The organism is Peribacillus sp. NPDC056705 (assembly GCF_043656335.1).
The window spans coordinates 115,344-173,014 of sequence record NZ_JBHTYI010000001.1 but is presented as its reverse complement, the minus strand read 5'-3'; the positions used below and the strand labels follow the sequence as shown (position 1 = coordinate 173,014).

At 42.7% G+C, this 57,671-nt stretch carries 56 protein-coding genes (2 of these 56 cut by a window edge); 5 read left to right on the top strand and 51 right to left on the bottom strand.

What is annotated here, in order from left to right; genetic code table 11:
- The 34 genes from ACFRAK_RS00840 to ACFRAK_RS00675 all read right to left on the bottom strand — a co-directional run.
- Positions 1 to 960: the 5' portion of an NADH-quinone oxidoreductase subunit D gene (locus tag ACFRAK_RS00840; protein ID WP_192207247.1), read on the bottom strand. 138 nt of this gene lie to the left of the window's left edge; only the first 960 of its 1,098 coding nucleotides appear in the window; its start codon is at positions 958 to 960; the stop codon falls past the left edge of the window.
- 5 nt (positions 961 to 965) lie between these two features.
- Positions 966 to 2,015: an NADH-quinone oxidoreductase subunit C gene (locus tag ACFRAK_RS00835; protein ID WP_394571165.1), complete on the bottom strand. Its 1,050-nt coding sequence runs from the start codon at positions 2,013 to 2,015 to the stop codon at positions 966 to 968.
- Complete coding sequence (locus ACFRAK_RS00830) at positions 2,016 to 2,492, bottom strand: NuoB/complex I 20 kDa subunit family protein (protein ID WP_179086075.1); 477 nt, start codon at positions 2,490 to 2,492, stop codon at positions 2,016 to 2,018. It abuts the gene before it with no gap.
- A 26-nt stretch (positions 2,493 to 2,518) separates the two neighbouring features.
- A complete protein-coding gene (locus tag ACFRAK_RS00825; RefSeq protein ID WP_076368347.1) occupies positions 2,519 to 2,893 on the bottom strand; it encodes an NADH-quinone oxidoreductase subunit A in 375 nt (124 codons plus the stop codon).
- Positions 2,894 to 3,234: 341 nt separating this feature from the next.
- On the bottom strand, positions 3,235 to 3,636 hold the full coding sequence (locus tag ACFRAK_RS00820; RefSeq protein ID WP_034315803.1) for a F0F1 ATP synthase subunit epsilon: 402 nt from the start codon (positions 3,634 to 3,636) through the stop codon (positions 3,235 to 3,237).
- Between the two features lie 25 nt (positions 3,637 to 3,661).
- A complete protein-coding gene (atpD, locus tag ACFRAK_RS00815; RefSeq protein ID WP_192207249.1) occupies positions 3,662 to 5,059 on the bottom strand; it encodes a F0F1 ATP synthase subunit beta in 1,398 nt (465 codons plus the stop codon).
- An 88-nt stretch (positions 5,060 to 5,147) separates the two neighbouring features.
- Positions 5,148 to 6,008, bottom strand: a complete 861-nt coding sequence (locus tag ACFRAK_RS00810; protein WP_192207250.1) for a F0F1 ATP synthase subunit gamma — start codon at positions 6,006 to 6,008, stop codon at positions 5,148 to 5,150.
- A gap of 37 nt (positions 6,009 to 6,045) precedes the next feature.
- A complete protein-coding gene (gene atpA / locus ACFRAK_RS00805; protein ID WP_034315812.1) occupies positions 6,046 to 7,554 on the bottom strand; it encodes a F0F1 ATP synthase subunit alpha in 1,509 nt (502 codons plus the stop codon).
- Positions 7,555 to 7,578: 24 nt separating this feature from the next.
- Positions 7,579 to 8,115, bottom strand: a complete 537-nt coding sequence (locus ACFRAK_RS00800; RefSeq protein WP_192207251.1) for a F0F1 ATP synthase subunit delta — start codon at positions 8,113 to 8,115, stop codon at positions 7,579 to 7,581.
- Positions 8,112 to 8,630, bottom strand: coding sequence for a F0F1 ATP synthase subunit B (gene atpF, locus ACFRAK_RS00795; protein ID WP_260286886.1), 519 nt, complete (start codon positions 8,628 to 8,630; stop codon positions 8,112 to 8,114). Before atpF ends, ACFRAK_RS00800 begins: the two co-directional genes overlap by 4 nt.
- Before the next feature lie 149 nt (positions 8,631 to 8,779).
- Positions 8,780 to 9,004 carry a F0F1 ATP synthase subunit C gene (gene atpE, locus ACFRAK_RS00790; protein ID WP_034315818.1) on the bottom strand — a complete coding sequence of 75 codons (225 nt, stop codon included), beginning with the start codon at positions 9,002 to 9,004 and terminating at the stop codon, positions 8,780 to 8,782.
- 72 nt (positions 9,005 to 9,076) lie between these two features.
- A complete protein-coding gene (atpB, locus tag ACFRAK_RS00785; RefSeq protein WP_387601342.1) occupies positions 9,077 to 9,793 on the bottom strand; it encodes a F0F1 ATP synthase subunit A in 717 nt (238 codons plus the stop codon).
- A gap of 22 nt (positions 9,794 to 9,815) precedes the next feature.
- On the bottom strand, positions 9,816 to 10,184 hold the full coding sequence (locus ACFRAK_RS00780; RefSeq protein WP_192207254.1) for an ATP synthase subunit I: 369 nt from the start codon (positions 10,182 to 10,184) through the stop codon (positions 9,816 to 9,818).
- 285 nt (positions 10,185 to 10,469) lie between these two features.
- The gene (locus ACFRAK_RS00775; RefSeq protein ID WP_394571164.1) at positions 10,470 to 12,698 is read right to left on the bottom strand and encodes a S8 family serine peptidase; all 2,229 of its coding nucleotides are present in this window, start codon (positions 12,696 to 12,698) and stop codon (positions 10,470 to 10,472) included.
- Positions 12,699 to 12,781: 83 nt separating this feature from the next.
- Positions 12,782 to 13,924, bottom strand: a complete 1,143-nt coding sequence (gene wecB, locus ACFRAK_RS00770) for a non-hydrolyzing UDP-N-acetylglucosamine 2-epimerase (RefSeq protein WP_394571163.1) — start codon at positions 13,922 to 13,924, stop codon at positions 12,782 to 12,784.
- Positions 13,925 to 13,947: 23 nt separating this feature from the next.
- Complete coding sequence (gene upp, locus ACFRAK_RS00765) at positions 13,948 to 14,577, bottom strand: uracil phosphoribosyltransferase (protein ID WP_034315825.1); 630 nt, start codon at positions 14,575 to 14,577, stop codon at positions 13,948 to 13,950.
- A 234-nt stretch (positions 14,578 to 14,811) separates the two neighbouring features.
- On the bottom strand, positions 14,812 to 16,053 hold the full coding sequence (locus ACFRAK_RS00760; RefSeq protein WP_394571162.1) for a serine hydroxymethyltransferase: 1,242 nt from the start codon (positions 16,051 to 16,053) through the stop codon (positions 14,812 to 14,814).
- Between the two features lie 370 nt (positions 16,054 to 16,423).
- Positions 16,424 to 17,017 carry a TIGR01440 family protein gene (locus ACFRAK_RS00755; protein WP_394571161.1) on the bottom strand — a complete coding sequence of 198 codons (594 nt, stop codon included), beginning with the start codon at positions 17,015 to 17,017 and terminating at the stop codon, positions 16,424 to 16,426.
- A gap of 70 nt (positions 17,018 to 17,087) precedes the next feature.
- Positions 17,088 to 17,534, bottom strand: coding sequence for a ribose 5-phosphate isomerase B (gene rpiB / locus ACFRAK_RS00750; protein ID WP_394571160.1), 447 nt, complete (start codon positions 17,532 to 17,534; stop codon positions 17,088 to 17,090).
- Between the two features lie 378 nt (positions 17,535 to 17,912).
- Entirely contained in the window at positions 17,913 to 18,356 is a 444-nt protein-coding gene (locus ACFRAK_RS00745) for a low molecular weight protein arginine phosphatase (protein ID WP_387601361.1), read from the bottom strand.
- A 144-nt stretch (positions 18,357 to 18,500) separates the two neighbouring features.
- On the bottom strand, positions 18,501 to 19,067 hold the full coding sequence (locus tag ACFRAK_RS00740; RefSeq protein ID WP_387601364.1) for a manganese efflux pump MntP: 567 nt from the start codon (positions 19,065 to 19,067) through the stop codon (positions 18,501 to 18,503).
- Positions 19,068 to 19,141: 74 nt separating this feature from the next.
- Entirely contained in the window at positions 19,142 to 20,191 is a 1,050-nt protein-coding gene (locus tag ACFRAK_RS00735) for an L-threonylcarbamoyladenylate synthase (protein ID WP_387601367.1), read from the bottom strand.
- Between the two features lie 289 nt (positions 20,192 to 20,480).
- Positions 20,481 to 21,413: a stage II sporulation protein R gene (gene spoIIR, locus ACFRAK_RS00730; protein ID WP_387704435.1), complete on the bottom strand. Its 933-nt coding sequence runs from the start codon at positions 21,411 to 21,413 to the stop codon at positions 20,481 to 20,483.
- Between the two features lie 150 nt (positions 21,414 to 21,563).
- Positions 21,564 to 22,433 (bottom strand): peptide chain release factor N(5)-glutamine methyltransferase, encoded by an 870-nt coding sequence (gene prmC, locus ACFRAK_RS00725; RefSeq protein WP_387704433.1) that lies wholly within the window; start codon positions 22,431 to 22,433, stop codon positions 21,564 to 21,566.
- A complete protein-coding gene (gene prfA, locus ACFRAK_RS00720; protein WP_387704431.1) occupies positions 22,426 to 23,496 on the bottom strand; it encodes a peptide chain release factor 1 in 1,071 nt (356 codons plus the stop codon). The genes prmC and prfA overlap by 8 nt, the downstream gene beginning before the upstream one ends.
- 159 nt (positions 23,497 to 23,655) lie before the next feature.
- Complete coding sequence (locus ACFRAK_RS00715) at positions 23,656 to 24,111, bottom strand: hypothetical protein (protein ID WP_387601378.1); 456 nt, start codon at positions 24,109 to 24,111, stop codon at positions 23,656 to 23,658.
- 202 nt (positions 24,112 to 24,313) lie between these two features.
- On the bottom strand, positions 24,314 to 24,919 hold the full coding sequence (locus tag ACFRAK_RS00710; RefSeq protein ID WP_034315845.1) for a thymidine kinase: 606 nt from the start codon (positions 24,917 to 24,919) through the stop codon (positions 24,314 to 24,316).
- Positions 24,920 to 25,057: 138 nt separating this feature from the next.
- A complete protein-coding gene (gene rpmE, locus ACFRAK_RS00705) occupies positions 25,058 to 25,258 on the bottom strand; it encodes a 50S ribosomal protein L31 (RefSeq protein WP_034315847.1) in 201 nt (66 codons plus the stop codon).
- Between the two features lie 149 nt (positions 25,259 to 25,407).
- The gene (rho, locus tag ACFRAK_RS00700; RefSeq protein ID WP_228467574.1) at positions 25,408 to 26,697 is read right to left on the bottom strand and encodes a transcription termination factor Rho; all 1,290 of its coding nucleotides are present in this window, start codon (positions 26,695 to 26,697) and stop codon (positions 25,408 to 25,410) included.
- 319 nt (positions 26,698 to 27,016) lie between these two features.
- Entirely contained in the window at positions 27,017 to 27,979 is a 963-nt protein-coding gene (gene glpX / locus ACFRAK_RS00695; protein ID WP_192207266.1) for a class II fructose-bisphosphatase, read from the bottom strand.
- 99 nt (positions 27,980 to 28,078) lie between these two features.
- A complete protein-coding gene (locus ACFRAK_RS00690; protein ID WP_387601383.1) occupies positions 28,079 to 29,362 on the bottom strand; it encodes a UDP-N-acetylglucosamine 1-carboxyvinyltransferase in 1,284 nt (427 codons plus the stop codon).
- A gap of 208 nt (positions 29,363 to 29,570) precedes the next feature.
- Entirely contained in the window at positions 29,571 to 30,221 is a 651-nt protein-coding gene (fsa, locus tag ACFRAK_RS00685) for a fructose-6-phosphate aldolase (RefSeq protein ID WP_034315855.1), read from the bottom strand.
- Positions 30,222 to 30,413: 192 nt separating this feature from the next.
- Entirely contained in the window at positions 30,414 to 31,271 is an 858-nt protein-coding gene (locus ACFRAK_RS00680; protein WP_260286901.1) for a class II fructose-bisphosphate aldolase, read from the bottom strand.
- Between the two features lie 248 nt (positions 31,272 to 31,519).
- Positions 31,520 to 31,891, bottom strand: coding sequence for a response regulator (locus ACFRAK_RS00675; RefSeq protein ID WP_034315860.1), 372 nt, complete (start codon positions 31,889 to 31,891; stop codon positions 31,520 to 31,522).
- A gap of 315 nt (positions 31,892 to 32,206) precedes the next feature.
- Here ACFRAK_RS00675 and ACFRAK_RS00670 point away from each other — a divergent pair, with 315 nt between their 5' ends.
- The gene (locus ACFRAK_RS00670; RefSeq protein WP_387704427.1) at positions 32,207 to 32,737 is read left to right on the top strand and encodes a DUF2529 domain-containing protein; all 531 of its coding nucleotides are present in this window, start codon (positions 32,207 to 32,209) and stop codon (positions 32,735 to 32,737) included.
- A 52-nt stretch (positions 32,738 to 32,789) separates the two neighbouring features.
- Here ACFRAK_RS00670 and ACFRAK_RS00665 read toward each other — a convergent pair whose 3' ends face one another.
- From ACFRAK_RS00665 to ACFRAK_RS00620, 10 genes are all read right to left on the bottom strand, one after another.
- Complete coding sequence (locus ACFRAK_RS00665; protein ID WP_394571159.1) at positions 32,790 to 34,397, bottom strand: CTP synthase; 1,608 nt, start codon at positions 34,395 to 34,397, stop codon at positions 32,790 to 32,792.
- A gap of 412 nt (positions 34,398 to 34,809) precedes the next feature.
- Positions 34,810 to 35,397 (bottom strand): DNA-directed RNA polymerase subunit delta, encoded by a 588-nt coding sequence (rpoE, locus tag ACFRAK_RS00660; RefSeq protein WP_192207271.1) that lies wholly within the window; start codon positions 35,395 to 35,397, stop codon positions 34,810 to 34,812.
- 213 nt (positions 35,398 to 35,610) lie between these two features.
- Positions 35,611 to 35,772 carry a hypothetical protein gene (locus tag ACFRAK_RS00655; protein WP_387601393.1) on the bottom strand — a complete coding sequence of 54 codons (162 nt, stop codon included), beginning with the start codon at positions 35,770 to 35,772 and terminating at the stop codon, positions 35,611 to 35,613.
- Between the two features lie 137 nt (positions 35,773 to 35,909).
- Positions 35,910 to 39,176, bottom strand: coding sequence for a fused isobutyryl-CoA mutase/GTPase IcmF (gene icmF, locus ACFRAK_RS00650; RefSeq protein ID WP_394571158.1), 3,267 nt, complete (start codon positions 39,174 to 39,176; stop codon positions 35,910 to 35,912).
- 30 nt (positions 39,177 to 39,206) lie between these two features.
- A complete protein-coding gene (locus tag ACFRAK_RS00645) occupies positions 39,207 to 39,839 on the bottom strand; it encodes a TetR/AcrR family transcriptional regulator (protein ID WP_387601399.1) in 633 nt (210 codons plus the stop codon).
- 111 nt (positions 39,840 to 39,950) lie between these two features.
- Positions 39,951 to 41,090, bottom strand: coding sequence for an acyl-CoA dehydrogenase (locus ACFRAK_RS00640; RefSeq protein WP_387601401.1), 1,140 nt, complete (start codon positions 41,088 to 41,090; stop codon positions 39,951 to 39,953).
- Between the two features lie 26 nt (positions 41,091 to 41,116).
- Positions 41,117 to 42,253 carry an acyl-CoA dehydrogenase gene (locus ACFRAK_RS00635; protein WP_260285882.1) on the bottom strand — a complete coding sequence of 379 codons (1,137 nt, stop codon included), beginning with the start codon at positions 42,251 to 42,253 and terminating at the stop codon, positions 41,117 to 41,119.
- 35 nt (positions 42,254 to 42,288) lie between these two features.
- Entirely contained in the window at positions 42,289 to 43,140 is an 852-nt protein-coding gene (locus ACFRAK_RS00630; RefSeq protein ID WP_260285881.1) for a 3-hydroxybutyryl-CoA dehydrogenase, read from the bottom strand.
- Positions 43,141 to 43,171: 31 nt separating this feature from the next.
- Entirely contained in the window at positions 43,172 to 44,362 is a 1,191-nt protein-coding gene (locus ACFRAK_RS00625) for an acetyl-CoA C-acetyltransferase (RefSeq protein WP_387601404.1), read from the bottom strand.
- 202 nt (positions 44,363 to 44,564) lie between these two features.
- Positions 44,565 to 46,694: a (Fe-S)-binding protein gene (locus ACFRAK_RS00620; protein WP_387601588.1), complete on the bottom strand. Its 2,130-nt coding sequence runs from the start codon at positions 46,692 to 46,694 to the stop codon at positions 44,565 to 44,567.
- A 293-nt stretch (positions 46,695 to 46,987) separates the two neighbouring features.
- Between ACFRAK_RS00620 and cls the strand changes: the two genes are divergently transcribed.
- Both cls and uvsE read left to right on the top strand, forming a co-directional pair.
- The gene (gene cls / locus ACFRAK_RS00615) at positions 46,988 to 48,190 is read left to right on the top strand and encodes a cardiolipin synthase (protein ID WP_394571157.1); all 1,203 of its coding nucleotides are present in this window, start codon (positions 46,988 to 46,990) and stop codon (positions 48,188 to 48,190) included.
- Positions 48,191 to 48,218: 28 nt separating this feature from the next.
- Positions 48,219 to 49,172, top strand: a complete 954-nt coding sequence (gene uvsE / locus ACFRAK_RS00610; protein WP_387601408.1) for a UV DNA damage repair endonuclease UvsE — start codon at positions 48,219 to 48,221, stop codon at positions 49,170 to 49,172.
- Between the two features lie 51 nt (positions 49,173 to 49,223).
- Here uvsE and argS read toward each other — a convergent pair whose 3' ends face one another.
- The 4 genes from argS to speE form a co-directional block, all read right to left on the bottom strand.
- Positions 49,224 to 50,894, bottom strand: a complete 1,671-nt coding sequence (gene argS / locus ACFRAK_RS00605; RefSeq protein WP_387704417.1) for an arginine--tRNA ligase — start codon at positions 50,892 to 50,894, stop codon at positions 49,224 to 49,226.
- A 3-nt stretch (positions 50,895 to 50,897) separates the two neighbouring features.
- A complete protein-coding gene (locus tag ACFRAK_RS00600) occupies positions 50,898 to 51,338 on the bottom strand; it encodes a YwiB family protein (protein WP_192207281.1) in 441 nt (146 codons plus the stop codon).
- 273 nt (positions 51,339 to 51,611) lie between these two features.
- Positions 51,612 to 52,490 (bottom strand): agmatinase, encoded by an 879-nt coding sequence (speB, locus tag ACFRAK_RS00595; RefSeq protein WP_192207282.1) that lies wholly within the window; start codon positions 52,488 to 52,490, stop codon positions 51,612 to 51,614.
- Between the two features lie 14 nt (positions 52,491 to 52,504).
- The gene (gene speE, locus ACFRAK_RS00590) at positions 52,505 to 53,332 is read right to left on the bottom strand and encodes a spermidine synthase (RefSeq protein ID WP_053348438.1); all 828 of its coding nucleotides are present in this window, start codon (positions 53,330 to 53,332) and stop codon (positions 52,505 to 52,507) included.
- Positions 53,333 to 53,539: 207 nt separating this feature from the next.
- Between speE and ACFRAK_RS00585 the strand changes: the two genes are divergently transcribed.
- Complete coding sequence (locus ACFRAK_RS00585) at positions 53,540 to 55,600, top strand: transglycosylase domain-containing protein (RefSeq protein ID WP_394571155.1); 2,061 nt, start codon at positions 53,540 to 53,542, stop codon at positions 55,598 to 55,600.
- A gap of 150 nt (positions 55,601 to 55,750) precedes the next feature.
- Here the strand turns inward: ACFRAK_RS00585 and ACFRAK_RS00580 are convergent, their stop codons facing one another.
- Positions 55,751 to 56,260 (bottom strand): YwhD family protein, encoded by a 510-nt coding sequence (locus ACFRAK_RS00580; protein WP_394571154.1) that lies wholly within the window; start codon positions 56,258 to 56,260, stop codon positions 55,751 to 55,753.
- A 42-nt stretch (positions 56,261 to 56,302) separates the two neighbouring features.
- Positions 56,303 to 56,977: a site-2 protease family protein gene (locus tag ACFRAK_RS00575; RefSeq protein WP_394571153.1), complete on the bottom strand. Its 675-nt coding sequence runs from the start codon at positions 56,975 to 56,977 to the stop codon at positions 56,303 to 56,305.
- A 139-nt stretch (positions 56,978 to 57,116) separates the two neighbouring features.
- Between ACFRAK_RS00575 and ACFRAK_RS00570 the strand changes: the two genes are divergently transcribed.
- Positions 57,117 to 57,302, top strand: a complete 186-nt coding sequence (locus ACFRAK_RS00570) for a 2-hydroxymuconate tautomerase (protein WP_034315897.1) — start codon at positions 57,117 to 57,119, stop codon at positions 57,300 to 57,302.
- Positions 57,303 to 57,331: 29 nt separating this feature from the next.
- Here the strand turns inward: ACFRAK_RS00570 and ACFRAK_RS00565 are convergent, their stop codons facing one another.
- A protein-coding gene (locus ACFRAK_RS00565; protein ID WP_076368383.1) for a YwgA family protein crosses the window boundary here: on the bottom strand, positions 57,332 to 57,671 show its 3' portion. 170 nt of this gene lie beyond the right edge of the window; 340 of the gene's 510 nt are visible here — the last part of the coding sequence; its start codon lies beyond the right edge, outside the window; its stop codon occupies positions 57,332 to 57,334.

Here is a 57,671-nt window from a genome sequence, read left to right as displayed (position 1 = left end):
CTCCTTTTTCCCTTCACTCGCGATATAACAGCCTATTTCCCCTCTTGGCGATTCAATTCGGACAAATGCTTCCCCCTTCGGAACCTTTATTATTTTAGGGACCTTAGCAAGGATTGGCCCTTCTGGAAATTGCTCAACAGCCTGCTCGATGATTTTCAGTGATTGTTCGATTTCCTCCATTCTACAGTGATAGCGTGAAAACGCATCACCCTCTTCCCTTGTAGGAACATCGAATGTGAACCTGTCGTAAATGGAATATGGCTCATTTTTTCGTAAATCCCATTTCACACCTGTGCACCTTAAGTTGGCACCGCTAAGCGAATACTGCAGGGCTTCCTCCTTCGTATAGATGCCCACCCCTTTAACCCGATTAACAAAGATTTCATTCCCTGTCACAAGCTCATGGTAACCGGCAAGCTGCTCCCTCATATAAGGGACAAACTCGGCAACCTTCGCAATCCAGTCTTCAGGAGCATCCCATTTCACACCTCCGACACGCATATAATTGAATGTAAGGCGTGCCCCTGACAATTCAGTCAATAAATTAACGATCATTTCACGTTCTCTAAATGCGTAAAGGAAAGGGCTCGTCGCACCTATATCCAGCAAGTATGTACCCCACCAGACAAGGTGGCTTGCCACTCTGCCCAACTCCATTGCGATAACCCGCAAATATTCTGCCCTTTCGGGGATTTCCACCCCCATCATTGTCTCAACAGCATGGCAAAGCACATAATTATTTGTCATTGCCGCTAGATAATCGAGCCGATCGGTATATGGGATTATTTGTGTATATTGCAGATTTTCCGCTAGTTTTTCCGTACCGCGATGCAAATACCCAATGACAGGTGTTGCCTCTTTTATAATTTCACCGTCAATCTTGATGACAAGCCGAAAAACACCATGTGTACTCGGATGCTGCGGCCCGACATTGAGAAGCATTTCTTCCGTCCTTAACATTGGGCTTACACCTCCACATCATAAGGCTGGTAATCTTTTCTAAGGGGATACCCCTTCCATTCTTCACCAAGCAAAATCCGCTTTAAATCAGGGTGTTCATTAAAGTTAATACCTAATAAATCATACGCCTCACATTCTGGCCAATTTGCCCCTGTCCATAATGGGACCAATGATGGAATAACAGGGGAATCCCTATCAAGTTTCACCTTCAAGGCAACTGATTGGTTCATTTTGAATGAATGTAAATGTACATAGATTTCCATATGGGTTTCAAAGTCCGTACCATGAAGTTCAGATAAATACGAAAAGTTAAGCTGTTCATCGTAGCGCAGAAATTTTGCTATTGAGAAATATGTATCCGGACTGGCCACTAAAGTGGGTACATCTTTTGATAACCTATTAATATAGTGCTCTAACAATGCGTCTTGTCCTACATGGCTCTCAATAGCAGAAACAATTTGATCGAGTTTCGACTGATTTAGGGAAAGTTCGCTAGGGGTGTTAATTTCCTCGCTTTCCTTTACAGCAGTCCTGTTCTTCGCAGCCGCCGCCGCTTTTGCTTTGGCCGCGGCCGCTGCCTTCGCCTTTGCCGCGGCTGCCGCCTTTTGCTTCGCTATATCCATTTCGCCTTCCGGCTTTTCCTCCGCTTCTTCTTTAGCCTTTTTCCGGGCCATTGCCGCTGCCTTCGCCTTTGCCGCGGCTGCCGCCTTTTGCTTCGCTATATCCATTTCACCTTCCGGCTTTTCCTCCGCTTCTTCTTTAGCCTTTTTCCGGGCCATTGCCGCTGCCTTCGCCTTTGCCGCGGCCGCCGCCTTTTGCTTCGCTATATCCGTTTCGCCTTCCGGCTTTTCCGCCGCTTCTTCTTTCGCCTTTTTTCGGGCCATTGCCGCTGCCTTCGCCTTGGCCGCAGCCGCCGCTTTTTGCTTCGCTATATCCGTTTCGCCTTCCGGCTTTTCCGCCGCTTCTTCTTTCGCCTTTTTTCGGGCCATTGCTTCAGCCTTCGCCTTGGCCGCTGCCGCCGCCTTTTGCTTCGCCAAGTCCTCCTTTTCACTCATCTATATCACCCGCTTTCCGGTTTTCGCCTCGTAACGGATTTTTTCTTTTAATTTATTGATCCCATAAATAAGTGCAGCTGGATTTGGGGGACAACCCGGTATATATACATCGACAGGTACAATTTGATCTACCCCCTTGACCACTGAGTAAGAGTGAACATAAGGCCCACCAGCAGTTGCACAGGAGCCCATTGCAATAACCCATTTCGGCTCTGGCATTTGTTCGTATAATCTACTTATTATTGGAGCCATTTTTTTCGTTACCGTTCCTGAAACAATCATGACATCCGATTGTCTGGGTGATGTCCGAAAAAATGAACCAAATCGGTCCAAATCATAATGGGAGGAACCGACACCCATCATTTCAATTGCACAACATGCCAAACCGAAAGTCATTGGCCAGAGTGAGTTACTTCTAGCCCAGCCTTTTATTTGCTCAAGTGTGGATAAAAAAATGCTATGGCGTATTTCTTCCATTTCTTTGGGGGTAAGTTCATCCAGCTTCAATTCCACTTTAACACCTTCTTTTTCCAAGCGTAAATTAGCCCAAGCATTAGGATCAGGACAAAAAAAAGCATTTCAATCAATGCAAACAGTCCGAGTTCATCATAGGCAACCGCCCATGGGTAAAGAAAAACCGTTTCTACATCAAATATGACGAACATCAATCCGAATAGATAATACCTGACATTGAATTGAACCCTTGAATCCTGAAAAGGCTCGATCCCACTTTCATACGTCGTATATTTCATATCTGTCGGCTTATAAGGCCTTAGCAGTCTACCAAGAAATAAAGCGATCACAGGTAATAAAATGCCTAGACAAAGGAAAACAAATACAATTAAATAATTATTTTGGTAAATATGCAGCTGTCCCATGCTCATCTCCCTTTATGGATAAAAAATGTTAAATGGGTACAATACAAATTTGCTTGTCTTCTTTTTGGATAGCGTTTTAAATATTATGCAGGGTAACACTCTTTTAGAAGCAACGTGAAAGGAGGGGGTATGAAGTAATAAATGTAAGCGTATACATTATAACATTAGGATAAAATCATGTCGACGAGTTAAGGTTTAAAATGGAAAATACTTTACTCTATAATTCGACCTTTTTTTCCTAATTCCTATATTCAATGCCAATAATCCTCAAAAACCTTCTAAATAAAAAAACACCTGATCTTACCACGAATGGTTTGATCAGGTGTTTTCATAAATTAAAGTTATCGCATTTCTGCAATTTGGATTCGGTTGATGGCACGTTTAAGCGCTAAATCAGCTCTTTTGGCATCATTTGATCCATCATTGTTCTGCAATCTTTGTTCTGCACGGGCTTTTGCTGCTTGAGCACGTGCAAGATCGATAGTTTCAGCTCTTTCAGCAGATTGAGCCAAAATGGTTACCACATCAGGGCGAACTTCCAAGAAGCCACCATTTACAGCTACATAGTCTGTGTTGCTTCCATTCTTAAGACGGACAGCACCAATGGTAAGCGGGGCTACAGTTGGAACGTGCCCAGCCATGATTCCCAGCTCACCGCTTTTAGCTTTAGTGCTTACCATTTCAACTTCTGCATCATATACTGGGCCATCGGGAGTAACAACATTGACTTTAATGGTCTTCATTTCATTCCCTCCTAGGTCCCTTTAATTAAGCCATTTCTTTTGCTTTAGCAACAACTTCTTCGATGCGGCCAACTAGACGGAAAGCATCTTCAGGAAGTTCGTCATATTTTCCAGCTAGGATATCTTTGAATCCTTGGACTGTTTCTTTAACTGGTACATAAGATCCTTTTTGACCAGTAAATTGTTCAGCCACGTGGAAATTTTGTGACAAGAAGTTTTGAATTCTACGAGCACGTGCAACGATTACTTTTTCGTCTTCGCTTAACTCGTCCATACCCAAGATCGCAATAATATCTTGAAGTTCTTTATATTTCTGTAAAGTTGATTGAACTTGACGGGCCACTTCATAGTGCTCAGCTCCAACGACTTCTGGGCTAAGAGCACGAGAAGAAGATGCCAATGGATCAACTGCTGGATAGATACCCATTTCAGAAAGCTTACGCTCAAGGTTAGTTGTTGCATCCAAGTGAGCGAAAGTTGTAGCTGGAGCCGGATCCGTATAGTCATCGGCAGGTACATAGATCGCTTGAATAGATGTAACAGAACCTTTATTAGTTGAAGTGATACGTTCTTGTAATTGACCCATTTCTGTAGCAAGCGTTGGTTGGTAACCTACCGCTGAAGGCATACGGCCTAGAAGGGCAGAAACCTCTGAACCTGCTTGAGTGAAACGGAAGATGTTATCGATGAAGAAAAGAACGTCTTGTCCTTGTTCGTCACGGAAATATTCAGCCATTGTCAAACCACTTAGAGCTACACGCATACGTGCACCTGGTGGCTCGTTCATTTGTCCGAATACCATCGCTGTTTTCTTAATAACACCAGAATCAGTCATCTCGTAGAAAAGGTCATTTCCTTCACGAGTACGCTCACCTACACCAGCGAATACAGAGATACCGCCGTGCTCTTGTGCGATGTTATTAATAAGTTCTTGGATAAGTACAGTTTTACCTACACCAGCACCACCAAAGAGACCGATTTTACCACCTTTGATGTAAGGAGCAAGTAAATCTACTACTTTAATACCAGTTTCAAGAATTTCAACTGTTGTTGATAAGTCCTCAAAAGTTGGTGCTTGTCTGTGAATTGGATCACGACGCACCTCTGCTGTAAGTGGTTCAAATAGGTCAATGTTTTCCCCTAATACGTTGAAAACGCGGCCTAGAGTCACTTCACCTACAGGAACGGAAATTGGAGCTCCTGTATCAACTGTCTCTGCACCACGAGTTAAACCATCAGTGGAAGACATTGCTACAGTACGAACTGTATTATCACCTAGTTGAAGGGCTACTTCAAGAGTTAGTCCTGTACCAGACGCTGTATTTTCGATTCTTAACGCGTTATAGATCTTAGGAAGTTGTCCGTCTTCGAATTTCACGTCAACAACCGGACCCATAACTTGAGTAACGCGTCCTATATTCATCGTTTTCCCTCCTAACGTTGCTTATAACGACTATCGAGATTATGGAACGGCCAAGCTTCGTCCGGGCCGACCGTCCCCTTTTATGATTTTATTCTAAAGCAGCTGCACCGCCGACAATTTCCGTGATTTCTTGAGTAATTGCGGCCTGACGTGCACGGTTATATTGCAATGAAAGCGAGTCGATCAATTCTTTCGCATTATCGGTTGCATTTTTCATTGCAGTCATACGTGCAGAGTGCTCACTTGCTTTACCATCTAATAAAGCACCATAAATTAAACTTTCTGCGTACTGAGGTAGTAATACCTCAAGAATTTCTTCTGCATTCGGTTCAAATTCATAAGAAGTCAATGCTGCATTGGAAGTATTAAAGTCAGCTAAAGGAAGGACTTGCGTTTCCGTTACATCCTGTTGGATTGGGCTGACATAATGGTTATAGTACATATAAAGCTCATCACACAGTTCATTTAGATACAAATTCACTGTTGATTTAGCAAGGGAGCTAATGTCAGCGAAAGACGGCTGATCAGGAACCCCAGTTACTTCAAGCTCTACGTGCATATTACGGCTGACAAAGAAATCACGGCCAACCCTTCCGATTGCGATAATGACGAACTCATCATTGGATTTATGGCGTTCAAGAATAGTTTTATGAACGTGGCGAAGGATGCTACTGTTGTATGCTCCTGCCAATCCGCGGTCCGATGTGATTACCAGGTAACCGGTTTTCTTCACTGGACGTGAGACAAGCATTGGATGAGATGCACCCGTACTTCCGTTCGCAATACTTGATACTACTTCTTGAATTTTTTCCATATATGGAACATATGCCTTAGCATTAGCTTCAGCACGGTTCATTTTAGAAGCAGATACCATCTGCATCGCTTTTGTAATTTGACTCGTCTTTTTCGTTGAAGTAATCCGAGACTTAATATCGCGTAAAGAGGCCATTCATTCTCACCACCCTTTATAAATTAGTTAGACCTTATTATTCAGAAATAACGAAGTTCTTTTTGAACTCGTTAATTGCAGCAACGATAGCAGCGTCTTCAGGAAGACCTTTAGTTGTGCGAATGTGATCTAATAATTCCGGATGAGAACGATCTAGGAACACATAGTATTCTTCTTCAAAACGAAGGATATCCGATACTGGAATATCATCTAGATGACCTTTAGTCAATGCATAGAAAATCATGACTTGTTTTTCAACTTTAATTGGTTTATTTAGATCTTGCTTAAGAACTTCAACTGTACGAGCACCACGGTTAAGTTTTGCTTGAGTAGCAGCATCAAGATCAGAACCGAATTGAGAGAATGCTTCCAATTCACGATAAGAAGCTAAGTCCAGACGTAATGTACCCGCAACTTTTTTCATCGCTTTTATTTGTGCAGATCCACCAACACGGGATACGGAAAGACCAGCGTTAATCGCAGGACGTACACCTGAGAAGAACAAATCGGATTGTAAGAAGATTTGTCCGTCTGTGATGGAAATAACGTTTGTTGGAATGTAAGCAGAGATATCGCCTGCTTGTGTTTCAACAAATGGAAGCGCAGTAATTGAACCGGCACCTAAAGTGTCATTCAATTTAGCTGCACGCTCAAGTAAGCGGGAGTGCAAGTAGAATACATCCCCAGGGAATGCTTCACGACCTGGAGGACGGCGAAGAAGCAAGGAAAGTTCACGGTATGCTGATGCTTGTTTAGAAAGATCATCATATACCACTAAAACGTGCTTGCCAGCGAACATGAACTCTTCACCCATAGTCACACCAGCATATGGAGCTAGATATAAAAGTGGTGCTGGTTGAGAAGCTGATGCAGATACAACAATTGTGTAATCTAGTGCACCATTTTTACGTAGTGTCTCAACTGTTCCACGAACTGTTGATTCTTTTTGACCAATAGCAACATAAATACAGATCATGTCTTGGTCAGCTTGGTTAAGGATTGTATCGATCGCAACTGATGTTTTACCAGTTTGGCGGTCACCAATGATTAACTCACGTTGTCCGCGTCCGATTGGCACTAGAGCATCGATCGCTTTAATCCCTGTTTGTAATGGTTCATGAACAGATTTACGGTCCATAACACCTGTTGCAGGGCTTTCGATTGGACGAGTTTTTGTTGTAGCGATTGGACCAAGACCATCTAATGGCTGTCCTAGCGGATTCACGACACGTCCGATTAATTCTTCTCCAACTGGCACTTCCATGATACGGCCAGTACGGCGTACTTCACTGCCTTCTTGAATGTCTCTGAATGGTCCAAGAATAACAACACCTACGTTATTTTGCTCAAGGTTTTGTGCCAATCCCATTGAACCATTAGAAAATTCTAAGAGCTCCCCAGCCATTGCATTATCTAAACCATGAACGCGAGCGATACCATCACCAACAGTGATTACTGTACCTACATCGCTTACTTTAATTTCCGACTGATAGTTTTCAATCTGCTTTTTAATCAGCGCACTGATTTCTTCAGCTTTGATGCTCATGAATTTCACCCCTATCTGTGAATATTAACCTAATAGTTGTTTGCTAAGGCGATCAAGCTTCCCGCTTATCGTCCCGTCATAAATACGGTTACCGATTTGAAGTTTGATGCCGCCAAGAATATTGCTATCCGTAACATTAGTGATACGCAAATTACGTTTGCCGATTTTTGCAGCAAAAGCTGAAGACACAGCTTCCGCTTCAGCTTCAGTTAAAGGATTAACTGTATAAACAGTCGCATCCGCTACTGAATTTTCTTCATTCGCAAGTTCAATGAACTCTTGTGCCATAGCAGTCACTTCACCTGTACGATGACGCTCCACCATTAACATTACAGTATTTTGAACGGAAGACGAAAGACTTGCAAATGCATTTGCAAGCAATGTATTTTTTGCATCGCTAGTCATTTTAGGATGAGCCAAGAAGTTCAATAGCTCTTTATCATTTGTGAAAACTTCATTCACTATGCGAAGCTCTTCTTCAAGTTGGTTAATGAGATTTTGCTCTTTCGCAATTTGGAAAAGAGCTACAGCATAACGTCCTGCTACAGTTATATCGCTCATTTACCTTCTCCTGCCTCTTGAATATATTCATTGATTAGTTTTTCTTGATCAGCTGATGAAAGTTCTTTCTCAATCACCTTAGAGGCGATCATAACAGATAATGAAGCTACTTGCTCGCGTAATGCGGCAACTGCTTTTTCTCTCTCTTGAACGATTTCACGTTTTGCTGATTCTTTAACACGCTCAGCCTCTGCACGCGCTTGTTTAATGATATCTTCGCGTTGTGCTTCGCCTTGCTGCTTGGCATTCTCTATAAGTTGTCCCGCTTCAGTGCGAGATTGTTTTACGATTTCACGCTGTTCTTCTAAATATTTCAGTGCTTCTTTTCTACTAACTTCAGCTGCTTCAATTTCATTCGCAACATGCTCTTCACGTTCTTTCATGATGCCCATTAGCGGACCCCATGCAAACTTCTTAAGCAACGCTAACAAAATAATAAAGATTACAAGCTGGTATATGATATCCCCACCATTAAAGTGGACTGCTTGACCAAGAACATAATTGCTTGTTAACACGCTCGGTTCACTCCCTTCATGAGATTCACTATTGAAGTTCTGTATTTTCGATTGACAGTATCACTGTCATAAATGTCACTTTAACACAGAGCAATGGCGAAGGTTCTCCTTGGATCATCTTCGCCATTATTGAACTTTTTCAAGTTATCTTATTTGCCCATTACAATAAACGCGATAACTACAGCGATGATTGGAAGTGCCTCAACTAACGCAATACCAACGAACATTGTAGTTTGAAGCATACCACGAGCTTCTGGCTGACGAGCCATCCCTTCGATTGTACGCCCTACGATAAGACCATTACCAATACCCGCACCTAGTGCACCTAATCCAACTGCGATAGCAGCAGCTATAAGACCTAAAGAACCTGTCATGATAAATTTCCTCCTTGAAATGTTGTTTTATTTTTTCATCAATATAATGTTCAGAATGAACAATATTTATAATTAATGGTCGTCACTTACTTTATGGGAAAGATAAACCATCGTTAACATAGTAAAGATAAAAGCTTGAATGGTGCCGACAAAGATACTAAATCCTTCCCAAGCTAACATTGGTATTGCAGCACTGGCTGCACCCACAACACCACTTGTTCCTAGTCCAGCAAGTAAAGTTAATAGTAACTCACCCGCATAAATATTCCCGTAAAGCCGCAATCCTAGAGTTAACGTATTAGCGAACTCCTCAATAATCTTTATCGGAAACAAGAAACCCATTGGTTGGACATAAGTCTTGGCATAATTTTTCATGCCTCTCATCTTGATACCATAATAATGAGTTAAACCCATTACCATAACTGCCAAGGTTAAAGTTATTGCTGGATCAGATGTAGGTGATTTCCACCAAAGTTCATGTCCTATTACAATTGAGAACGGCAATCCTAACATATTTGAAACAAAAATGTACAAAATTAATGTCATTCCCAACATAAGGAACTGACCACCCGTACGCCAATCCATATTGCTGTTGATGATGTTTTTCACAAAATCCATAACCCATTCGATAAAGTTTTGGATTCCTGTTGGCTTCATCGCAAGTTTTCTAGTTGCTGCTACAGCAATAATGAAGACAATGAGACTTGCGATAGTCATCATAAGAACATTAGCCAAGTTGAAATGTATTCCAGTATCCATAAATTCCCACATAGGAGCTTCATGATTCAACAGTATTCACCTCTCTTCTTTACTACCTACGTATGTTTTGCATAAAATAATCTATCATAATGACAAAGTAAACTGTCATTAATCCCAATACCACGCAGACCACTTGAAACTCGTCAGGATATCTCAATGCAATAATTGCAGCTAAACCCGCTACAGACATTCTAGTTAAACTACCAAGGGAGCGCGTTTTCTTACCTTCGGCAACCTCTTGGGCGAACTTTTTGTTCTTTTTGACCATTGACCAGAATATAAATAGGCTGAAGGCAGTTCCAAGCAATAATCCTTGGAAGACAGAATCATGTGAAGTGAAGCCCACCCCGAGTATATAAATACCCATTAAATACAACATGTATTTTAGCTGCCTATTGAACATTTTTTCCAATTCTAGCATTTTGTCATGTAATCTCCCTAGAAATATTGTAGTATCTGTGTTTAGCTAGGGAATTTGCCCGTAACAAGTCCAAATAGAAGGTCAAAAACCATCTTCTATCTGACACGTTATTAACGTATGAAACCCCTCTCATTTTACATCCTTAGTTAGCATACAATAGGCTAGAATCATTGTCAATGAGTGGTTAGTGAAATTTGTCACAGGTTTGTAATTATTAACGAATTGTTCACAAATTATCTTTTTTATACTATTGACATCCATTTCATTTTACTTATTAACCTCGATTCACTCAATAAGTAACGTCTTTTCTATCCGATCTTCCCTTCCACCCTTTCTCGCAAAAATTATCGCTTTATACACACCTTTAGGCGGCAAGTTCTTTTTCAATACATCTTTTTTGATCAAACCGGAAGGTGCCGATTTGGACCAATCTAAATATCCAGCGAATTTCAAGCTATCTTCCTCATAAAGGGCAATACCGAATTCTTCAGCCCCGCGCGGAAGGTACATTTCGTATCGATATGTGCCTTTCTGGTCCCCTTGGCCAAAATCGAATCCCATTATCCTTGGGTAATCAGGCTCTTCTTTTACATATAAATAAGGAAGGGATATTCTTTTGGTTCCTTCCATTATTATGAGGTATCCATCAAATACTCCTTTTTTAAGCCTGGCTGGGTTGACCTGAAGCCCCACTTTTATCCGTTTTTTCTCCTTCGGATTCAAAGTAAGGGATTTTGGCAATTCCCAAGTAAGTCCCGTCTCTTTCAATGGAACCATGAAGGAGTACTTCCTCATTTCCGTTCCGGTATTTTCTATGACTATCGTTTCATGATGTTCTTCAATTCCTTCTTTTTTCGTATACATCCCAAAGGATAATGAGCTTGGACTCAAGAGCGTGTCCGCTTTTAATGCTTCGTCGACCTGGATGCGCCCAGCCCCCTGTTCGTATGTGTGATACAATTGATTCGTAGATTTCCTCAATGGTTTGGAAGTGCTCATCAATGCAGATTTCACTTGCTCAGGATTCCATTCGGGGTGTTTTTGCAGGATTAAGGCGCATGCTCCTGCAACATGCGGTGCGGACATACTTGTACCATCCAAGGACATATATCCTTTAGGGATGGTACTTTCAATTTCCACTCCCGGTGCCAATACGTCAGGCTTTATTCCCCATGATACGGTTACCGGGCCCCTGGAGCTAAAATCTGCGAGCTTATCCTGCTCGTTCTTATAAACAAATTGAACGGTTTTGCTCTGCCCTTGCTCCATGATTTGCTTTAGCTGCAATCCATCTCTTCTATTAATGGAAGCAGCCGGGATGCTCATTTCTTTTTCCAAGCTTCCAGTAAAGGTCCCGCTCGTATTATTATAAACAATTACCCCCTTTGCACCTGCCTTTTCTGCATTGGATACTTTCTGCTGGAAGGTAAGTGTGCCACGTTCCATCAACACAATCTTATCCCGAACATGTTTCAAGTCCTCTTCATTGCCCAGACCCCCAAATATGACATCCTCGGAAAACGTCAGGTTCCATTTTTTAGAGCCTTGAAACACGGTTAAATGCGATTGATGCTTTTTCGACCCAAGCCCGTAAATCATATACGGAACCCTTAAGGGAGGAGTCGATGCCCCAACGGAAATCGCTTTTTCCGCTGTTCCGGGTGAGCCTACGGTCCATACAGCCGGACCGGAATTCCCGTTGGATGTCACGGCAACGATGCCGCTTTCCACAGCCTTATTCAACGCAAGGGAAATAGGTAAATCAGGACCATTGACGTTATTGCCAAGAGAGAGGTTCAATACATCCACCTTATCCTTCATGGCTGACTCAATAGCCATCAAGACTTGGTCTGTATCTCCTGCACCACCTGGTCCCAAAGCTCGATATGCATATATCTCCGCTTCTGGTGCGACGCCTTTCATTTTTCCATTGGCTGCAATGATGCCTGCCACATGAGTCCCATGTAATGTATCCAGGTCGCCTTGATTTTTGGTTTCCATCGGATTCTCATCACCATCTACCAGATCCTTCCCGCCTTTATAAGCACGTTGCAAATCTGGATGTGTATAATCGATGCCAGTATCTATGATTCCTACTTTTACCCCTTTCCCGGTAATCCGGTGATTCTCCTTATCAAAGATCCCCCTTGCCCTTCCCCCTCCTATGTATGGGACACTTTTATCCAACACCGCTTGATAAACGGATACTTCCGTTACAGCCTGAATTTCATCCTCCTTTTTAAGTTGTTCTATCTCATTCATTTTCCCCTGAACGGAAAATCCATTCAGGGCAACTGAATAAACATTCCTTAATTGAAGGGAAGGATATTTTTCAAGTAGTTTTTCGATTTTTTTTCGTTGAAACACCTTATCCATCGTGACAACAACCGTTACTTCCTTAGATTCGCATAGTTTTGGTAAAGGCGGCAGAATGACGGATGCCAATCCCTTTTCATTTTGATAAATAAATATAAAAAGGAAAACAAACACTATAAACGTTTTCTTTCCCAACATAATCATCCCCTTAGCAGTTATCTTTTCTCAACAACCTTGGAGTATGCAAATAAAAAAAGGAAAAGCGCATGGCTTTTCCTTTTTTATGAGTCAAATCTAGCTGGCGGCATGTCTGCTTGCTTAAAATAGTAACGGATGGCTTCAGCGATGCGGACCGAAGCATTTCCATCCCCATAAGGATTGGAGGCTTTGGACATTTTTTCGTGCATCTCTTGATCTGTGAGCAATTCATGTGCCAAGTTATATATGTTTTTTTCATCAGTACCCGCCAATCTTAAGGTTCCGGCAGCAATCCCCTCAGGACGTTCGGTCGTATCCCTTAAAACTAGGACAGGTACACCCAGTGACGGTGCCTCTTCCTGGATTCCTCCAGAATCAGTCAAAATCAGATAGGCTCTTGAAGCGAAGTTATGGAAATCCAATACATCCAGCGGTTCAATCAAATGTACCCGCGGATCGTCCCCGAGAATTTCGTTTGCCAATTCCTGAACAAGCGGATTTAAATGGACAGGATATACCACTTGAACGTCATCATGCTCAGCAATGATTCTCTTTACGGCCCTAAAGATATTGCTCATGGGTTCACCAAGGTTTTCCCTGCGATGGGCGGTAAGCAAAATGAGCCTGTCTTCTCCAAGTCCATTTAAAACCGGGTGCGAATACGTGGAACGTACAGTAGTTTTTAAAGCATCTGTTGCCGTATTCCCCGTCACGAAGATATTATCCTTCTTGTTTTCGTTAAGCAGATTCTCCTCCGCTTTCGATGTCGGCGCAAAATGCAAATCTGCCATAGTGCCAGTAAGCTGCCGATTCATCTCTTCCGGATAAGGGGAATACTTATTCCATGTGCGCAGCCCCGCTTCAACATGCCCAATGACAATTTGATTATAAAAAGCTGCCAGACTTGCGACAAACGTCGTGGTTGTATCACCGTGTACAAGAACAATATCAGGTTTAGCTTCCTTCATTACTGAATCAAGACCATTTAATGCTCTTGTTGTAATGTCAGCAAGCGTTTGCCTTTCCTTCATTATGTCCAAGTCATAGTCCGGCTGTATGGAAAATAGTTCGAGAACTTGATCTAACATTTGCCGATGCTGTGCCGTAACAGCAACGACCGGCTTGAAATATTCTGGGTGTTTTTGAAATTCGAGTACTAAGGGAGCCATTTTGACAGCTTCTGGTCTCGTTCCGAAAATGGTCATGACTTTTATCGGTTTATTCATTCGTGACACCTCAGTTTCTTTCCTTATTTTGTGCCGAATAAACGATCTCCCGCGTCTCCAAGACCTGGAACGATATACCCGTGTTCATTCAGTTTTTCGTCAAGACCCGCAATATAAATATCAACATCAGGATGGGCTTCTTTCAATGCCTCTACACCCTCTGGAGCTGCAATCAAACACATGAATTTAATATTGACTGCACCGCGCTTTTTAATGGAATGGATCGCTTCGATGGCTGATCCGCCAGTGGCTAACATCGGGTCAACGACAATGCATTCCCTTTCTGCCAAATCGCTTGGCATTTTCGCATAATACTCCACCGGTTTCAATGTTTCAGGATCACGGTAAAGTCCAACATGTCCAACCTTTGCAGCAGGAATCAGCTTAATGATCCCGTCCACCATCCCTATGCCTGCACGTAAAATCGGGACGATACCCACTTTTTTACCAGAAAGCATTTTCACTTTCGCTGTGCTTACAGGCGTTTGGATTTCCACCTCTTCAAGTGGCATATCCCTCGTGATTTCAAATGCCATCAATGATGCAACTTCATCCACTAGTTCACGGAATTCTTTTGTTCCTGTATTTATATCACGTATATAGGCTAATTTGTGTTGAATTAACGGGTGATCGAAAACATAAACTTTTCCCATTTAGCATCTCTCCAATTCCATTGCTTAGTTTTGCGCTTTTTTATGATTTCCCTAATCGAATAGAAAAATTTTCGTGTCTTTTAAAATTCACTTCAACCTATTTTACAGAAAAATGTTTCAATCTTCAATAAAGGTTTAGATGTCAGACCTATTTTCACTATTCGGATTCTTCTAACACCAGCCTTACATAAGATACAAAAAAACCGCTCCCTTTAAAAGGGAGCAGCTACGATATTACAATGAAGGGTATAATTCAAATTTGTTCGCTAATGATTCAACACGCTGTTTTGCTTCTTCAAGTTTAGCTGTGTCTTCATTATTTTTCAAAACAAGTCCGATGATTGCAGCTATTTCATCCATGTCTTCCAATCCGAAGCCACGTGATGTCACCGCCGCAGTCCCAATGCGTATACCGCTGGTAACGAATGGTTTTTCCGGGTCATAAGGAATCGCATTTTTGTTCACGGTAATACCGATTTCATCCAAAACGTGTTCTGCGATTTTTCCCGTTAATCCAGTAGAGCGCACATCAAGAAGAATCAAGTGATTGTCCGTTCCATCAGAAACAAGGGTGAACCCTTCTTTCTTCAAACCTTCGCCCAAACGTTTAGCATTATCGATGATTTTTTGCGCATATACTTTAAATTCATCTTGAAGCGCTTCGCCGAATGCAACAGCCTTAGCGGATATTACATGCATCAACGGGCCGCCTTGAATTCCAGGGAAGATGGATTTATCGATTTTCTTACCGAATTCTTCTTTACAGATGATCATCCCTCCGCGTGGTCCGCGAAGTGTTTTATGAGTGGTTGTCGTTACAAAGTCAGCATAAGGAATCGGGCTTTGATGTAATCCAGCCGCAACCAAACCTGCAATATGCGCCATATCGACCATTAAATAAGCCCCGACTTCATCTGCAATTTCACGGAATCGCTTGAAATCAATTTCACGCGGATATGCACTTGCACCCGCTACGATCAATTTCGGTTTGTGCTGACGCGCTTTTTCCAATACATCATTGTAATCGATACGGTGATCTTTTTCGTCTACACCATATTCAACAAAATTATAGTTAACGCCACTGAAGTTAACTGGACTTCCATGTGTTAAGTGACCTCCATGCGAAAGGTTCATCCCAAGCACTGTGTCTCCAGTTTGAAGAACAGTAAAGTAAACGGCCATATTGGCTTGAGCTCCAGAGTGGGGCTGTACGTTCACATACTCCCCTCCGAAAATTTCTTTCGCACGCTCACGTGCTAGATCTTCAACGATGTCTACATACTCACATCCGCCATAGTAACGTTTTCCAGGGTATCCTTCTGCATACTTATTAGTCAAGACCGATCCTTGTGCTTCCATGACAGCTTCACTCACGAAGTTTTCAGAAGCAATAAGCTCAATTTTACTTCTTTGACGCCCTAATTCCAGTTGAATTGCGTTAAACACTTGCTCATCTTGCTTTGCTAAACGATTCATTCCGTAATTCCTCCTCAAATTGTGCGTGATTCGCTTTTTAGTATTTATGTGCAACATGCCTTCAAAAAAGCATGAAAAAGCCTTACCAATAGTTTTTAGAAAATTCTACTCCATTTTAACATGTCTAATTTAGAAGCGATAGTCTAATTTTATCGAACGTTAAATGTTTTTTCTTTTAATAACGTTCGTATTTAACATCAAAATTATGCTAATTAGCTCTTTCACCCTATATTTCATAAGCAAAATCACTATTCTATTAGCATTATAAAGTAATGATTTTTTGTAAACCTTATCTTGGGCTTTACAATTTCGCTCTCATTCAATTAAAAAACAGCATCCCCCATCCGAGAAATGCTGTCCCCCTTACCCATTAAGTACAACTCTTGTTATCAGAAAAGTCCTGATAAACGGCCCGCTCCCCGCCAATCAGTTTCGGACGTGTTTTTGCCATGGTCACATGTGCATGCCCTATTTCCTTAATGGCAGAGCGAATCGGAACCGCCACATGCTTCAGATGCATGCCAATGAAGGTGTCCCCAATGTCAATCCCCGCATCCGCTTTAATATGCTCGACAACGACAGCATCTTTCCATTGCTGATAGGCATACGTCGCCATCGATCCCCCAGCTGTTCTTACAGGTACAACCGAAACTTCTTCATAATCATATCGAACCGCGGTTTCCCTTTGTAAAACCAAGGCCCTGTTTAGATGTTCACAACATTGATAGGCAACCTGAACACCCGTTTTTCCTTGAAAATCCCTAACTACGGAAAAAATCATCCCTGCAACATCGAGCGTACCTTCAGTACCGATCCTTTTCCCGATCACTTCACTTGTACTGCAGCCGATCACCAGTAGCTGTTTCTCTTTTAAAGCTGTCTGTTCTTGAAACTCATGTAAAAGTTCCCGAAACTGGTTTTCCCATATCTCAAGCTCATTTGAAGATGTAGCATCAATTGTCATGAAAACGCATCCTTTCAATAAGAAAACTTGCTATCGGTAGAAAAGGGTTCTCTCCAAAAAATCATGGAAATTAGCTATGTTTACCTTCATACTCCGCAATCTTACCAATCCTGTTTTGATGACGCCCGCCTTCAAATTCCGAAGTCAGCCATGTTTGGGCAATTTCCCTGGCAAGACCCGGGCCAATGACACGTTCCCCCATCGCTAACATATTGGTATCATTATGCTGACGGGTCAATTTCGCACTATAGACATCATGAACCAATGCACATCGTATTCCTTTGACTTTATTGGCAGCAATGCTCATTCCAATTCCTGTTCCACAGATTAAAATGCCCCTATCGAACTCACCCCGTGCCACTTTTTCAGCAACCGGCAAGGCATAATCAGGATAATCCACCGACGTACTGCATTCACAGCCAAAATCCTCAAATGGAATCTGTAACTCATTCAATAAAGTCTTTATTTCTTCACGGATATGTATACCACCATGATCCGAAGCAATCGCAACTTTCATCATAATCCTCCTCTAGCTTTTTCATTTAATTTTATTGTGTCACAAAATTATGAAAAGATAAAGGATGTCCATCCTTTTTCCCCGCAAAGAAGCAGGAAACCAACTCGGGCCTCCTGCAGTAAAATGTCAAGTGTGAAAGCGGGTAATGGTCCTGTTAACCCTTTTCCGCTTTCACTTTAAAATTTCCATTGCCGATTTTTCGACATTTTCCTTGACTAGAACATATTCGCTTGTCCTGACCGTCACTTCTTCCGCTCCAGCAGATGCTTATTCTGCAATGGCAGCCACTTCTTGGGACTGCCTTAATCTTACACTTTGCATAGACGGTCAACAAGCTTAGTAATATCTTTTACTGCAGCGACCACATTATGTACCCTTTCATTCTTTAAGCCTTTTGACCAATTCTTCTATTAATTCCTGCAGCTCCCTGAACGTTTCCCGGTAAATGCCTTCAGAACCGCCAAACGGATCTATTATATCTCTATCATATTTATCCTCAATAACGAATTCTTTTAAAGTAAAAGTCTTATCGATCATTTGGGGGTATGCATGGGTAATGACAGATTTATGCCCTTCCGTCATGGTGAAAATATGAGTCGCCCATTCCATTTCCTTCTCGGATAAGGGCGTTGAATGATGATTATGCACTATGTCATTTTCAACCAATACATTTTTAGCATGCAGCGAAGCATCCTGGCCTGATGAAGCATACACGCCTGCGGACTTCACTTCAACACCCGCAATATTCTTATGTTTCAATATCGCTTCTGCCATCGGGCTTCTGCACGTGTTACCTGTACATACAAATAATACTCGGATCATTTTAACGCCTCCTTTTTTATTTATTATAAGCTATCGCCCGTTTATTATAGTCAAAAAAATCACTCTCATTATGTCCGAAGTAAAATAAAAAACCGCTCCAGTAATTGGAACAGTTGAGGAAGGAACGATATGAATTCAAGCGGATCAAAAAGCGAACAATAATTTCAATCCAAACGCACACAGGATGCTTCCGCCAAGAATCTCACTATACACGCCAAGCAAGCCCTGCATTTTTCTACCCAGTAAAAGGCCTGCCCACGTTAATAGGGTGGCGGCAAACCCAAAACAAAGAACGGTTAAAATCGTTTTTGCACCGTAAATTCCCAGTGTCAATCCTACCGAGAAGCTATCCAGGCTTACCCCTAAAGCAAAAATGAATAGACCTTTCCCGACAGGAGCCAGCATCTTATTTTCCCTGGCACCGGCTCCATCCTTTTTACCAGGGATAAACATCTGTATACCAAGAATGATCAGCAACAGACCGCCGGCGTATGTAGCAAAGGTCCCGAATTTTTCTGAAATGAAACGGCCTGCCCCCATTCCAAGCAAGGGCATCCAAATATGAAAAATGCCAACTATCAGCCCTATAAACAATATTTGCCTCAACCTTAGCTTAAACATTCCCATTCCAAGGCCAACTGAAAAGGCATCCATTCCCAGCGCGAATGCCATTAGCAATAAGGTGATGATTTCTCCAGCAAATGTATTCATTCAAATCCCCCTCGGACGTGCCTACTACATGTTATGCATGTCCGAAAAGAAATAGAAGGATAAATCAGTTCTTATTACACATATTCCTTGATGATTTGATGACCTGCAGCCTTCTCAAGCCGGTTCATGACCGCCGCTCCTATTCCATGGTCAGGAAACATTTCACTAAAAATGACATCGACCTCCAGCTCGTCAAACTGTCTTAAAGCATCATATAAGCCTGTTGCAACAGTATGTAAATCCGCTAATGAACCTGGGACAACCACATAATCCGCCTTATAATCCTGTTGATGTTCGTAAGCCGTTATGATGCCCACCTTTAACCCGTCAGTTCTTTTTGCATCCACAAGCTTCTGAAGGAAAGCTTGATTACCCTTGACTAAATATAGAGGGGCCTTCGGAGCATAGTGGGTATACTTCATGCCCGGGGCTTTTGGCGCCGTTTCCTGATTCTTCAATGCGACATCTTGCCTGACTTCCCCTATTACCGCTTCCAGCTGTTCCAGGGTCACCCCGCCTGGCCTTAAAATAACAGGTACTTCCACAGTGCAGTCAAGTACTGTGGATTCTAAGCCCACACCCGTAGTCCCGCCATCGACTATGCCTGCAATCCGGCCCATCAAGTCATCTTCAACATGTTTCGCTGAAGTGGGGCTTGGTTTCCCGGAAGTATTTGCACTTGGTGCCGCAATGGGCAAATCACTTGCACGAATAAGGCCTAGGGCAACCTGATGATCTGGCATCCTGACAGCCACCGTGTCCAATCCAGCTGTCACAAGGTTTGATAACTGGCCCGGTTTTCTTTTCATGATCAAAGTCAAAGGACCAGGCCAAAATTCCGCCATCAGCTTCTTGGCCTGTTCCGGAATCTCTTCTACAATACCTGACAACTGGTCATCGGAGGCTATGTGAACGATCAAAGGATTATCACTCGGACGCCCCTTCGCTTCAAACACTTTTTTGACCGCCTCGTCATTTTTGGCATTCGCCCCCAGTCCATAAACGGTCTCTGTAGGAAAAGCCACCACTTGATTTGCCCTTAATAATTCAGCTGATTTTGTAATCTGGGGATAACTTTGTAAATTATCCACATTTTTATCCACTGACCAAATTTTCGTTTTCATCTTGAACACCATCGCCTTTTAACGTTTCTTATTTTATATAATTGCTTTTATATGAACGATATTCTCAAATTATTGTAATAAATTCACTTTAAGATACTTTGAAAGTATAAAAGAAGTATTCACATAATTCAAGTGTTATCCACAAATTGGGGATAACCACATCGAATCCGTGGATAAGTTTGTGGATATTAATGATTAATGACAGACTTTTTTGATTTTTTGTTAATAACCCTGTGGATATGTTTACGAAATTATCTGATTTTAAAAAAAGAGGGCAGCTGCCCCCTTTTTAAAATAGATCATTGAAGATTTCTGCAAACAGGGACTTCACTTCCACCTCAGGCTCCCTTTCCCCTTCATATAATTGTTGACCTTGTTTATCGGATGCCGCAAGTTCAACCTGGTTTTCTTCAACATTCCCATCAATGGCTTTTTTCGTCACTTGTTCCTTGTCTTTTACTTCTGTCACTTCTTCCTTTACTCCCGGCTCTGTATCGTTTTCTTTTAGCGTTCCTTCCGATACTTCTTTTACGCTCCCCTCGACTACCTTTTCTTCAACCACTTCCTCGGGCCCTTTTTCCTTTTCAACCAGCACTTCTTCTTCAACTTCTTCCGCTGCAACGGGCTCACCCTCTTCATTTGTTGCAGCATGCGCCTTCCCTTCCGAATTCAACGATCCTTCACCCTCATCCTCGACAATCGGACTTTGGCTTACAGCCGTCCCATTTGAAAAATCCAGGAAACATAATGGGGGAAATAGAACACACCACCAATTTGCGCCTTCCCCTTCCCCAAGCGTGATAATCACCGCTTCATAATCCCCTGCCGGATATAAATACTGCCCGTAGAGTTTTGTCGGAAATTCCGCTTGTCCAAAATCCACTTTAACTGACTGCTCCATACCCTGTTCCTTTATAACTGCCTCAGCCGTCGCTTGGATATCCGGCAGATGCGAGGTGATCACATCCCTCGCTTCATCCAAAGAAGTAAGTTCCTCGACCCACTTTGTGATATCTTCATTTACCTCATCCCTAATCAGCCGTTTAACCGCTTGATCCTTTTCTGCATCACTATTAGCAAGTATCCTCAGACGAATCGCCTCATCCGGGATCACCTTCGTATCTTCTGCACCGACCATCTCCGCTTTAGGCATATATATACTTACGATTGTTCCTATAGTTAAGATTAATAGATAAATAATGGCTAAATGTTTAGTTTTCATCGCCTTCGCCCCCTCACATGAATTAGTCTCACCATTTTCCAGCTATCTTAAACTAGTAAAAAATAAAAAAATTGATAGCTGGAAATATAGATTCCAAAGGATAATAAGGGTGGTTTCCATAAAAAAATCCGTCTCACATAGGAAGACGGATCACTTTAATACAGCGAAGACCATTCGATCTTTTTCATTAATGTCATTTGTAATGGATACTTCTGCAGCAGGAAAGGCTCGCTTCAATAAATCGGCAACCGCCTCACCCTGTCCAGTGCCCACTTCAAAACCGATCAGCCCAGGCACCTTCATGATCAGAGGTAACTGCTCCATAAAGCGGCGGTAAAAATCCAGCCCATCGATACCGGCAAATAATGCACGATGCGGTTCATGACCTGTCACGACTACTGACATGGATTCATGATCATCATCTGGTATATATGGCGGATTCGATAAAAGGACGTCCACCTTCTGTTTTTTGTTTATGAAAGGCAAAAGCAAATCACCTTGCATGAACTCCACTTCGGCACCAAGCAATTCGGCATTTTTCCGCGCCACCTCAAGCGATGGTTCCGCTATGTCCGTGGCCGTCACCAATAAGTTTGATTTTTCAAGTTTCATCGTTATGGCGATTGCGCCGCTGCCGGTCCCAATATCAGCTAAACAAAGCTTCTGTCCCTCCATAAAAATGGCTGGGATTTTACGTAAAGCATAATAAATCAATTCTTCTGTTTCAGGTCTCGGAATGAGCACTTCTTCATTCACAAAGAAGGTCCGTCCATAAAATTCTTCATGGCCGATAATATATTGGATGGGCGTTCCCTCAGCATGCAGCTCAATAGCGGCCTTAAATTGCCCAAAAACCGCTTCACTAAGCTCATCATGAAGGTTGGCCAGCATTTGGGAGCGAGTTTGTTTTAAAAAGTGCTGTAACAGGATTTCCCCAGCATTGGCATCACGATCATTTTCCTTTAAAAAAGAAGAAGCCCATTTAAGGGCTCCGAACACTTTCACGGCAGAGTTACTCATCTGCATTTTCCAGCCTTGAAGATTGGTCTTCCATGATTAATGCATCAACGACTTCATCCAGTTTACCTTCCATGATTTGATCCAGTTTTTGAATCGTTAAACCAATACGGTGGTCGGTAACTCGGTTTTGCGGGAAGTTATAAGTGCGAATCCTTTCGGATCGATCGCCCGTTCCAACGGCAAGCTTCCTATTTTGATCATATTCCGCCTGTACTTCGCGATGGATTTTATCGTACACCCTGGCACGCAAAACCTTCATTGCTTTTTCTTTGTTCTTGATTTGTGATTTTTCATCTTGACAGGATACAACCGTATTAGTCGGAATATGAGTCAAGCGCACCGCCGACATTGTCGTATTGACACTTTGCCCTCCAGGACCACTTGATGCAAAGGTATCGACACGAATATCCTTATCATGGATTTCAACTTCCACTTCCTCAGCTTCAGGTAAAACGGCAACCGTGGCTGTAGATGTATGAATCCGTCCGCCTGATTCAGTTTCAGGTACCCGCTGAACGCGATGCGCTCCATTTTCGAACTTCAATTTTGAATAAGCACCATTGCCATTAATCATGAATATGATTTCCTTGTAGCCGCCAAGCCCTGTAGGACTGGCTTCAATGACTTCGGTCCGCCAACCTTGCACCTCGGCAAAACGGCTATACATTCGGTATAGACTACCCGCAAATAAGGCTGCCTCATCTCCGCCTGCCGCTCCGCGAATCTCCATGATCACGTTTTTATCATCGTTAGGGTCCTTCGGAATAAGCAATATTTTCAGTTTACCCTCAAGGCCTTGTATGGTCTCATCAAGTTCATTGATCTCTTCTTTTACCATTTCACGCATTTCCGCATCAAGTTTCTCCTCCATCATAGCTTTCGCTTCCTGGAGTTGCTCACGAACCGCTTTATATTCCTTATAAGTCGATGCGGTCTCTTGAATGCTGGATTGCTCCTTAGAATATTCCCTTAGCTTCTTAGAGTCATTAATGATCTCCGGGTCACTCAATAGTTCATTCAATCTTTCATATCTATCTTCTACTGCTTGTAAACGATCAAACAAATTATTCACCTCATAAATTTTCCAAAACATCTGAAACGAATTGGAAGTAATCCATCTTTTCTAACTATAAATACGTACTTAGTGCCCCAGCTCAGTTCACTTCTAGGTTAATTATAGTATAGGTGAATAATCAACGTCAAAGAGGATTCAAAAATGTCGTTATTTCTCTAATTTGACATCTAAATTATATTGTGGCACAACCCTGTTTATCATGCCTTGTATTCGCTGCAATTCCTCATTTCTTTCTTTTTCCGTCTTGATTTTGCCTTTATCATGGACTGTAACATGTATGGTATTTCCATTAAACCAAACGGAGCCCGCCTCATAATTAGTTTCCGATTCGATGACTTCGCGGATTTTATCAATTTGCTGCCCCATGGATGGAGAATTATTGGATGTATGATGAGGGGTGTTGAGGACCTGATCTGATGGCCGTTCCGTTTCATTGTCCCAATCCTTATTGGATACCTGATTTAAACCCTTGCCAACAAAATCCCTGCCATCACGGGATTGATCCCCATATTCCGAATCATTATTTATTGCATTGTCATTCTGGCCGCATGCCGTTAGTACAGCAAGCAGAAAGGCCGTCATAATAAGCAGTTTCGATTTCATATTTTTTCCCTCCATTTTGACTGGTTAAGAAGAACATTTCCCCGTTAGCCTGCCCAAAATGGGGCAATATTTATCTTTTATTTCCCTTCCATGTATTGGTCATGCAACCTCCAGCAGTTTTTCCGCCCCTTATAATTCTTCCCAACCATTTCTTCATAAAAAAGATACCCTACGATCTCAGTGGATCATAGGGCACCATCATTCAAATATGTTCTTTAATCCCAACAGCCTGCTTACCCGGAACTTCGTGATGATGGCGGCAGCGGGGCTCGTATGATTCCGATGCACCCACAAGGATGATCGGCTCATCATAGGAGGCCGGCTCCCCATCTATCAATCGCTGTGTCCTGCTCGCAGGCGATCCGCACACTTCACACACAGCCTGCAGCTTAGTCACCGATTCTGCAAGCGATAATAGAACAGGCATAGGACCGAATGGCTCACCTCTGAAATCTTGATCGAGTCCAGCCATGATCACTCGATAACCGCTGTCCGCAAGATGCTGGGCAACCCCGATGATTTCATGATCAAAAAATTGCACTTCATCTATTGCAATGATATCCAGGGGCTTGTCCAAATACTTAAAAATATCCGTTGAATGGGCAATCGGTTTTGCCATCACAGACGAGCCATTATGTGATACGACAGCCTCTTCCGCATAGCGATTATCAATAGCTGGTTTAAATACAGCTATTTGCTCTTTAGCAAATTGAGCACGGCTGACTCGTTTAATCAATTCCTCAGATTTACCTGAAAACATGCTTCCGCAAATAAGCTCGATCCAGCCTGTTTGTTTCATTACATACATGGAAACAGCTACTCCCTTCCACCTGTCGATCCCTTGACCATAATTGAAGTCGACCCGGCTTTATATAAATTCTTACTTGTTTATGGAAAAGAAAAAACAGGCAAGAAAAATACTTGCCTGTTTTTTAAAAAGTCCGGCTTATTTAATACCGTATTTTTTGTTGAAACGATCAACACGTCCGCCAGCTTCAGCGAATTTTTGACGACCAGTATAGAATGGGTGGCATTCTGAACAAGTCTCAACTTTGATCTCTTCTTTAACTGAACCAGTTTCAAAAGTGTTTCCGCAAGAGCAAATTACTTTTGAAAGCTTATAATTTGGATGAATTCCAGTTTTCATTCTTTTCAGCTCCTTATGCCCTGAATCATTCGAAACAGAGTTATATACTTCAAGTTGAGGGAATAGCACCCTCACATTTATTGTAAAAACACATGAACTCATTATAACAACTTAAGACTAGTTGTGCAACTGTTTGTTTCTTACAGGGTTTAAGAACGTTTTACGCTCGCTGGCCCCTTTTTCATTTCTGTCATCTCTTCATCCAGCTTACTGAAAAATTCTTCATTACCCTTTGTCTGTTTTAGACGGCGAAGGAATTTCTCCGAGAAATCAGGCGAATCTGACATCGTTTTCCTAATGGCCCATAGTTTATCCAGGCGATCCTTCGGAATTAACAATTCTTCTTTACGAGTGCCCGAGCGACGAATATCGATTGCCGGGAAGATGCGTCTTTCGGCAAGTGCACGATCTAAATGCAGCTCCATATTGCCCGTACCTTTAAATTCTTCATAAATGACATCGTCCATTCTTGAACCCGTATCTACCAATGCTGTAGCAAGGATCGTAAGGCTGCCGCCTTCCTCGATATTCCTCGCCGCACCGAAAAAGCGTTTTGGACGGTGGAATGCAGCAGGGTCAATACCCCCTGATAGTGTACGCCCGCTCGGCGGAATGACAAGGTTGTATGCACGGGCAAGCCGGGTGATGCTGTCCATTAATATGATGACATCCCGTTTATGCTCCACAAGGCGCATGGCTCGTTCCAATACCAGCTCAGCCACCTTGATATGGTTTTCCGGCACTTCATCGAAAGTTGAACTTACCACGTCTCCTGCGACGGAACGTTCAATGTCCGTCACTTCTTCCGGGCGTTCATCGATCAACAGCACAATCAATTCCGATTCGGGATGGTTTGTGGTTATCGCATTGGCAATTTCCTTGATAAGCATCGTTTTACCGGCTTTTGGCGGTGCGACAATCAGACCACGCTGCCCAAAACCGACCGGTGCCAGCACATCCATGATCCTGGTCGATAAGTTCTTCGGTGTCGTTTCCAGTTTAATTTGCCTGTTTGGATACAGCGGCGTTAAACCCGGGAAGTGGACACGCTCTTTAGCCGATTCCGGATTATCGCCATTGACTGCTTCGACATGCAGCAATCCATAATAGCGCTCGTTTTCTTTTGGAGGCCTTACCTTACCGGACACTTTATCTCCATTTCGCAAATCGAACCTGCGGATCTGTGAAGCAGAAATATAAATATCCTCCGAGCTTGGAGAATAATTAATTGGACGCAGGAAACCGAAGCCCTCTGAAGGTATGATCTCTAAAACGCCCTCCATGAATAGGAGACCATCCTGCTCAGCTTGCGCTTTCAGGATAGCGAATATAAGTTCCTTTTTTGAAAGTTTGCTGTAATAGGAAACTTTATATTCACGCGCGTGCTCATATAGATCCTTTAGTTTCATGTTTTCTAAATTAGAAATAGTTAAATTCATTATGACACCACACTTTTATTAATTAAACGTTTTCACCCATACTGAAAAAGAAATGGTTTGTTAGATGGAAGAAAAACCGCAATCCATGTACCCGACCAGAGTTTTCTTAGAAAGGATGATACATTTTTACATGTAAAGAAGAAAATTATTTGAAGGCTTCTTGAAGTTTGGAGTGAAAGGGCAGATTTTCAATTTATTAATAGTAGACCAAGCTTTATTTTACTTTTTTTATTTTAATTATTCAACTTAAATTTTTTTAAAGAGAAAGCGAGCGCTGAAACCGCTCGCTTTTTAAAAGTGATTTTTCTAAAATATGCTATCAGTCAATCAAGCCATTCGGTTTAATCTTAAGACTGTGACGCCCATCAATGAATCGAACGGTACCGGATTTAGCACGCATGACCACGGATTGAGTTTCACCGTAATGTCCTTTAAATTGTACACCGCGTAGAAGTTCTCCATCAGTCACACCTGTTGCAGCAAAAATTGCGTCATCTCCGCGAACAAGGTCTTCCATTCTGAGGACTTTTCCTAAATCAAGGCCCATTTTTCCACAGCGCTCCACTTCTTCATCGCTATGAGGAACAAGCTTACCCTGAATTTCCCCTCCAAGGCATTTCAAGGCAACGGCTGCAATAACTCCCTCCGGAGCTCCGCCAGAACCGAATAAGATATCAACACCGGTAAGATCGAAGGCCGTATTTATGGCTCCAGCTACATCTCCATCGTTGATCAACTTGATACGTGCCCCCGCCTCACGAAGTTCATGAATGATCTTCGAATGACGATCACGGTTCAATACTGTTGCAACCACGTCTTCGATATCTTTATTCTTTGCCTTGGCTACCGCTTTCAGGTTGTCCAATACGGAAGCATTGATATCAATCTGGCCAACAGCCTCGGGTCCGACAGCTATTTTATCCATATACATATCCGGGGCATGAAGCAAGTTCCCCTTATCGGCTATCGCCAATACAGCCAATGCATTCCAGCCGCCAGATGCAACGATGTTCGTTCCTTCCAAAGGATCAACAGCAACATCCACTAGCGGCCCAAGACCAGTACCAAGTTTTTCACCAATATAAAGCATTGGCGCTTCATCCATTTCCCCTTCACCGATTACAACCGTTCCTTGCATGGGAATAGTATTGAAAACATCCCGCATTGCAGTTGTTGCTGCATCATCTGCTTCGTCTTTCTTTCCTCTTCCCATCCAACGAGCTGAATTCAGTGCCGCCGCCTCTGTTACGCGGACAAGCTCCATCGATAAACTTCTTTCCATTTCCGGTTCCCCCTCATGTACACTAGCATGATTTATTTATATATTAGTATAACACATTATATCATATATAGTAACACAATGAGGTAACAAGAAAAGGGATCAGCTTTTAAGCTGCTCCACTTCTTCTTTCGTCATTTCTTCACGCCAAATCGTCGCTCCCAAACCTGAAAGTTTTTCAACAAGATGGCTATATCCGCGATCTATATGTTCAAGCCCAGTCACTTCCGTAATCCCCTCAGCCATTAAACCAGCGATTACAAGAGCTGCTCCGGCACGTAAATCGCTTGCCTTCACTTTTGCCCCATGAAGTTGGACAGGACCATCGACGATGCCTGCTCTGCCCTCGACTTTGATCTTCGCATTCATGCGTCGCAGTTCATCAATATGTTTAAACCGTGCACCGTATATCGTATCGGTCACCATGCTAGAACCGCTTGCTTTTGTTAAGAGGGAAGTGAAAGGTTGCTGAAGATCTGTTGGGAATCCAGGGTAAACCAATGTCTTGATATCAACGGCTTTATATTTTTCTCCCGGTGAGACAAATATCTGGTCATCACCCGCTTCAATATTAATCCCCATTTCCCTCAATTTGGCAGTCAATGACTCCAGATGCTGGGGAATGACATTATCAATCAGAATCCCTTCACCAACAGCAGCGGCTAAAATCATGAAAGTACCGGCCTCAATCCGATCCGGTATGATCGTATGCTTGCACCCATGCAAACTTTCCACACCATCAATACGAATGATATCCGTTCCTGCACCCTTTATTTTCGCTCCCATATTGGTCAACAGTGTGGCAACATCAATGATTTCCGGTTCTTTCGCGGCATTTTCAATCACTGTGCGGCCTTTGGCCAAAACGGCGGCAAGCATGATGTTGATCGTTGCCCCTACACTAACGACATCCAAATATATGCGTGCTCCCCGGAGCTCGTCCGCCCTAAGGTAAATGGCTCCTTGTTCATTCGTCACTTGAGCGCCTAGTGCTTCGAACCCCTTAATATGCTGATCTATCGGACGGGGTCCTAAATGGCAGCCTCCAGGCAAGCCAATCACTGCCTTTTTGAATTTACCAAGCATTGCCCCCATCAAATAATAAGAGGCACGTAACTTCTTGACCCTTCCATTGGGGAGAGGCATTGAAATCATCCTGCTTGGATTGACTGTCATTTCTCCTTCATCAAAGGATACCTCACCGCCAATTTCCTCCATTAATGCTTTCAGCATCTGTACATCCGAGATATCAGGCAGGCCTTCAATCGTTACGGGAGAGTCCGCTAAAATTGTTGCCGGAATAAGGGCAACCGCACTATTTTTTGCTCCGCTGACACGAATGCTTCCCTTTAAAGGATAGCCACCGGCAATTTTAAGTTTTTCCATAATAAACTCCCTTCCACGCTAAGCACTTAGAAGCTACTTTCAAAAGTAATATTTTACCACAGGAAAATTGCATAATCCGACAACATTTACTATCTAGTTCTTTAGTTTACACAAAAGTAGAAAATTCATGTAAAAAAAAGATAAAAATTTCTAATTTATGTTAATTTTATTAAAAAGGTGCAATCTATAGCGACTTAGCGGCAAGGCATTATGCTTCAGTACGTGAATTCCAATCGTTCAAGAAGGCTTCAATCCCTTTATCCGTTAATGGGTGGTGGAATAATTGCATTAAAACTTTATAAGGGATCGTTGCAATATGTGCCCCTTTAAGAGCCGCTTCTGTAATATGCATTGGATGGCGGATGGAAGCTGCAATGATCTCAGCATTGATATCATGGATTGCAAATATGTCGGCAATATCCGAAATTAAATCAAGTCCATTTTGGCCAATGTCGTCCAAGCGTCCTAAAAATGGCGATACATAAGTTGCTCCTGCCCTAGCTGCCAATAAAGCTTGGTTGGCACTGAAAATAAGCGTGACATTCGTTTTGACACCTTGTTTTGTAAGTGCTGAAACAGCCTTCAAGCCATCTGGGGTCATTGGCACTTTAATCGTGATATTAGGTGCAATGGCAACGAGTTCCTTGGCTTCAGCCATCATTCCTTCAAAATCAAGCGCAATGACTTCAGCAGAAACGGACTCCTTAACAAGGCTTGTGATTTCTTTTAGCCGGTCATGGAAAGAAACTCCCTTTTCTCTTGCAACAAGGGACGGGTTAGTCGTAACGCCTGCTAAAACGCCAAGTTCGTGCGCTTGTTTGATTTCTTCCATGTTTGCTGTATCTATAAAGAATTTCATAAAATATCCTCCGTATGTAATCGATTTTTTATTTCCCTATATGCCTCTGAATTCTAATTGTTCTAAAAATGGAGCCCGGATTCAGCCCTGCATCTAAAAGAAACCATTAGGGGGGAGCCCCCCCAATGGGAATATTGCCTTTATCATCATCTTACATTTAAGGGGATGGAACCCTTATGTTACGTTTATAAATTATGCTTTGCCGTTTGAACCGAATTCACGTATTTTGCCGATGACAGTTTCTTTAATGGCTTCACGGCCAGGTACCATGTATTTACGTGGATCGTACACTTCAGAATCGTTATTCAAAATTTCACGAACCGCTTTTGTGAACACAATTTGATTTTCCGTATTCACATTGATTTTTGATGTTCCAAGTGAAATGGCTTTTTGGATATCTTTCGTAGGTATGCCTGTACCGCCATGAAGAACAAGAGGTTTCTTCGTTAAATCACGTACTTCTTCCATTTCTTTATAGCCTAGGTTAGGTTCACCTTTGTATGGTCCGTGAACGGATCCCAAAGCTGGAGCAAAACAGTCGACATTCGTTTCTTTAACTAACTGTTCACATTCTTGAGGGTCTGCATATACGACTCCATCAGCGATTACATCATCTTCTTGTCCGCCAACCGTGCCCACTTCCGCTTCAACCGAAACATTCCGTGCGTGAGCGAATTCGACAACCTTCTTGGTTGTTTCGATATTTTCATCGATCGGATGATGTGAAGCATCGATCATTACTGAAGTGAATCCGGCTTCGATGGCTTCCTTACATTTATCAAAACTTGAACCATGGTCAAGGTGAATCGCCACAGGAACAGTGATTTTCATGTCTTCCAACAATCCTTGAACCATCATGACAGTCGTTTTAAAACCACCCATGTGACGGGCAGCACCTTCGGAAACACCAAGGATGACTGGAGATTTTTCTTGTTCTGCAGCGGCTAAAATAGCTTGAGTCCATTCAAGATTATTGATATTGAATTGACCTACTGCATATTTTTCATCAAGAGCTTTATTAAGCATATCTTTCATAGAAACTAAAGGCATTTGATTTCCTCCTAGTAGTGGATGTTATGATTTTTAAAGTTAATTCTTTCTAGATATTCCCTAAAACCAAAGTAGCATACGCTTATAAATCAGAATATCTCTCCTCTTTTAGGATATCAATACATCAAAAAAACAGCAACAATTAGCACTATTCCATGCCTCAAATTTTATTCCAAAAAAACACGGCCCATCTAAAAAAAGATAGCCGCGGCAATTTCCCCGTCAATAATATAAAATTTTCAAGACCGTTAACTTGATTGAATCGGTAAGTATTCTCGAACGGCCTTTCTAATATCATCAATATCAAACGGCTTTGCAAAGTGTGTCATTGCCCCTAAATCCTTTGCTTCCTGAATCATATCAAGTTCACCATATGCCGTCATGATGATAACCCGGATGTCCGGATCGACGACTTTCATCCTTTTCAAGATCTCAATGCCATCCATTCCCGGAATCTTCATATCCAGCAATACCAGATCAGGTGAATGATTATTTAGAACTTCCAATGCTTGAATGCCATTAGCCGCTTGAAATGTTTCATACCCTTCTTTATGTAAAACCTCGTTCAATAAAATACGAATCCCGAATTGATCATCAACAATCAATATTTTCCCTGGCATTTTATCACCTCTCCCCTTCCCGATTCATCAATAAAATATATTTGCCTATTCGGCCATAATACCCGAAAAAGGGTAGTTACATAGATTGCGTTAAATCACTTGAGGTCCAACGCATATATTCCATCATGATTTCTATGTTCATATTCGATAATTGTAACAAAATTCCTGCTTTATGGCTAAAAGGAATTTCAATTTTTTTGTTTTTTCGACCGATTTAGTAAATTCACCCCTTCCGGGTCAATAACCCTGAAACCTGTCAATGCAAAGGAAAGTCCATTATAATAAGTATATTATTTTTTAAAGGAGTCCCTGATCATGTTAAAAATTTTCTCGACACAGATAAGCGGTTTATTTAAAAAAATGATTGAAAATGAGGCATTTGAAATGGAGGATGCCGGACGCTTGCTTGCTCAGGCTGCGGTTGGGGACGGTTCTGTGTTCATTCATGGTTTTGGTGAAATGCAGGGCGTCACTGCCGAGGCCTTAAATGGGGCAGAACCCTTTCCCAAGGCAAAAAGATATGAATTAGGGGAAACCATTTCCAGGGAAGATCGATTTCTTATATTCAGCCGCCATTCGGACGATTCTGAAGCATTGATGCTGGCAAAACAACTCAAGGAAAAAGATATACCATTTGTTGCAGTTTCTACATCCGTTCCTTCTGAAGAAGATTCTCTTTTGGAGTTGGCTGACGTTCATATTGATCTACGCATCCAACGGGGATTGATTCCCGATGAAACTGGAAGCCGATATGGGTACCCTACCCTCATTGCCGCTCTTTTCGCTTATTATGGGATTAAATTCACTCTTGAAGAAATCATAAGAGAATATGAAGATGAAGAATGATATCTTCATCCTAAACACAAAAAAACAGCCACATGGGCTGTTTTTTTATTTATTAAAGATTTTTGCCGTACTTTAATGACATACCGACAAAGTCACGGAATAGCGGCTGCGGACGGTTAGGACGTGACGTGAATTCCGGATGGAATTGAGAAGCCACAAACCAAGGATGATCTTTTAGTTCAATGATTTCAACTAGACGACCATCTGGACTTGTACCGGAGAACACGAATCCTGCCTCTTCCATAGCTTGACGGTAGTGGTTATTGAATTCATAACGGTGACGGTGGCGTTCATAAACGACCTCGTCGTTGTACGCTTCGTATGCTTTAGTTCCTTCAATAAGCTTACATGGATACAGACCAAGACGCAGTGTTCCGCCCAAATCTTCTACATCCTTCTGCTCAGGAAGAAGATCGATGATTGGATCTGGAGTATCTTCCTTAATTTCAGCTGAATGCGCTTCTGGCAATCCCAGGACGTTGCGTGCATACTCGATGGACGCCAACTGCATGCCTAAGCATATTCCGAAGAATGGTTTCTTTGTCGTGCGGGCAAATTCGGTCGCTGCAATTTTACCTTCAATTCCACGATCTCCAAATCCGCCAGGGACAAGGATTCCATCTGCATCTTGAAGAAGTTCAGCAACATTTTCTTTCGTTACGTCTTCGGAATTCACCCAATTGATTTCAACATCTGCATCAAATGCGTAACCAGCATGCTTAAGTGCTTCCACTACAGAAAGATAAGCATCTTGTAATTCAACATATTTTCCGACTAAGGCGATTTTCGTTTTCTTCGATAAAGAAGTCACCTTTTTGACTAGTTCCTTCCAATCTTCCATATCCGCTTCGCCACAGTCCAATTGCAAGTGGTCACAAACGATTTGGTCCATATTTTGTGCTTGGAGCGCAAGAGGGATGGAGTAAAGTGTATCCGCATCTAGACATTCGATAACGGATTTTTTATCGATATCGCAGAATAAAGCGATTTTATCCTTCATATCTTGTGAAATCGGGCTTTCTGTACGTGCAACGATGATATTTGGCTGAATGCCAAGACTGCGTAATTCTTTTACACTATGCTGTGTCGGTTTTGTTTTCATTTCACCAGCTGCTTTGATGTAAGGAACCAGTGTACAATGGATATACATAACATTATTGATGCCGATATCACTCTTGATTTGGCGAATCGCTTCAAGGAATGGAAGAGACTCGATATCCCCTACAGTACCGCCAATTTCAGTGATGACTATATCAGCATTCGTTTCATTGCCAGAACGGAAAACGCGTTCTTTAATTTCATTCGTGATATGGGGAATGACTTGAACCGTTCCACCTAGATAATCGCCACGGCGTTCTTTCCTCAGGACGGTTGAATAAATCCTTCCTGTAGTCACATTACTGTGTTTACCAAGGTTGATATCAATGAAACGCTCATAGTGTCCCAAATCCAAATCCGTTTCAGCACCATCATCCGTTACAAACACTTCACCATGTTGATATGGACTCATCGTACCAGGATCCAAGTTAATATAAGGGTCAAACTTCTGGATCGTAACATTCAATCCCCTATTTTTTAATAATCTACCTAAAGAAGCGGCCGTTATCCCTTTTCCCAAGGAAGAAACTACTCCACCTGTCACAAAAATATATTTTGTCATCTTATATCCTCCTATAGAATGTTTTCTTCCAATTCTGTTCTTCACATCATTGAATCGGAACCTGAATCGAATCTTCCGCCACATGGGCGGTTAAAAGCTAAAAAACCGTAAACCAGTACAAACCATTAATCACTTAAAGGTCTTTAGTGAGAGTCATGCAGGATACATGAACAAGAATAAATTTCCTTAAATGACGTAAACATAATAATGTTCTCTATAGTTTTTACAATTCTACGAGAAATCATTTTTAAAAATAAAAAAATGATGTCATTTATTCATTCCATCATTAAAAACAAAAACGCTCCGCTTACAATAAAAGTAAGGGAGCGATATAATTTAATCATTGTGTCCTTTTTTAAGGAGCCCAAAAATGATTCTACAAATTTCGCCTCAAAAAGTCAAGGGCGATTATTTATTTCTCATCCTCTTCATCCAAGTCATCTGCGTCTTCATCTTCATCTTCATCTTCATCATCTTCCAGGACAAATGCATCATCTTCGATTATTTCTTCTTCCAGATCGTCGTCATCATCCACGTCATCATCCAAAAGCACTTCGTCGATGACTGGAGAACCTAGAATATCATCATCGTCGTCATCTTCATCTTCGTCCAGATCATCGATATCTTCTTCAAAGTCAAGGTCTTCGTCTTCCAGTTCATCGAAATCGTCGATAACGACAGCTGCCTTTTTGGCTTTCTTTTTCTTTTTAGGTTTTACAACATGTACGACTTCTTCTTCAATCTGGTCAACCGGGTACCATGTTTTCAATCCCCAGCGGTTGTCTCCAAGTGAAGTGAAACGGCCATCCACATTTAAATCCGTATAGAATTGTGCAATTTTCTTTTCCACTTCCGCTTTAGATAAATGGTGCAGCGAAGCTAATTCACTTATTAAGTCTTTAAATGGAATCGGTTCATTTCTTTCCACTAACAAATCATATGCCATCTCTATTAAGGACATTTCCAACAATTGCTCTTTTGAGTATTGTTTTAAACTCAAATTCCGCACTTCCCTTCTCTATTCAAACACTGAATTCCGTGTTTTTTCACATAAAAAAATAATCTAAAACAGTATTTCGATAAAATAACGACAATTCCTGCTAGACATATACTCCATTATAAACAATCTAATTGGGTTTATGCTAGTTCTATATGATACTTTCACACATTTACCTAATTGTCTATCATTCAAAGAAAACCAAAAAGGTAAATATCATTCCTTTTTCTTTTTGGATTTCTGACGATAGGCTGCGGTAAAAAAGACAACCGTCAGGATAAAAAAAGAAATGGCGCCCAGTTGATGCTCATACAGTTCAAATAAAAAAATGATGGCAAGAATGTAACCTAAGATTAATCCAATCATTTTCAGGTTCATTTCCTCAACTCCAATAGGGCTGATTCTTCATTTTTGCCCCTTTTCCAAATAATTATAAGGTAAATTCTTCATTTTGTTAAAAAAGAGGGGAATTATTTAAAAAAGAGGCCCCTAAACGTTCGGGCCCCTTCTTGGTTTTACATATTCCTTCGATATTGACCGCCTACATCATAAAGCGCCCTCGTTATCTGCCCCAGACTGGCCACTCTCACGCAGTTCATGAGTTCGGCAAAGATATTTTCCCCATTCATGGCTGCCAATTTAAGTTTAGTTAGCGCCTCATCCGTGAACTCCTTATTTCTTTCCTGGAATGCCCGGAGATTCATGATTTGCCCTTCTTTTTCATCCTTTGTTGCACGGGCAATTTCCATGCTGTTCACCGCTTCTTCGGAAGGAGGATTTGGATTCAAATACGTATTGACACCAATGATCGGCAATTCTCCCGTATGCTTCTTCATTTCGTAATGCATCGATTCATCCTGGATTTTCCCGCGCTGATACTGCGTCTCCATTGCACCCAGGACACCGCCTCGATCGTTGATGCGATCGAACTCTTGCAGGACGGCCTCTTCAACCAGATCCGTCAATTCCTCTACGATGAAGGCACCTTGCATCGGGTTTTCATTTTTTGAGAGACCATGCTCCTTTGTAATGATCATTTGTATGGCCATTGCCCGGCGCACGGATTCTTCGGTAGGCGTCGTGATGGCTTCATCGTACGCATTAGTATGCAGGGAGTTACAGTTATCCTGCAGTGCCATTAAAGCCTGAAGCGTCGTCCTGATATCATTAAAATCAATTTCCTGCGCATGAAGGGAGCGCCCAGAAGTCTGTATATGGTATTTGAGCTTCTGGCTACGGTCATTCGCACCATATTTATCCCTCATGACTGTCGCCCAAATCCTTCTTGCCACCCTCCCGATAACTGTATATTCCGGGTCGAGCCCATTTGAGAAGAAGAACGACAAATTCGGGGCAAAGTCATCAATATTCATTCCGCGGCTTAAATAATATTCGATGTAAGTAAAGCCATTCGCTAATGTAAAAGCCAGCTGTGAAATGGGATTGGCACCCGCTTCTGCAATGTGATAACCGGAAATGGATACAGAGTAGTAGTTCCTGACTTTCCGATCGATGAAATATGCTTGAATGTCCCCCATTAGCCTTAAAGCAAATTCCGTAGAGAAGATGCATGTATTCTGGCCTTGGTCCTCTTTCAGAATATCCGCTTGAACAGTTCCGCGTACCGTTTGAAGGGTATAAGCCTGCACTTCTTCAGCTTCGGCTTCAGTAAGGGGACGGCCTAACTCTTCTTCTTTCCGTTGAATCTGCTGATCGACTGCAGTATTCATATACATGGCCAAAATGATTGGTGCCGGTCCATTGATGGTCATGGAAACAGATGTTGAGGGGTGGCAAAGGTCAAAGTCTGCATACAGCTTTTTCATGTCATCCAACGTACAGATGCTGACTCCGCTTTCCCCTACCTTTCCATAGATATCAGGCCGGTGATCAGGGTCCTCGCCATATAAAGTTACAGAATCGAAAGCCGTACTAAGCCGTTTAGCAGTATCATCCTTTGACAAATAATGAAAACGCCTGTTGGTTCGGTCGGGCGATCCTTCACCGGCAAATTGCCGCTTCGGGTCTTCCCCTTCACGCTTGAATGGAAAGACTCCCGCTGTGTAAGGAAAGAAGCCCGGAACGTTTTCACGGAATACCCATCCTAAGATCTCTCCATAATCCACGTATTTAGGCAGTGATACTCTCGGAATCATTAAACCTGATAAACTTTTGGTTTTTAGCTTTGTTACGATTTCTTTATCCCTGACTTTCGTTACAAACTGCTCTCCTGCATACTTTTCTTTTAAATCCATCCATCCAGAAAGGATTTTTTTAGATTCAGGTGATAAATTCAAAGCGGTTTCCTTTTTCAGTTTTTCTAAAGAAGACACCATCTCGTCATTGTTATCATTTTCCTTAATTGCATCAATTGCCCCTTCAAGCTGGAAAAGCCTCCGGGCAATACGTACCTGGTCAGCCGCACGCTTATGATACGATCTGACCGTATCACTGATTTCACGTAAATAATACCGACGGTCAGTGGGAATGATGACATTTTGCTTGTAAACATCCGCTTCTTTCGAAAAGGACGTACTCCAAACCGTCCCTGATTTTTCATTAAGCTTTTCAATCAGTGCAGCGAATAATGCATTGGTGCCCGGGTCATTGAATTGGGAAGCGATCGTACCGTATACTGGCATTTCCGATGGATCTTGATCAAAAAGTGTACGGCTCCTTTGGTATTGCTTTTGAACTTGGTTTTTTGCATCCTCGGAGCCTTTGCGTTCGTATTTGTTAATGACTATCAAGTCTGCATAATCAATCATATCGATTTTTTCAAGTTGAGAAGGTGCACCGAATTCACTCGTCATTACATACATGGATACATCGCATATTTCGGCAATTTCTGCATCTCCCTGACCAATTCCGCTCGTTTCGACGATGATTAAATCGAAGCCGGCTGCCTTCACGACTGAAATGGCATCTTTTATCGCCAAAGACAACTCACTTTTTGAATGGCGCGTGGCTAGGCTCCGCATATAAACACGCTCTGAAAAGATTGAGTTCATTCTGATCCTGTCACCCAGCAGGGCACCGCCCGTTTTCTGTTTGGTCGGGTCCACAGATAGGATGGCGACCCTCTCGTCTGGAATTTCGTTAATGAACCTTCGTATCAATTCATCCGTCAATGAACTTTTTCCAGCGCCGCCAGTCCCTGTAATCCCTAGAACGGGAACCTTCTTTTCGGAAGTCTTGATCTGCTCAAAAAGACTCTCCACCGCTGCCGCTGATTCCTGTAAAACATCGAGTCTATTTTCGGCAAAGGTAATAAATTGGGCAATGGCATTTGTTCCCCCAGCAATCAATTCATCAAAACGTTCTTGTAAAGATGGTTTGACTGTCGAGAAATCACATTCCTCCATCAATACGTTTATCATTCCTTGAAGCCCATATTCCCGTCCTTCATCAGGCGAAAAAATACGGGCGATCCCATAATCATGCAGTTCTTTAATTTCCCTTGGGATGATGACCCCGCCGCCCCCGGCAAAAATCCGAATGTGCTCGGCTCCCTTTTCCTTCAGCAGGTCATACATATATTTAAAATATTCCACATGTCCGCCTTGGTAAGATGACATGGCTATGCCTTGAACATCTTCCTGGATGGCCGCATTCACGATCTCTTCTACCGAACGATTATGACCTAGGTGAATAACTTCCGCCCCGCTGGACTGAAGGATTCTCCTCATTATATTGATGGATGCGTCATGCCCATCAAATAAACTCGAAGCTGTGACGAATCTAATATGGTTCTTCGGTTTATACACCTCAACTGTACTCATATAGCTCCTCCTTATTGAAACTTATTTATATCAGTGCTTTTTGAAACCCGATACATTTTGAATCAATAATTGCGTCTGCAGTTCAACATACTCTTGAAGCGTATACTGTTTATGCAAAGCCCATCTTCTAAAACTCCACATCTGTCCCTGAACGAAAATGTTATGTGAAACAAGGCTTATTTGTTTTTCCGTTAACGAGAGCTCCCCATTCTCGACACATTTCGTTATCACTTTTTCGAACATGCCAACCATCCGAATTTCTTTGTTCAGAACATATGGTAAAGCATCTTTCGTCAGGGCCTTCACTTCCTGATACATGACCAGCACTTCGTCCTGCATATCATCCATCACTTTATAAAAATAGGCGATCGTCAGCTTCAAACTTTCAAGTGTCCCATCACTCTGTTCTATTTCTTTCTGAAGCTTTTCCTGGACTTCATCATAGATAAAGTCACAAACGAGATATAATATATCTTCCTTGGTTCGGATATACTCGTATAATGTTCCAATACTAAAGCCTGCAGCTTTGGCAATTTCCCTGGTAGTCGTACGGTGAAATCCCTTTTCCTTAAAAAGGGTAACCGCTCCTTTAATCATTTGTGTACGCCTTTTTTCAACCAGCCGCTCATCCTTTACAGATGCAAGAACCTCTCTTTTTTCCATTTCCAAACTCCTTTTGAAAGCCCATTATTCAATTTTCAAAGACATTCTGAAGAAATTGAAAAGGGAATTCCGGTAAAGGCAGTGCCTCATCGGAAAACCTCAGTTTCAACCTTATTTAGTAACCATACGTGAGATGACCAGCTTTTGAATTTCCTGTGTACCCTCGTAAATCTGGGTTATTTTCGCATCGCGCATATACCGCTCCACTGGATATTCCTTTGTATATCCATAACCCCCGAAAACCTGCACGGCCTCCGTCGTCACTTTCATTGCTGTATCACCAGCAAAAAGTTTGGACATCGCCGACTCTTTTCCATAAGGAAGGCCCACTGATTCCAACCACGCTGCCTGATAGGTTAATAGCCTTGAAGCCTCAACACCCGTTGCCATATCCGCCAATTTAAAGCCGATTCCTTGCTGTGCAGAAATTGGCTTGCCGAATTGGACGCGCTCTTTTGCATAATCAACCGCGGCATCCAATGCACCTTGGGCTATGCCTACGGCCTGGGCTGCAATTCCATTACGGCCGCCATCAAGCGTCATCATCGCAATTTTAAAGCCTTCTCCTTCTTTTCCAAGGAGATTTTCTTTAGGCACTCGACACTCATCAAAGATGATTTCCGTGGTCGGTGATGAACGGATCCCAAGCTTCTTCTCTTTTTTACCAACACTGAAGCCTGGGAAGTCCTTTTCAATGATAAAAGCACTCGTTCCTTTTTGTTTCGATTCAGGGTCCGTCAATGCAAAGACGACATAAGTATCCGCGATCCCGCCGTTCGTAATGAAGATTTTTGAACCGCTGATGACATATTCATCACCTACAAGCTTTGCAGTCGTCCTCATACCGCCTGCGTCTGAGCCTGAGCTAGGTTCAGTCAGTCCGTATGCACCGATTTTTTCACCCTGTGCCATCGGGCGAAGGTATTTTTGTTTTTGGTCTTCAGACCCAAATTTATATATTGGCCATCCTGCGAGCGAAGTATGGGCTGATAAAGTCACCCCAGTGGATGCGCAAACGCGGGAAAGTTCCTCAATCGCTATGCAATATGCTAAGTAATCACTGCCGATTCCGCCGTATTCCTCAGGCCATGGAATCCCAGTCAATCCAAGCTCAGCCATTTTATCGAAGATTTCACGGTCAAATCGTTCTTCTTCATCCCTCTCGGCAGCGGTCGGAGCCACTTCATTCTGGGCAAAGTCGCGCACCATTTTCCTGATCATTTCATGTTCTTCCGTTAGTTTAAATTGCATGAATATGCCCTCCAAATTTTTCGTGATTATAGATTCTTACTGATGACCATTCTCTGTATTTCGCTGGTACCCTCATAGATTTCAGTTACCTTTGCATCCCTGAAATAGCGTTCGACCGGATATTCGGTTGTATATCCATAGCCTCCGAACACTTGGACTGCTTCTATCGCCACATCGACAGCCGTTCTCGAAGCGAATAGCTTAGCCATTGCCGCCTCTTTACCGCACTTCAATCCCTGCGAGCGTAAATAAGCCGCCCGATAGACCAGTAGCCTCGAAGCTTCTATGCCCGTTGCCATTTCGGCCAGTTTGAAACCAACTCCTTGTTGTTGTGCAATGGGTTTGCCGAATTGCACCCTGTCTTTTGCATATTTAACAGCATGTTCCATGGCACCCTCAGCAATTCCCAGCGCTTGAGCCGCAATCCCGATCCTTCCGGCATCCAGGTTGGCCATTGCGATCTTAAAGCCCTCACCTTCTTTGCCAAGGAGATTGGCTGTAGGGATTTTCATATCCTCGAACGTTACCTGCACGGTGCTCGAGCCATGAAGGCCCATTTTACGTTCATCTTTGCCGATGATTAAGCCTGGCGTTCCTTTTTCCACGACAAAAGCAGAGATTCCCTTGCTTCCCTTCTGAGGGTCGGTTGAAGCAAAAACAATAAACACATCCGCTTCCCCGCCATTGGTGATAAAAACCTTGGACCCATTTATTCGATATTCTCCGCCTTCCTTGACTGCCACTGCCTTCGATTTCAAACTCGCAGCATCGGAACCTGAGCTTTGCTCAGTCAAGCAAAAGGCGCCTAAATATTCACCAGCAGCTAACTTGGGCACATACTTTCGCTTCTGCTCTTCCGTTCCAAAATAAACGATTGGATTTGTTCCAACAGAAGTATGAACGGACAGTATGACACCTAGAGTGGGACTTACTTTGGAAATCTCATTGATGGCAATGATATAAGACATGAAGTCCATACCCGCGCCACCGTATTCTTCTGAAATCGGAATTCCCATCAAACCAAGCTCACCCATTTTTTGCAGAATCGCTTTTGGAAACACGCCTGTTTCCATTGCCTCGATATGAGGAGTGATCTCATTCTCCGCAAAAGCGCTTACCATTTTCCGCATCATTTCCTGTTCTTCTGTAAACTTGAAATCCATCCTTCATCCCTCCATAGCTGCACATCTTTCCATGATTAGTTATATTCGTAAAAGCCCCGTCCTGATTTCTTGCCTAGCCATCCAGCTTTTACATATTTCCTTAACAGCGGACACGGTCGGTATTTATCGTCTCCCAGCCCTTGGTGAAGGGTTTCCATTATATACAAGCATGTGTCCAGCCCAATGAAGTCAGCTAGAGTAAGCGGGCCCATCGGATGGTTCATTCCCATTTTCATTACGTCGTCGATCGCCTCTTTGGTAGCTACGCCCTCATATAGTGTATAGATGGCCTCATTGATCATCGGCATTAAAATCCGATTAGCTACAAAACCTGGAAAATCATTGACTTCCACCGGTACCTTGTTCAAGGATTCAGCCATCTTTTCAACTTCTTTATAAACTTCATCCGATGTAGCAAGGCCTCGAATGACCTCAACCAGCTTCATGACTGGAACGGGGTTCATAAAATGCATGCCAATTACCTTTTCCGGCCTTTTCGTGGCAGCGGCTATCTCGGTTATCGGAAGCGAAGAAGTATTGGATGCAAGAATGACGTGTTGCGGTGTGATTTCATCCAGCTCGGCGAATATTTTTGTTTTTATTTCCATGTTTTCCACCGCAGCTTCAATCACTAAATCTACCGCAGCCGCATTTTTCAAATTCGTCGATGAAGTCAACCGGGAAAGGATTGCATCTTTCTCCCCGGATTCCATTTTCCCTTTTTCAACCTGACGGGAAAGGTTCTTGGTAATTGTCCCTAACCCCTTTTCCACATATTCAACTTTTAAATCGTGTAAAAGAACTTCGTAACCGCTCATTGCACAGACCTGGGCAATGCCAGATCCCATCTGTCCTGCACCAATGACCATCACTTTTTGAATGCCCATGAAAATCCCCCCTCATTTATCTATGAAACTATTATCCTTGCTTAGGCACTTCAATTAAGATGGCATCTCCTTGACCGCCGCCACTGCAGATCGCTGCGATGCCCAATCCCCCTCCGCGGCGTTTCAGTTCATGCATCAGCGTAATGATGATGCGGGCACCACTCGCCCCGATTGGGTGACCTAATGCTACAGCCCCTCCGTTAACATTCACTTTTCCCGGCTCGATGTTGGCAATTTTCCCACTGGCCAGTGCAACCGCTGCAAATGCTTCGTTCACTTCAAACAAATCAATTTCCTCTATCGATTTATCTGTCTTCTTCAGGAGTTCATTTATGACCAAACCTGGCGTTTTAGGGAAGTCCTTTGCTTCCACTGCCACTTCAGCATGACCTAAAATATAGGCAAAAGGTATTTTCCCTTCTTTTTCCGCACGTTCCTCACTCATCAATACAAGTGCACCTGCCCCATCATTGACACCTGGTGCATTACCTGCCGTAATGGTTCCCTCATTATTGAAGGCTGGACCTAATTTAGCTAACTTCCCGGCAGTTGTATCTTTTCTTGGAGCTTCATCATGTTCAATGGTAATTGGTTCGCCTTTTCGTACCGGCACCTGTACGGAAATGATTTCTTCTGCGAGAATACCGCCATCGATTGCCTTTATCGCTTTTTGATGGCTCTCGTAAGCCCAGCTATCTTGTTCCTCACGGGTGATTTCAAGATCCTCGGCAGTACTGTTTCCGTAAGTCCCCATATGGACGCCCGTAAAGCTGCAGCTTAGTCCATCCGAAATCATCGTATCCCTCAGTTCCCCATCACCCATCCTTAGTCCCCACCTTGCTTTCGGAAGGATATAAGGCGCATTGCTCATCGATTCCATTCCGCCGGCAACAATGATTTCTTCTTCTCCTAAGCGAATGATCTGATCAGCCAATGTGACGCTGCGAAGTCCTGATGCGCATACTTTATTAATGGTTTCCGTTTTCACTTCCCAAGGCAATCCAGCATGTCGGGCTGCCTGACGGGACGGTATTTGGCCTTGGCCTGCTTGAAGCACATTCCCCATGATGACCTCGTCTACCAGGCTGCCTTCGATCCCTGCCCGAACAAGTGCCTCTTTGATTGCTATTCCACCAAGTTGTGATGCCGTCAAACTGCTAAGGCCACCGCCAAATTTACCAAAAGGTGTTCTCACACCGCTAATAATCACTGTTTTCGCCATCATTATTTCCCCCTATAAGTAACATTGATTGAACGCTCGCTCAATTTGGAGTAAAAAAAAATAGTGTTGTAAGCGCTTTATAATATATAATATTACACATTTTTCTCAAAAATGAAAATATTTAGTTTATAAAAATTTGAAAATATTGCCTGCTTCCATTTGATCCAACCCATTTAGAAGAAGCAGGCAATTCCATTTAAAATTAAGAGGCAATCGATTTATTTTCACCAATGACCGCTTTTTCCAGTAGTTCAGCTACATCATACGTTTTAACATTTTCCTCAACTTCTTTTGCTTTCGTCCCATCAGATAGCATGGTCAGGCAATAAGGACACCCTGAACTGATCACTGTTGGACTGACGGCCAGCGCTTGTTCGGTACGGGCCACATTAATGCGGTTTCCTGTTTCCTCTTCCATCCACATCAAACCGCCTCCAGCTCCACAGCACATTCCCTTCTCGCGATTACGCTCCATCTCAATAAGTTTCACACCATCGATGGATTGCAAGATTTCACGAGGCGGGCTGTAAACTTCATTGTACCTTCCCAAGTAACAGGAATCATGAAAAGTAATCGTCTCATTCACGGGATACTGAGGCACCAACCTGCCTTCACTGACAAGTGTGGCCAACAGTTCAGTATGATGGTACACTTCCGCTTCCAAGCCAAAATCCGGATACTCATTCTTAAAGATATTGTATGCATGCGGATCGATCGTCACGATTTTCTTAATTTCATTCTTCTGGAATTCTTCTATATTTTTCATTGCAAGCTCCTGAAAGACAAACTCATTACCCAATCGACGCGGAGTATCCCCTGAGTTTTTCTCCTTATTTCCGAGAATTGCAAATTTGACGCCCGCTTCATTCAATAGTTTAGCAAAGGAAAGGGCAATCTTCTGGCTACGGTTATCGTACGATCCCATTGAACCTACCCAGAATAAATACTCGAATTCTTCGTCTGCCTTTTTTAATTCCTTCACGGTAGGAATGCTGACATCTTCCCGAAGGCTTCGCCAATCTTCCCTCTCTTTACGGTTCAGTCCCCACGGGTTTCCTTGACGCTCAATATTCGTCATGGCACGTTGCGCATCAGGATCAAGTCTGCCCTCTGTCAACACTAGGTAACGGCGCATATCGATGATTTTGTCGACATGTTCATTCATTACCGGGCATTGATCTTCACAATTCCGGCATGTGGTACAAGCCCAAAGCTCTTCTTCCGTTATGACTTCGCCAATCAGGCTCGGACTGTAAGCCTCGGCTGCTGCAGCAGATTCCTGCGTCCCCTGTGCTGCACCAGCCAAAGCTATCTTATTTCCCTTCGTATTCCCAAAAACAAAAGATGGCACCCATGGCTGCTTCGTTGTAACGGCAGCGCCTGTATTTGTTAAATGGTCACGCATCTTGATTATGATATCCATCGGTGACAGCATTTTACCGGTGCCTGTAGCCGGGCACATATTCGTACAGCGCCCGCACTCCACACATGCATAGAGGTCCACCATTTGGTACTGCGTCAAATCTTCAATATATTTGGCACCGTAATATTGATTGCCTTCCTTGTCGAAAACCTCTTCTTCCAAATCAACCGGTTTCAATTTCCCTGGATTGTCCAGTCGGTTCAGGAATACATTTATCGGACCGGCAATCAAGTGAGCATGCTTAGATTGCGGGATATAAACAAGGAAAGATAATATGATCAGTAAATGCAGCCACCAAGCTACATAAAAAACGACTGTTGCCGCTGTTGACCCCATCCAGCCGAATAAGAAAGCGATGCTTGATGCGACTGGCTCTGACCAAGTTGCATCGTGACCATGCCAGATCATTCCCATTCCATTCCCCAATAATACGGTGATCATGATACCGGTGATGAAGATGACAACCAAACCGGCTTTGAAATCCCTTTTCAAGCGAACGAGCTTTTCGACATAACGGCGGTATGCCGCCCACAGGATTGCAACAAGAACGGTGAGCGTCACAATTTCCTGAAAGAAAGTAAAGGCTGGATAAACAGGGCCAAACGGTAAATGCCACCCCGGCCTTAAGCCTTTAACGAAAAAGTCAAGTGCACCAAATTGCACTAAAATGAAACCATAAAATAACATGGCATGAATGATCCCGCTCTTTTTATCTTTAAAGAGCTTCTTCTGTCCAAATACATAAACCCCTATTTTAACAAGACGATCTTTCACACGGTTATCGAATTCCACTTTTTTGCCAAGTTTTATATAAGCTATACGGGTCTTTATCAAGTAGACAAACAAACTGGCGGCGTAAGCGGTTACAAACAGGAATGCAACTAAGTTGATCCACAGTAAACCATTCATTTCCATGCAGACTTTCCCCCTCTTTAGTAAATTGCAAAATGCCAGGTACCTTTTTGGGAAATTTGGCATTTTTCTGAAATTTGATTAACTCCATTATATAATGAATGAGCATTCAGTCAACTTTTTTCTTTCTAAAACCATTTAATTTTTCTGCATCTTAAAATTATAATTCGACAGTTTCTCGTATTACCCTTCTTCATTCTAAAAAAAATGAGAACCCTCTCCCCACTTTTTAATGGTTACTAACAGGGAATTAGAGCCAAACTAAATATAATCATTTAGGGGGGATTTTTTTGAAGATAATCACTACGATTGCCTCTATATTTTTATTGATCTTCTCTTGGTGCTGGGTTGATCTCAAGATAGGGCATAAGCGTTATTTGAAGCACGCAACCAACATAAATTACCCGCCTCGGAACAGCGACATGACTGTATTCACATCAGGGAAACTCCTGTTTGATGATTACATGAAGGAAGTAGAGCAAGCTAAGGATTCCATCCATATTCTTTTTTATATTGTAAAAAATGATAAATTCAGCAAGGACTTTTTGAAGTTACTGCAATCAAAAGCGGAAGAGGGCGTGGAAGTGCGGCTTTTAGCCGATTGGGTAGGAAGTAAAAAGATGTCCCGCCAAATCATACAGGAGCTAACTAAAAGCGGTGTTCATTTTTCTTTCAGCTTTAAACCGAAACTCCCCTTCCTTTTCTATACAATACAAAAAAGAAATCACCGTAAGATCACGGTGCTAGATGGAAAAATCGGCTATCTTGGCGGCTTTAATATCGGTAAGGAGTATATAAACCAAGGGGAGAAGCTGAACCCGTGGAGAGATTACCATTTAAAAATGACCGGGGAAGGTGTAAAGGACCTTCAGGAAGTCTTCCTCTCGGATTGGTTCTATGATACAAACGAAGATTACAGAGGAACGCCTGCCTATTTCCCGACATTGACTCCCGGAACGCAGGCACAGCAGTTTGTCGTCACGAATGGCAGTGATCTTGAACAATCACTTACACACATAATTCGGCAAGCCACTAAAAAAATCATTATCGGGACTCCATATTTCATTCCCAGTGAAACTTTATTTCAAGAATTAAGGGAAGCACTTGCACGCAATGTTTCCGTTACGATCATCGTACCTGAAATTTCAGACCATGCCCTTGTCAAGGAAGCTTCTTTCCCCTATTTCCGGGTACTAATAAAAGAAGGCGCTGAAATCATGCAATTTCAAAGAGGGTTCTACCATTCTAAAGTGATTCTGATTGATGATATAATGTGTGATATCGGTACGGCTAATTTTGATAAACGCAGTTGTTTTTTAAATAGTGAAATCAATTGCATCGTATTTGACCGGACATTCATAGAAGATGTAGAAAAGGAGTTGGCGGTGGACCTAGCCGAATCCAAGCCGCTAAACGGGGACGCGATTTCCAACATGAATATAGTCCGTTCAGCAAAAGAATCGCTGGCTACCATCCTTTCTCCTTTTCTTTGACATCCCGTTCCTCAAGGAGAAAAATATAATGAAAATAAGATTTGGATTCGTATCCAATGCCACCTGTTTATGGGAAGCTTCTCCGGCTAAGACACTTACTTACAAGCGATATAGTTCACTTGGCGCCGAAAAAGGAATGGAAAAACTCCTGGATGTGACAAGGCAGAACATTGAAAATACCTTAAGGGTCCTTCAATATAACACGGCTCACCAAATAGAAATATACCGGATGTCCAGTTCCATTGTTCCTTTAGCCACACATCCCGAAATAGAATGGGATTTCGTTACACCTTTAAAAAAAGAGTGGAAACAGCTTGGTGATTGGGCCACTACACAGAAGATGAGGATCAGCTTTCATCCCAATCAGTTTACGCTGTTTACCAGCCCAAAGCCCGAGATTACACAAAATGCCATAAAAGATATGGAGTTCCATTATAAAATGCTTGATGCAATGGGCATTGCGGACACCTCTTTCATCAATATCCATGTCGGCGGGGCCTATGGTGATAAAGAGTCTGCCCTTGTAAGGGTCCATGACAACCTTAAATCGCTGCCTATGCACGTCAAGGAAAGAATGACTTTTGAGAATGATGATAAAACCTATACAGCATCTGAAACCCTGAGCGTATGTAAGGGGGAAGGCATTCCACTTGTATTCGATTATCACCATCATCTCGCAAATCTTTCAGATGAGCCGCTTAACGAACTGCTCACCGAGGTATTCGCCACTTGGAGACAAGCAGGAGCGGTACCAAAGATTCATATTTCATCCCCAAAATCGGCAGGTGAATTTCGCTCGCATGCAGATTATATCGATTTGGACTTCATCATGCCCCTTTTTAAAGTGCTTAAGGATCTTGGACAGGACGTCGATTTCATGATTGAGGCCAAGATGAAGGATCGGGCAATGTTGCAGCTGATTGAAGATATAGCTAAGGTTCGTGGTGTAAAAAGGGTGAGCGGTGGTGCCGTCGAGTGCTAATTAACCTAAAAAAAAAGCGGCTTGTTTCGTTAGAAACAGCCGCTTTTTCCATTACATTTTTTCCGGTGCCGAAACCCCGATGATGGCTAATGCATTCTTTAAGGTAATTTGGACGGATTTGACCAGTCCTAAACGCGCCTTACTTCTTTCCATCTCTTCAACATCCAAAACCTTATCAGCATTGTAGAAACTGTGGAATGTAGAAGCCAGGTCGAATATATAATTCGTCATGCGGTGAGGCATCCGTTTTTCGGCTGCTTCAGCAATTGCCTGAGGGAATTCTCCTAATTTCTTCAAAAGCTCCACTTCTTTTTCAGTAGCTAGGGCAGAGAAATCAGTGACGCCCTCATAGCTGATCCCTTGTTCCACACCTTGGCGTAAAATGCTGGAAATTCGGGCATGGGCATACTGTGCATAATAAACCGGGTTTTCATTGGACTGTGAAACCGCAAGATCCAAATCGAAATCCATATGAGTATCGGCACTTCTCATCGCAAAGAAATAACGGGTTGCATCGAGACCCACTTCGTCAATAAGGTCACGCATCGTAACTGCTTTACCGGTACGCTTACTCATCTTCATTTTCTCGCCATCCTTGTACAGGTGAACAAGCTGGATGATTTCCACTTCAAGCTGCTCGCGTTTGTATCCCAATGCTTCGATCGCCGCTTTCATACGCGGTATATAGCCGTGGTGGTCTGCACCCCAGATATTGATCAGCGTTTCAAAGCCGCGCTCCAATTTATTACGGTGATAGGCAATATCCGGTGTCAGATATGTGTAAGACCCATCCTGCTTAATTAGCACCCGGTCTTTATCATCGCCTAGTTCAGTAGAGCGGAACCATGTAGCCCCATCTTCCTCGTAGACATGGCCCCTGTCCCTCAACACTTTGAGTGCCTCATCAATTTTACCGTCTTGATATAGAGATGTTTCGGAGTACCATACATCGAATCCGACACGGAAATTAGCCAAGTCCGTTTTCAGTTTTTCCATTTCATATTTCAAGCCGTACTCACGGAAAAATTCAAAACGTTCCTTTTCATCTGCATTTACATATTTATCCCCAAATTCACTGGCAAGCGTTTTACCGATGCCAATGATATCTTCGCCATGATAGCCGCCCTCCGGCATATCCTTTTCGAGGCCAAGTGCCTGGAAATAGCGGGCTTCTATGGAAATGGCCAAATTATTAATTTGGTTTCCTGCGTCGTTGATATAGTATTCACGTGAAACATCATAACCTGCTTTAGAGAGGACATTACATAATGTATCACCTACTGCTGCACCACGGGCATGACCAAGGTGAAGATCACCGGTCGGGTTCGCGGAAACGAACTCCACTTGGATTTTTTCGCTTTTACCAAAGTCACTTTCCCCATATGCTTCATCCACTTTCAAAATGACAGGAACCAATTCTGTCAAATAGGAATTATTCATGTAGAAGTTGATGAAACCAGGTCCTGCAATCTCGATTTTTTCGATGGATGCTTTTGAGTTGTCAAAGTTTTCGATGATTGCCTCTGCTATCATCTTTGGCGCTTTCTTTGCAATCTTCGTTAATTGCATGGCCATATTCGTGGAATAATCTCCGTGTGTCTTATCTCTTGGCAGTTCCAATACAACATTTGGAATCTGCTCTTCCGTTGCCAACCCAGCTTTAATGACTGCCGCTTTAATCTCTTCTTTCAGTTTTTCCTGTACCTCTTTTACTATATTCATGCGCTATGCTTCCTCCTTGTAGGAAATCGTCATCTCATATTGACCGGGTTCGCTTCCCTGCATATGTAACGTATATTTAAGGACAAGTTTCCCTTGTTTGGTCTGTTCATCCCATTGATGATGTATCTTCTTCGCGGTCGTCCGTAATCCTAACCTGCCATATATACTTTCATAATGTCCATTTGTCGCTTCCTGCAGGCGGAAAAGCTGCCTCATTTTAATGGCGCCATTTCTAAGCAGGATCGTTTCATCCGGTTTGTGCTTGATGGTCGTTTGTGTTTGACCGGCTTCATTTTCCTCTTTATATTGCAAATATAAATCTGCACCTTTATACATTTTTGTACCAAATGTCACCAGCTCATACGTTTCCGTTTCTGAGCCGTGCATGATTTTTGTCTGTAAAGTCACTTTAATAGCATGCTTATCTATATCATGAAGAGTCAAAGCTACACTTCCTTCATCATGTCGTTCTTAACTTTATAAGTATAAATATTCTTCAAGGAAGTTTCAACTTGGAGCGGAAAATAAAGTGTAAATCCAAAAATGTGGGGATAAACTGTCGAAATCATGTTGTTGCCATTCATTTGATTTTAACGCAATAATGACTCATTGGGGCGGAATTATTCAAAAAGGGTCCTTCAGGTATAAAATTCTTTTCCTGAATGGATAAAAAAAGACCATTCCCGCAAAAAAACGGGAACAGCCAAGCCTTCATCCTTAACCTTTTTGAACCCAACCTAGAATCATTTCGCGAATCAGCTTGCTCGCCGTGTTCGCAGTTTGCTCGGATGGATCATAAATCGGTGCCACTTCTACTAAATCGCAGCCGACTACATTAATCTCGGACCGTGCTATCTCATGAATCGAAGCCAAAAGCTCTTTGGAAGTGATGCCTCCACAATCAACGGTGCCTGTCCCTGGCGCGTGCGCAGGATCAAGAACATCGATGTCGATCGTCACATATACAGGACGACCAGCTAACTGCGGCAGTACTTCTTTCAGAGGTTCAAGAACTTCAAATTTAGAGATGTGCATGCCATTTTCTTTTGCCCATTGGAATTCTTCCTTCAAACCGGAACGAATGCCGAAAGAGTATACATTTTTCGGCCCGATAAGTTCTGCGGATTTACGGATGATGGACGCATGGGAAAGCGGCTCCCCTTCATAATCCTCACGTAAATCTGTATGGGCATCCATATGGATGATGGCCATATCGGGATACTTTTTGAACATGGCTTTAATGACTGGCCATGTGACAAGATGTTCCCCTCCCATGCCCATTGGGAACTTACCTGCATCCAACACGCTGTCGACAAATTTTTCAATCATATCGATACTGCGCTGCGGATTGCCGAATGGTAATGGAATATCCCCGGCATCAAAGAATTTAACTTCCTCTAATTCACGATCTAAATAAGGACTGTATTCTTCCAAACCAATTGAAACTTCACGAATCCGGGTAGGGCCGAATCGAGAACCCGGACGGAAACTTACCGTCCAGTCCATCGGCATGCCGTATAGTACAGCTTCTGATTCCTCAAAAACAGGGTGGCTTTTAATGAATACATTGCCTGAATAGGCTTCATCGAATTTCATGGTCCATGCCTCCCTTATTTCACTAAATCTTGAACGAATTTAGGCAGAACGAATGCTGCTTTATGAAGTTCTTTTGTATAATATTTAGTTTCTATTTCATGGAAACGATCTTCAGTCACTTCTAATGGATTATATTTTTTCGACCCGATCGTGAATGCCCAAAGTCCGCTTGGATATGTCGGGATATTCGCTAAATACAGGCTGGTGATTGGGAATATTTCTTTCACATCACGTTGTACATCGCGAATTAAGTCCGCTTTAAACCAAGGGTTGTCGGATTGTGCCACAAAAATCCCGTCTTCTTTCAAAGCTTTGGAAATCCCGGCATAAAAACCTTTTGTGAATAAATTGACAGCAGGTCCGACAGGTTCAGTCGAGTCAACCATGATCACGTCATATTCATTTTCACTTTTGGCGATGTGCATGAAACCATCCCCAACTTGTACGTCTACACGCGGATCTTCAAGCATGCCTGCAATTTCAGGCAGGAATTTCTTTGAGTATTCGATAACTTTCCCATCGATATCAACCAATGTAGCTTTTTTTACACTTGGGTGTTTTAGGATTTCACGGATAACTCCTCCGTCCCCTCCGCCTACAACCAAAACGTTTTCTGGATTAGGATGGGTAAATAAAGGAACATGGGCTACCATTTCATGGTAAACGAATTCATCGCGCTGTGAAGTCATTACCATGTCATCCAGCAATAGCATATTGCCCCACTCTTCCGTTTCAATCATATCAAGCTTTTGAAACTCAGTTTGCTCCGTATGTAAAGTACGATTCACTTTCATCGTAATACCAAAATTCTCTGTTTGTTTTTCAGTAAACCAAATGCTCATTTATTAACGCTCCTTTTCCATTTCATATTGTCAGTTACCTTATAGGTTCCCCAAAATCGGTATAGTCATTAGCTAGAAAAATTATAGACGAATCTAGCAGAATTGCAAGATAAATTTCATAAATGCAGTTCTTATGTTTAAAATTTTCTTTTTTTTCCATAATAGTAATAGATACTAGATTCTTACCTGATAAGAGAGGTGAAAGCAATGGAATTGATTCCAAGCGAACGATTTAAAAGGACAACTAAATATGTACGGGCCTTCATCATCCTTGCCACAATCGGGCTCACGATACTCTTTGTATTGCTTCTCTCTTTACTGATTTATGCAAAAATATTAGGTCCTCCCCCTTTGGTCGTACCGCAGTCCACTCTCTATTATAGTGATAATGGAAATGTGATCGGTGAAACAGATAATGGCCAGAAACGTTATTGGGCCGGAATGGAGTCGATTTCACCACAGCTCATCCAAGCGACTGTCGCCGTTGAGGATCGCCAGTTTTACACTCATAATGGATTTGATATAAAGCGGATCGGCGGTGCCATCCTTGCTGATATTAAGGCAATGTCCAAAGTCCAGGGTGCAAGCACCATAACCCAGCAGTATGCCAGGAACCTGTTTCTTGGGCATGACAAAACGTGGTCGCGTAAGTTTAATGAGGCTTTTTATACGATTCGTTTAGAAATGAACTACTCCAAAAAGGAAATTCTAGAAGGCTATTTAAATACGATTTACTATGGCCACGGCGCATATGGAGCCCAAGCTGCAAGTCAATATTACTTTGGCAAGGATGCCAAGGATTTGACTCTTCCTGAAGCGAGCATGCTGGCCGGAATACCAAAAGGGCCGTCAAACTATTCACCATTGGATAACTTTGAAAAAGCGAAATCCAGGCAGAAAGTTGTCCTGCAAGCCATGAAAAACCAAAACTACATTTCAGGAAAAAATATTGCGGAAGCATTGCGGACATCCCTTACATTAAAGGGCGAGCACGGAACGGTCACCAATAAGACCGCTCCCTATTTCCAAGATGCAGTCAAACAAGCTTTAAAGTCCCAGCTTCATTTGGATGACCGGACGATCGAGCTCGGCGGGCTTAGGGTCTACACCACACTGGACGAAACCCAACAGGATGCAGCCGAAGAGGTTCTTTCCAATACCATACCCAAGTCTTCAGGCATTCAAGCCTCGATCGTGGCAATGGATCCTGATTCCGGGGAGGTCCGTGCGCTCGTCGGCGGTAAAGATTATGCCGAGTCGCCATTCAATCGAGCTACACAGGCCGTTCGCCAGCCTGGTTCAACCATGAAGCCATTGCTATATTATTCAGCGCTGGAGAACGGGTTCACACCATCCACCACCTTAAAGAGCGAGACAACTACATTTTCTTTCGATGATGGTCACTCATCATACACACCGCATAATTACAACCATCAATATGCGGAAGGCGAAATCACGATGGCCCAAGCCATTGCTCTTTCCGATAATATCTTCGCCGTAAAAACGCACTTGTTCCTTGGGGAACAGACATTGGTCGATACGGCGCAACGTTTCGGAATCACGGCAAAGATGGATGCGGTTCCTTCCCTGGCACTCGGCACGTCAGGTGTAAGGGCGATTGAAATGGTGAACGCATATAGCATTCTGGCCAACGGCGGCAAGAAGGTTAAGCCCGTGTTTATCAAAAAAGTTGAAAATCAAAAAGGTGAAGTGATTTTTGATGAAAATGAGAAACCGGAACAGGTTTTGGATGAGGACAAGGCATTTGTCATGACCCAGATGCTTACGGGTGTTTTCGATGAAACCTTAAATGGCTATACAAAGGTGACCGGCAGCACCATCAATTCCCAGCTAACCCGCCCATATGCCGGCAAATCAGGCTCCACCCCGACGGATAGCTGGATGATCGGTTACACACCGGGGCTTGCTGCAGGAGTATGGACTGGATATGATCAAGGCAAAAAGATCGAAATCCCTGCAGAAAAGGGCTATGCAAAGAAAATCTGGGCTTCCTATATGGAGAAGGGCCTGCAAGGGAAACCGGCAAAATCGTTTAAAGAAACCAAAAACGTAATCGGGGTCAAGGTGAATCCCGTTAGCGGAAAATTGGCCACAAAGGATTGTCCTGTTTCAAGATTGACTTATTATGTTAAAGGGACCGAACCTGTCGAATACTGTGCCGAGCACTTTAAGGGTCCGAAACATGCCCCAAAAGAAGAACATAAAAAGGCCCCGTGGTACAAAAAAGTCTTAAAACCTTGGGGATAACGAAAAACCCCCGAAGCCGGCAGAGGCTTCGGGGGTTTTTCTGTCCTAGTTCCACAGTGACTAAACTGCTGTCTTTAAGTTTACTGATTTTATCGCTTTCCTACAAGTGCATTTTTCACTAAACTTAACATTTCATCCATTAAACAAGATTCAAACCGTCAAAGACTCCTTCAGCTGATCTGAAGAGCGCTCCCACATTCCTTCATCATGGTTTTTCAGGAAGTCTGCAAGCACACGCTTTGATTTATCGTCCATGTCCTCGACGATGATTTTTCGTTTCAGCGATTTATCCATCCGGTTGACATGCTCCGGAAGCGATTTGTAACCGCGTCTAATTGACCTGTCTACCGTCATTTCACATGCTGTCACACCTGCATAGTGCGGACCGTTTTGAGTGGCTTCAATGGTCACCCAAACAAGCCAGTAAGGTTTGGCATTCGGGACTTCCTCTTTAGTCTTTAAAAACTTGATCCCTTTTTCCACTGCACTTCTCGCATGCATCGCGCCGATATCGACCTCCGCTTCACCTGCATCCACATCGATGATGACCGGCGAAATATTATCGAGCGTTAAAACCCCTGCTCCATATCCGCCATGACCTTCTGTAGGGTCGTTTTTTATAATATTGAAGCCTACCTTTTTCTTTGGTTGTTCTTCCATGTTTGTATCCCCCTTTATCGTTTGTCATTCCCTTATTATTGGTTAAAAAAACAAAAGTGAAAAAAATTGACTCAAGATGCCTCCTACAAATTTAACACCGGTATCCATAATCGGTCTGATTGTATAATCGCCCAGCGGTGTGATGATCAAAATCAAAAAAATCAGGGAGCCATATTGTTCATATTGGGTCATTTTTGCCCGCAAGTCCGCTGAAACAAGATCCTGTACAATCCTATAGCCATCGAGCGGCGGCAGCGGTATCAGATTAAATACAAATAAAAGGACATTTAAATTTATGAGTATATTTAAGAACGGCTCGACGAAAAACGGTAAATCAGGTCCAACGCCTGCTGCAAGCAATCCGTAAAAGATTAAAAACCCCAAAATTGCAACAATCAAATTACTGAACGGACCGGCAAAAGAGACGAGCACTCCTGCCAATTTTGGATTCTTGAAATGAAAACGATTAACCGGTACAGGTCTAGCCCAACCAAATCCGGCTATTAATATCAGCAATGTTCCGATCGGATCCAAATGGGAAATCGGATTCAATGTGACTCTTCCTTCATTTTTTGCAGTCGGGTCACCGAACTTATAGGCCACATAAGCATGTGAAAATTCATGAACAGTAAATGCGATTAACAGTGACACTATGACATACGGAAGTTCTTCCAAGCTATAATGCAAAAACCGTCCTATTTGATCAAAGAATTCCATCGATAGCTTCTCCCCCATTGTTTATTACCGTTAGTATACATCAAAAGTCCAAGAAGTGAAAAAACTCTGACTTCCGTGTCTTGCAATTCTTTTTCCATTGTGAAACACTACAAGATAAGGAAGGAAGGGGGGAAAAGAGATGCCATATGTAACAGTCAAAATGCTTGAAGGCCGTACAGACGAACAAAAAAAAGCTTTAGTCGAAAAGGTGACTGCGGCCGTTACGGAAACAACTGGAGCACCAGCTGAAGCCGTGACGATTTTCATTGAAGAAATGTCAAAAAATCATTTAGCGGTAGCCGGTGTCCGTAAAAGCGATTTATAAGCTTTACATAATGGGGAAAAGCTAAGCCGTCAATTCGGCTTAGCTTTTGTTTTTAACTGCTCAATATATTCATATGCCTCATCAATTTCTTCAAGCGTATATTTTTGTTTGCTTTTCAGCGTGAAAATTTTCTCGGTGACTTCCTCTTTTTCAAGCGTGTCGAAGTATAACACCGTTGAAACCAGCTCCAAAAACCGGGCATTCTGTTCGTTCATATCCAATAAGCATGCCTCAAGTGCCGGCATCTCCACTTCCTGTATGGATAGGAAATCCTGGCCGGCATCCGTTATCGAATAACAATATTGATAATAACCTGCTTTTTTTTCCCTCACTTCATTCAAGTAACCCATTTCGCAGAGCTCTTCAATC

Excerpts from the sequence above, each read along its gene's own strand:
- ACFRAK_RS00835 (WP_394571165.1), bottom strand. The coding sequence starts at position 2,015 with ATGAGTGAAAAGGAGGACTTGGCGAAGCAAAAGGCGGCGGCAGCGGCC.
- ACFRAK_RS00830 (WP_179086075.1), bottom strand. The coding sequence starts at position 2,492 with ATGGAAGAAATACGCCATAGCATTTTTTTATCCACACTTGAGCAAATA.
- ACFRAK_RS00825 (WP_076368347.1), bottom strand. The coding sequence starts at position 2,893 with ATGGGACAGCTGCATATTTACCAAAATAATTATTTAATTGTATTTGTT.
- ACFRAK_RS00820 (WP_034315803.1), bottom strand. The coding sequence starts at position 3,636 with ATGAAGACCATTAAAGTCAATGTTGTTACTCCCGATGGCCCAGTATAT.
- atpD (WP_192207249.1), bottom strand. The coding sequence starts at position 5,059 with ATGAATATAGGACGCGTTACTCAAGTTATGGGTCCGGTTGTTGACGTG.
- ACFRAK_RS00810 (WP_192207250.1), bottom strand. The coding sequence starts at position 6,008 with ATGGCCTCTTTACGCGATATTAAGTCTCGGATTACTTCAACGAAAAAG.
- atpA (WP_034315812.1), bottom strand. The coding sequence starts at position 7,554 with ATGAGCATCAAAGCTGAAGAAATCAGTGCGCTGATTAAAAAGCAGATT.
- ACFRAK_RS00800 (WP_192207251.1), bottom strand. The coding sequence starts at position 8,115 with ATGAGCGATATAACTGTAGCAGGACGTTATGCTGTAGCTCTTTTCCAA.
- atpE (WP_034315818.1), bottom strand. The coding sequence starts at position 9,004 with ATGACAGGTTCTTTAGGTCTTATAGCTGCTGCTATCGCAGTTGGATTA.
- ACFRAK_RS00780 (WP_192207254.1), bottom strand. The coding sequence starts at position 10,184 with ATGCTAGAATTGGAAAAAATGTTCAATAGGCAGCTAAAATACATGTTG.
- ACFRAK_RS00775 (WP_394571164.1), bottom strand. The coding sequence starts at position 12,698 with ATGTTGGGAAAGAAAACGTTTATAGTGTTTGTTTTCCTTTTTATATTT.
- wecB (WP_394571163.1), bottom strand. The coding sequence starts at position 13,924 with ATGAATAAACCGATAAAAGTCATGACCATTTTCGGAACGAGACCAGAA.
- upp (WP_034315825.1), bottom strand. The coding sequence starts at position 14,577 with ATGGGAAAAGTTTATGTTTTCGATCACCCGTTAATTCAACACAAATTA.
- ACFRAK_RS00760 (WP_394571162.1), bottom strand. The coding sequence starts at position 16,053 with ATGAATCGTTTAGCAAAGCAAGATGAGCAAGTGTTTAACGCAATTCAA.
- ACFRAK_RS00755 (WP_394571161.1), bottom strand. The coding sequence starts at position 17,017 with ATGACAATTGATGCTACATCTTCAAATGAGCTTGAGATATGGGAAAAC.
- rpiB (WP_394571160.1), bottom strand. The coding sequence starts at position 17,534 with ATGAAAGTTGCGATTGCTTCGGATCATGGTGGTATACATATCCGTGAA.
- ACFRAK_RS00745 (WP_387601361.1), bottom strand. The coding sequence starts at position 18,356 with ATGATCCGAGTATTATTTGTATGTACAGGTAACACGTGCAGAAGCCCG.
- ACFRAK_RS00740 (WP_387601364.1), bottom strand. The coding sequence starts at position 19,067 with ATGAATACATTTGCTGGAGAAATCATCACCTTATTGCTAATGGCATTC.
- ACFRAK_RS00735 (WP_387601367.1), bottom strand. The coding sequence starts at position 20,191 with ATGAAAACGAAAATTTGGTCAGTGGATAAAAATGTGGATAATTTACAA.
- spoIIR (WP_387704435.1), bottom strand. The coding sequence starts at position 21,413 with ATGAAAACTAAACATTTAGCCATTATTTATCTATTAATCTTAACTATA.
- prmC (WP_387704433.1), bottom strand. The coding sequence starts at position 22,433 with ATGAGTAACTCTGCCGTGAAAGTGTTCGGAGCCCTTAAATGGGCTTCT.
- ACFRAK_RS00715 (WP_387601378.1), bottom strand. The coding sequence starts at position 24,111 with ATGAAATCGAAACTGCTTATTATGACGGCCTTTCTGCTTGCTGTACTA.
- ACFRAK_RS00710 (WP_034315845.1), bottom strand. The coding sequence starts at position 24,919 with ATGTATGTAATGAAACAAACAGGCTGGATCGAGCTTATTTGCGGAAGC.
- rpmE (WP_034315847.1), bottom strand. The coding sequence starts at position 25,258 with ATGAAAACTGGAATTCATCCAAATTATAAGCTTTCAAAAGTAATTTGC.
- rho (WP_228467574.1), bottom strand. The coding sequence starts at position 26,697 with ATGAATTTAACTATTTCTAATTTAGAAAACATGAAACTAAAGGATCTA.
- glpX (WP_192207266.1), bottom strand. The coding sequence starts at position 27,979 with ATGGAAAGAAGTTTATCGATGGAGCTTGTCCGCGTAACAGAGGCGGCG.
- ACFRAK_RS00690 (WP_387601383.1), bottom strand. The coding sequence starts at position 29,362 with ATGGAAAAACTTAAAATTGCCGGTGGCTATCCTTTAAAGGGAAGCATT.
- fsa (WP_034315855.1), bottom strand. The coding sequence starts at position 30,221 with ATGAAATTCTTTATAGATACAGCAAACATGGAAGAAATCAAACAAGCG.
- ACFRAK_RS00680 (WP_260286901.1), bottom strand. The coding sequence starts at position 31,271 with ATGCCTTTAGTTTCTATGAAAGATATGCTTAATAAAGCTCTTGATGAA.
- ACFRAK_RS00675 (WP_034315860.1), bottom strand. The coding sequence starts at position 31,891 with ATGCCAGGGAAAATATTGATTGTTGATGATCAATTCGGGATTCGTATT.
- ACFRAK_RS00670 (WP_387704427.1), top strand. The coding sequence starts at position 32,207 with ATGTTAAAAATTTTCTCGACACAGATAAGCGGTTTATTTAAAAAAATG.
- ACFRAK_RS00665 (WP_394571159.1), bottom strand. The coding sequence starts at position 34,397 with ATGACAAAATATATTTTTGTGACAGGTGGAGTAGTTTCTTCCTTGGGA.
- ACFRAK_RS00655 (WP_387601393.1), bottom strand. The coding sequence starts at position 35,772 with ATGAACCTGAAAATGATTGGATTAATCTTAGGTTACATTCTTGCCATC.
- icmF (WP_394571158.1), bottom strand. The coding sequence starts at position 39,176 with ATGAGTACAGTTGAGGTGTATAAACCGAAGAACCATATTAGATTCGTC.
- ACFRAK_RS00645 (WP_387601399.1), bottom strand. The coding sequence starts at position 39,839 with ATGGAAAAAAGAGAGGTTCTTGCATCTGTAAAGGATGAGCGGCTGGTT.
- ACFRAK_RS00640 (WP_387601401.1), bottom strand. The coding sequence starts at position 41,090 with ATGCAATTTAAACTAACGGAAGAACATGAAATGATCAGGAAAATGGTG.
- ACFRAK_RS00635 (WP_260285882.1), bottom strand. The coding sequence starts at position 42,253 with ATGGATTTCAAGTTTACAGAAGAACAGGAAATGATGCGGAAAATGGTA.
- ACFRAK_RS00630 (WP_260285881.1), bottom strand. The coding sequence starts at position 43,140 with ATGGGCATTCAAAAAGTGATGGTCATTGGTGCAGGACAGATGGGATCT.
- ACFRAK_RS00625 (WP_387601404.1), bottom strand. The coding sequence starts at position 44,362 with ATGGCGAAAACAGTGATTATTAGCGGTGTGAGAACACCTTTTGGTAAA.
- ACFRAK_RS00620 (WP_387601588.1), bottom strand. The coding sequence starts at position 46,694 with ATGAATGGTTTACTGTGGATCAACTTAGTTGCATTCCTGTTTGTAACC.
- uvsE (WP_387601408.1), top strand. The coding sequence starts at position 48,219 with ATGAAAATAAGATTTGGATTCGTATCCAATGCCACCTGTTTATGGGAA.
- argS (WP_387704417.1), bottom strand. The coding sequence starts at position 50,894 with ATGAATATAGTAAAAGAGGTACAGGAAAAACTGAAAGAAGAGATTAAA.
- speB (WP_192207282.1), bottom strand. The coding sequence starts at position 52,490 with ATGAAATTCGATGAAGCCTATTCAGGCAATGTATTCATTAAAAGCCAC.
- speE (WP_053348438.1), bottom strand. The coding sequence starts at position 53,332 with ATGAGCATTTGGTTTACTGAAAAACAAACAGAGAATTTTGGTATTACG.
- ACFRAK_RS00585 (WP_394571155.1), top strand. The coding sequence starts at position 53,540 with ATGGAATTGATTCCAAGCGAACGATTTAAAAGGACAACTAAATATGTA.
- ACFRAK_RS00580 (WP_394571154.1), bottom strand. The coding sequence starts at position 56,260 with ATGGAAGAACAACCAAAGAAAAAGGTAGGCTTCAATATTATAAAAAAC.
- ACFRAK_RS00575 (WP_394571153.1), bottom strand. The coding sequence starts at position 56,977 with ATGGAATTCTTTGATCAAATAGGACGGTTTTTGCATTATAGCTTGGAA.
- ACFRAK_RS00570 (WP_034315897.1), top strand. The coding sequence starts at position 57,117 with ATGCCATATGTAACAGTCAAAATGCTTGAAGGCCGTACAGACGAACAA.